A 57,065-nucleotide genomic window follows, 5' to 3' on the forward strand; every position below is an offset into this window, starting at 1 on the left:
CACCGCGTCGCCGATGAGGGCGCACCTGCCGCTCGACCACCGCAGCGGCGCGGGGTGCCGCCGGTGCGGGAAGAGCGCGAGGTCCTTCTCCGTCAACGTGTCCAGGAGCCGGGTGACGGGCGGCGCCCATGCCCGGTACCGGTTCCGGAGGAGGGCGAGCGCCTCCTCCGGACCGGCCTGGCCGTCCTCCCGGCGCAGCCGGAGGTCGATGAGCCAGTTGACCTTGCCCCCACCCGCGGGGTTGATCCCGACCCCGCCCTCCCGGCCGAGGAACATCAGGGATCGGGAGCGCAGGTCGAAGGGCGCGTCGACGAGGCCCTGCCAGGTGGCCGCGCCGGTCGGCCGCGCGTCCGGGCCCTCCTCGGCGCCGAGGATTGCGGTGCGCACCCGGGAGTTGACGCCGTCGGCGCCGATGAGCAGGTCGGCGGAGTACGCGGCGCCGTCCTCGGTCCGCACCCGCACGGTCCGGCCGTCGTCGTGGACGTGTGCGCAGCGGGCGCCGAAGCGGAAGATCTCCTCGGGCAGGTCCTCGACGAGCCGGGCGAGCAGCGTCGGGCGGGTGATCCCCAGCGTCGGGGCGCCGAACCGCTCCTCCAGCCGGACGGCGTCCACGGACATCACCGGGCGTCCGCGGGAGCTGTGGGCGTCGACGGCCTCGATGCGTTCACCCGCCCCGTCCAGGCGGACCCCCAGGTCGTCGAGGACCGTGGTGCCGTTGGGCCAGAGGATGATCGCGCACCCGGTGTCGCGCAGGGCGGGTGCCCTCTCGAGTACGGTCACCTCGTGCCCCGCGGCCAGGAACCCCCTGGCCGCCGCCGTTCCCGCGATTCCGGCCCCGACGATGAGCACGCGCATACCCGACCCCACATTCGTGATATTGCGTAGTACTACGACAAGTAGTACATCTGGGTTCGAGAGGAGCGGGAACCGGGGTGGGAACAGTGCGGCCTCAGTCCGCGGACCCCAGGGATGCCTCCGCCCGGTCCGCGAAGCGTGTCAGCGCGGTACCGAAGTCCTGGGCGTACTGGGGGGCGGGCTGTCCGAGCAGCGTTCGGTGCGTGGATCGGGCGGAGCGGACCCGGACCTGGATCCCGGTCTCGGCGGCGAAGTAGCGCTCCGTCGCGACCCACCGGCTGTCCGCCCAGCCGGGGGCCTCGGTGTGCTGACCGGCACCCGCGACGGAGGTGCGCACGAACTGCGGAGCCCCAACGGTTACGGCCGCCTCGATCAGCTTGGCCCCTCGGGTGATCTCGCCCTCGAAGGACCGCTCGTTCATCTCGGGTGTGTGCGCGGAGAAGACGCCGCGCACACCGCCCGCCGCTCTGCCGACGGATTCGCCGGCCACTCAGGTCGGCCTGGACCGGGTCGGCACCGAGCGCCTCGACGCCCTGTGGCCGGTCGGCGCGGCGGACCCGGCCCCGGCCCGCCGCCCGGACGCCGCAGTGCGGCGTCCGGCACGGTGCCGCGGAGGGCCTCAGCCCTGCCGACGCACGCCGGGGGTTCCGGCGTCGATGACGAAGCTGGCGCGGTCGGTGATGGGGGCGCCGGGCTCGGAGACGTAGTCCACCACCCGGTAGTCGGCCCTCCACTCGGTGGGGGTGACGGTGTTGCGCACGTAACCGCGCCTGCGGTTGATGAAGTGGATGTGCGGGTTCTCCCGGAGCTGGACGGCGTCGGTGGGGTTCTGCTCGACCCCGTCCCGCCCGCTGGTGAAGGACGTGCCGACCAGCTCGGTGGCGACGGTGGCGGAGTTCGGGTCGTCGAAGTCGGCCTTGACGTCGGCGACGTAGTTGGCGTGCACGTCACCGGTGATCACCACGGGGTTGTCGACCGTGGCCAGGTGGTCGCGCACGCGGTCGCGCTCGACGCGGTAGTTGTCCCAGGCGTCGTTGCTGACGTTGACCGCGTCGCCGTCGGCGAAGTCGCGCTGGGAGAAGAACACCTGCTGGGCCAGGACGTTCCAGCGCGCCCGGGAGTCCGTGAGGCCGTCGAGGAGCCACTGGCGCTGCTCGGCCCCGAGCAGGGTGCGGCTCGGGTCGTCGCGGTCGGCGTCGGGGACCTGGACGTCGCGGTACTGACGCGTGTCCAGCAGGTGCACGTCGACCAGGTCGCCGAAGTGGAGTCTGCGGTACAGCAGCAGGTCCGCGCCGACGGGACGCTGGGACCGGCGCAGGGGCATGTGCTCGTAGTAGGCCTGGAAGGCCGCCTGGCGCCGCAGGAGGAACTGCTCGGGGGGAACGTCCTCGCCGTAGGAGGTGTCGTCGGCCCAGTTGTTCTCCAGTTCGTGGTCGTCGAAGACCACGGCCCAGGGGAAGGCGGCGTGCGCGGCCTGGAGGTCGCCGTCGCCCTTGTACTGGGCGTGCCGCAACCGGTACTCGGCCAGGGTCCGGACCTCCCGGGGCGGGTGGTGGCCGCGCCCGATCTCGCCCTGGTCGCCGGTCTCGTAGATGTAGTCGCCCAGGAACGCCACCAGGTCCAGGTCCTCCTCGGCCAGGTGGGCCTGGGCGGTGTAGTAGCCGTTGGTGTAGCTCTGGCAGCTGGCGAAGGCGAACGCGAACCGGTCCACCCGCGCGCCCGGCGCCGGAGCGGTCCTGGTCCGGCCCACGGGGCTGATCTCGCGCCCGCAGCGGAAGCGGTAGAAGTACTGCGCTCCGGGGCGCAGCCCCTCGACCTCCACGTGGACGGCGTGGGCCCGGTCGGGTTCGGCCACCGCGGTTCCGGCTGCGCTGATCCGCCGGAACCGCTCGTCCTCGGACACCTGCCACTGGACGGGGACGCGCCAGTCGGGCATGCCGCCCAGGCCGTCCTCGGCCAGCGGCCGGGGTGCCAGCCGGGTCCAGAGCACCACACTGTCGGGCAGGGGGTCGCCGGAGGCCACGCCCAGGGTGAACGGGTCGGAGATCCGGGGCCCGCGGGGGGTGGCGGCGGCGAAGGCCTCGGTGCCGCCGAAGGTCCCCAGGGCCGCGGCGCCCAGGCCGACCGCGCCGCCGACCAGGACCTGGCGGCGGGTCGTGGCGTACGGGGGGAGCGAGGCGGCCAGGACGGTGGAGTCACGGAGGGTGGGCAGGGGGGAGTGCGGGGTGGGGGTTCCGGGCATGCGGGCTCCTGGGGTGTGGGACGGATCGCCGCCGGGGGGGGCGAGGGGCCGTCCACTATCCGGCCACGCGATGCGGTACACCCCAACCAGCGGACGGTGAACGTTGGTGGCGCCGTGGTGACGAACAGTTGACGTTCCGTCGCGGGACGAACGCGGGGACCGTCACGGTGTGCGCCGTGTGTCCCGAACGCGGGCGCGACGTCCTGGTGGGACGGCGTGTGCCCGTACTGATGGCGTTCGGTGTCGGTCCGTCCGCTCGGCCACATGCTAGATCGCTACTTTGAGAATATGAGTGACTACACGCCGTGTTGTCCTCGAATGCGGGTGCGATGCCTGGCAGGAAGGCCGGACCATCGCGCGGGCCATGACGACCATGGCCACGGGCGACCCCACGAACACGGGGATGGAGAAGGCGTCGTGGAGCACGCCGACGGGGGTGTACGCGACCAGGTCGGGTGTGCCGGGGGGGTGACCGCTGACCGGGTCGGTGACGGACAGCGGACCGGAGACCACCCCCGTCCGCAGCAGCGCCCCCGTGGCCCGGATGTCCCCCGACCACCGCACCGGACGCACGGGGGACCGGCGGTTTCCCCCTGGGTTCCGCACCGCGCCGCGGGCGTAGGGTGGGGCCATGCGCAAGCGACATTGATCCTCCGCCAGAGGCCGGTCGACGGCACACGCACGCGGACCACCGGGAGGCCCCCGCACCCGGTGTCCCTTGTCGTACGACCGAAAGACCTCCATGCGCACCCCGTCCTCCCGCGTGTCCGACGCGCGCACGTCACGTCTGACGCTGCCGCTGTACGCCTACGCCGCCACCGAGGAGTTCATCCTCCTCTACCCCCTGTACGCGTTGCTGTTCCAGGAACACGGCCTGTCGGTCGCCCAGATCAGCTCCCTGTTCCTCCTCTGGTCCGCGGCCGGCCTCCTCGTCGCCGTCCCGTCCGGAGCCTGGGCCGACGTGGTTCCCCGGCGCTACCTGCTGGCCTCCGCCCCGCTCCTGGCCGCCGCGGGCTTCACCCTGTGGCTGACGGCGCCCTCCTACTGGGCCTTCGCCCTCGGCTTCGTCCTGTGGGGGGCGGGCGGTGCCCTGTCCTCCGGCGCCCTGGAGGCGCTGGTGCACACCGAGCTCACCCTCCGGGGCGCGGCCGACCGCTACCCCGGGATCATGGGTGTGCGGCGCACCCTGGGGGTGGTGTCCGCGGGCGGCGCCACCCTGCTGGCGATCCCCGTCATGTCCGCGGGCGGCTACCCGGCGGTCGGCGCCGCGAGCGTCGCCATGTGCGCGCTGTGCGCCCTCGCCGGGCTGGCGCTGCCCGAACACCGGTCGGGCGCGGCGGCGTCCGTGTCCGACGGAGCACCCGACCGCACCGGGGACGGTCCGGCCGGTCGCGGGGAGGCGGAGGAGACCGACGAGCCGCCCGTGTCCGCCTACGGCGCCGCGTTGCGCGCCGGACTGGCCGAGGCCCGCGCCAGCCGCGCCGTGCGCGCGGCGATCGTGCTCGTGGTCGTGGTCGGCGTGTTCTGGGGCGTGCTGGACGAGTACCTGCCGCTGCTGGCGGTCGAGTCCGGAACCCCGGTCGAGACGGTGCCGTTCGTCGTCCTGGTGGCCTGGACCGGAGCCAGCCTCGGAGGGCTGGCCGCCGGACCCGCCGCGCGCCTGCCCTCCCGTGCCCTGCCGTTCCTGCTGGGGGCGGCCGGGATCGCCATCGGGGCGGGCGCGCTGCTGGGCGGCCCCCTCGGGTGGGTCCTGATCGGCGCGGGCTTCGGTGCCTGCCAGTCCATGGACGTGCTCGTCGACGCCCGGCTCCAGGACAGCATCACCGGCCCCAGCCGGGCCACGGTGACCTCCCTGGCCGGGCTGGGCACCGACGCCCTCACCCTCACCTCCTACGCCCTGTACGCGGGCGCGTTCGCCCTCCTGGGCCACGCGGAGGCCTTCGCCCTGTTCGCGGCCCCCTATCTGCTGGCCGCGGTGGTGTGGGCGCGCTCCGGTGCGCGACGGGACCGAGACAGCCCGGACACGAGCCAATAGCATCAAGGGTCGTGGGATATCAGATAACGAACACCACGAACAGCGACAGCCCGGGCACCGTCTCCGTGCGCGGGATCGACGTCAGCTACAGCGACCGTGGAGCCGGCTACCCCCTTCTGATGATCCACGGCCACCCCTTCGACCGCACGATGTGGGACCCGCAGGTACGGGCCCTGGCCGGGCGCGGATACCGCGTCATCACCCCCGACCTGCGCGGATACGGGAACAGTTCGGTGGTCCCCGGGGCCACGGCCCTGGAGGCGTTCGCGCGCGACCTGGCGGCCCTGCTCCACCACCTGGGCCTGGGGGTGGTGGGGATCGTCGGGTGGTCCATGGGCGCCCAGATCGCGTTGGAGCTGTACCGGCTCTTCCCCGACGGAGTCGACACACTCACCCTGGCGGCCACCACCCCGCACGCGGAGACCGAGCGGGGCCGGGAGGACCGCGAGCGGATGGCCGACCGGCTGGCGGCCGAGGGCATGGGCCGGTACGCCGACGAGATGACCGTGGGCATGATGAGCCCGGCCAACGTGCGTGAGATGCCCGAGGTCGCCGCGCACGTGCGCGCCATGATGCGCGCGGCCCCGCCGGAGGGGGCGGCGGCCGCCCTGCGTGGTCGGGCCCGACGGCCCGACCACGTGCCGCTGCTCAGGAGGGTGTCGTGTCCGACGCTCCTGGTCACGGGGCGGGAGGACCCCTTCACCCCGCCCGCAGTCGCCGAGGCCATGCACGTACTCGTGCCGGACTCGGTGCTGGAGGTGGTGGAGGGGGCCGCCCACCTGCCCAACCTGGAACGGCCGGACCGGTTCAACGAGGTGCTGCGCCGGTTCCTGGAGCACAGGCGCACCCGTCGGGGCCGGTGAGCGGAGTGGACACCGCGCCCCGGTCCCGTCCGGGGGTGGCGGAGCCCGGGGACGGCCGGGCCCGGCCCGTGCCATGGTGGGCCTTCCCGCCCCCCACACGGAAGGCTCCCGGTGACCGCAGCCGACGACGAACGTTCCCGACGCCGCCCCGCGCCCGGACGCCAACGGCTGGGCGGTGACTACCGGCGGCTGCTGTGCGCCAGCGCCCTGGGCAACCTCGGCGACGGCGTCGCGCTGGTCGCCCTGCCCTGGTACGCCTCCACCCTGACCGACGACCCCCTGGTGGTGTCCGCGGTCGGCGCGGCCACCCGGCTGCCGTGGCTGCTCATGGCACTGGTCGCGGGGGTGGTGGGGGACCGGGTGGACCGGCGGCGGCTGATGGCGTTCTCCGGCGGCGGCAAGGCGATGGTCCTGGTCGCCCTGACCGTGCTGGTGGCGACGGACACCGCCGGTGTGGGGACCGTGCTGGCGGCGGCGCTGCTGGTCGGGGTGTGCGAGGTGCTGTTCGACAACACGGCCCAGGCCCTGCTGCCGTCGGTCGTGCCGCGCGAGCGCCTGGAACGCGCCAACGGCACCCTGTTCAGCGTGGGGGAGGTCGCGAGCCGGTTCGTGGGCGCCCCGGTGGCCGGGCTCCTGGTCGCGGTGTCCGTGGCGTGGGCGTTCGGCGCGCAGGCCGTGCTCGTGGCGTGCGCCGTGCTGGTGCTGCTCACCCTGCGCGGCGGTGCGGGCCGGTTCGGCCCCGGGGAGAAGAAGGACCACCCCCCGATGCGCGTGATGCTGGTGGAAGGGGTGGTGTGGCTGTGGCGGCACCGGCTCCTGCGCACCCTGGCCCTGGTGCTGGCGCTGTCCAACCTGGCGGGGACGATGAACAGCGCGGTCCTGGTGCTGTTCGCGCAGGACGTGCTGGGCCTGGGATCGCGCGGATACGGGCTGCTGCTCACCGCCACGGCCGCCGGGATGATCGTCGGGGCCCAGTTCGTACCGTGGCTCATCCCGCGTGTGCCGCCCGGGGCCACGCTCACCCTGGCCCTGGCCGTCCAGGGCGCGGCCTACACCGCCGTCGCGGTGTTCCCCGGCGTGGCGCTGTTCGCGGTGCTGTGGGTGCTGGTCGGCTTCACCATCGTGTGGTGGAACGTGCTCACCCTCTCGCTGCGCCAGCGCGTCATCCCCGACCGGCTGCTCTCCCGCGTGCTGTCGGCCTACCGCACCCTCGGCTGGGGCGCCGCCCCGATCGGGATGGCGCTGGGCGGCGGTATCGCGGCGGCCCTCGAAGGGGTCGTGGGGCGCACGGCGGCGCTGTCGGCGCCCTTCCTGGTGTCGGGGGTGCTCAGTTTCGCGCTCGTGGCGGTGGCGGCCCGCCACCTGAGCACCGCGGCCATCGAGCGCGCCCTGGCCGCCGCCGGGTCCGGGGACTGAACTCCGCCCGGAGGGCCCGCTGACGGGGTGCCGTCCCGGCCGGGACGACACCCCGCGTGCTCAGACCCGCTCCACCGGCACCCAGAGCTCACCCTCGGCGCCGCTGCGGTCCCCGGCGTACTCCACCCGCAGCATCTCGGGGCCCGCGACCGTCCGGTAGGCCGGGTTCGAGGGGAACCACTGCGCGTAGGCGTCAGCCCACAGCCGCTGCACGGCCTCGGGCATCTCGTGGGCGGAGGCACCGAACGGGAAGACCACCCACGTTCGGGCCGCCACCTCCAACGTGTCCATGCCCTCGGGGGCGGGCCCGGACGTGGCCGCGGCGTGGTAGTAGTCCAGTTCGCCGCCCTCCGCGCGCTCGGGCCCGATGTTGTCGGTCACCGAGAGCGGCCCCGCGGGCTCCTGGTCGCTCATCCGTGCGAGCCGGGCGTGTTCCTGCGCGCCCAGCCCCCGGACGAACTCCTCGATGGCCGTGTTCGGCCCCTCGTGCACCAGCGGTACGCGTTTCCTGTGGCCCACCAGGCGGAACGCCTCCTTGTCCACGACGCGGTAACGCATGTCCTGACTCCCTTCGACGGTCAGACGAAACATCAGTCGGGGTTGGGACCGCAGGACCGCTCCGGTACGCCGGGCCTCGCCCGGACTCACACCGTGCAGGGAGCGAAACGCCCGGGTGAAGGCCTCCGCCGACCCGTAGCCGTGGCGTACCGCGACCTCCAGCAGGGTGCGCCGCCCGTCGAGTACCTCGGCTCCGGCCAGTGTCAACCGGCGCCGCCGCACGTACTCCGACAACGGCATCCCGGACAGCGCCGAGAACATCCGTCGGAAGTGGTGCTCGGTGGTGAGCGCCTCACGCGCCACCGCCGCCACGTCCACCCCGTCCCGGAGGTCGTCCTCGATCCGTTCCAGGGCCCGGTTCAGCCGTTCCAACACGGTCCCACCTCCCTCTTCCACCACTGACGTTAGGAGCGGCGGCACCGGTCGGACCCGACAGTCGCGGGTCCGTTCCGGTCAGGCCCGGGCGGGCGCGGCCGAACCCGCCGGTGCGCGCCCCCGCTCGGGCAAACCCAGGACATCGTTGGGCAAGAAGCGTGTCTGGTCCGACGTGCCGGTCGCCGCGGACGCGCACCATGGAAACCAGGATGGCCTGACGGCCGACCCTGAGAAGGAGGTGGGCGGGGCGGGGGACACGCGCCCCGCGGACACATGGACCTTGGTTTTCTGCGTCCTCTGTACGAAAGCGACGCCCCGGTGGCCTCGGTGCACCTGGACACCAGCCGCGGCACCAGGGACGCCGACAAGGAGATCGAGCTGCGCTGGCGCCACCTGCGCGAGGAGCTGGCCTCCCTGGGCACCGACGAGGCCACGCTCGACGCCCTGGAGGAGGCCGTCGGCGAAGGGGACTCGCGGGCGTTCGGCACGCACGGCCAGTCCCTGTTCGCCTCCGACGGCCAGCTCCTGTCCGCCCACACGCTCACCGAACCGCCCAGGCAGGACCGCGCCGCGTGGCTGCCGATCCCCGACGTGCTGCCCGTGGCCGTCGAGCGGGGCCGCCACCTGCCCTACGTCCTGGTGGCGCTGGACCGGGTCAACGCGCACGTGACCGCCCATCCCGCCGCCCCGAGCCGGGGCCCCGCGGCCGAACACGACCTGACCGGCAGGAACCTGCACGGCATCGACGTCATGAGCCGGGGCGGCCCGGGCAACCTGGGCGGCTACAACGGACGCTTCCCCGGTAAGCACGTCGCCCAGGACATGTGGCGGGAGAACACCGCCAAGGTCGCCGAGCACGTGCGGGACGCGGTCGCGGAGGTCGGCGCGGAGGTGATCTTCGTCGGCGGTGACGCGGAGGCGATCGCCTACCTGCGCGAGAACCTGGCCGAGCGCCGGCTCGACACACCGATCCTGCTGGTCGCGGGAGGGCGCGGCGGCCCCGACGCGGAGGAGCGCCTGCACGAGGCGGCGGCCGAGGCGCTGCGCGAGTTCGTCGAGCAGGGGCAGGAGCACGTGGCCGCCGAGTACCAGCGCAAGCTCGCCCACGACCAGGCCGTGTCGGGCACCGAGCCCACACTGCCGATGCTGTCGGAGGCCCGGGTGCGCACCCTGCTGGTGGGCGCCGACCGCGACCACGAACCGCAGCTGTGGGGTTCGCCGAGCGAGCCGGTCCTGGTGGGGGTGCACAGCAACGACATGGACGACCCGAGCACCGCGTTCCGGGCCCCGGCCAGCGCGCTGATGCTGCGGTCGGCGGTGATGTCCGACTCCGGGTTCACCGAACTGCGTGAGAGCGGTGAGCCCAGCGCGGACATCGGTGCCATCCTGCGCTACGCGGGCCGCGGCTGACGGGGGCGGAGGCGTCCGGTCCGGGCACCTCACCGGCCCGGCGTGTCGTCGGTGCCGTGCAGGTGGGTGCGCTCGCCGTTGTGGTCCAGGACGGAGAGGATCTCCACCGGGCCCTCGTGGGCGCCGATCAGGTGCGGGGTCATGGTCCCGAACTCGGCGGCGTTGCCCGCCTGGACGAGAACGGTCCGCTCGCCCAGGCGCAGCAGGGCGGTGCCGGACAGGACGGTGAACCACTCGCGGCCCGGGTGCACGCACAGGTGCTCCGGGCCGGTCGGCCGCTCGGGTGTGATGCGCATCTTGGCCACGGTCACGCCGTTCAGGGAGCGTTCGCGGGACAGCAGCCAGGTGGTCGCCCCCCGCGTGTGCCGGGGCTGCGGCCGGATCACCACGTCCTGGTCGTCGGCGGTCTCGACGAGCTGGTCGAGCGTGGTGTCCAGGGCACGGGCGATGGGCACCAACTGGTCCAAAGCGATCCTGCGGCGCCCGGTCTCGATACGGCTCAGATTGGACGGGCTGAGGTTGCAGCGGGCCGCGAGGGCGTCCAGGGTCCAGCCGCGCGCGCGCCGCAGACCGCGGATGCGCTGGCGGATCACGGCGTCCAGGTCAAGTTCTTGCTCCATAGGCAAGAGTGTATGCGCTCAAGACATCAAACGGTTAGCGTGGAGGCATGACACACCACGCTCAGCACCACGCTCACCAGTGCGGACACCATGCCCACAGGCAGGGGCGCGACGGCGGGCACACCCACCACGACGAGTCGGGGCTGGCCGACCTGCTCGACCTGGACGCCGAGGTCTTCGCCTCCCCCCTGGACGACCTCATCGCCTGGGTCGACGGGCACACGACAGCCGCGCCGGAGACCATCGCCGACGTGGGCGCCGGAACCGGTACCGGGACCCTGGCCCTGGCCCGGCGCTTCGAGGGGGCCCGGATCGTCGCGCTCGACCAGTCCCCGGTCATGCTCGACCGGCTGCGCGGTGCGGCGCGGTCGCGGGGGCTGACCGACCGGGTGCACCCCGTCGAGGTCGACCTGGACCACGCCTGGCCCCGGGTCGGCTCCGTCGACCTGGCGTGGGCCGCCGCCTCGCTGCACCACGTCGGGGACCCCGACCGGCTGTTGCGCGACCTTCACGCGGCCATCGCCCCCGGCGGTCTGCTGGTCGTCGTCGAGATGGACACCCTGCCGCGCTTCCTGCCCCGCGACATCGGATGCGGCCGTCCCGGCCTGGAGGAGCGCTACCACGAGGAGGCCGCGCGGGACGGCTGGAACGCGTACCCGAACTGGCGGCCCCACCTGGAACACGCCGGGTTCGAGGTCGCCGAGGAGCGCGGCTTCGACTTCGAGGTGCACCCGGCGCCACCGAGCGCGAACCGCTACGTCCGCGACCACCTCGACCGCGTCCGGGCCTCGCTCGCCGACAGGCTGGACCCGGACGACGTCGCGGCCCTGGACCGCCTTCTGCGGGACGACACCCCCGAGGCCGTCCTGAACCGCCGCGACCTGGTGGTGCGCAGGGCCCGGACCGCCTGGGCGGCCCGCCGCCCCTGAACCGCCGGGACGGAAGCCAGAGCACACAACGGGGAGGGAATGTCGCAGTGAACAAGGAACGGAACACGGCCCCGGACGTCGACGTCGCCGTCATCGGAGGCGGCGCGGCGGGGTTGAGCGCGGCCGTCGCACTGGCGCGGTCGCTGCGGTCGGTGGCCGTCGTGGACGCCGGCGAGCCGCGCAACGCCCCGGCCGAGGGGGCGCACAACGTCCTCGGCCTGGACGGTGTCGCCCCACGGGACCTGCTCGCCAGGGGCCGGGCGGAGGCCGAGCTCTACGGGGCGCGCGTCCACGAGGACCGGGCCGTCGCCGCGCGGCGCCGGGGCGGGGTCTTCGAGGTGGACCTGGCCGTCGGCGGCACCGTACGGGCACGGCGGCTCCTGCTCGCGACGGGGCTCGTCGACGAGCTCCCCGCCGTCCCGGGCGTGCGGGAGCTGTGGGGGTCGAGTGTCCTGCACTGCGCCTACTGCCACGGCTGGGAGGTGCGCGGGCGGCGCATCGGTGTGCTGGGCACCAGCCCCATGAGCGTCCACCAGGCGCTGATGTTCCGGCAGCTCAGCGAGGACGTCACACTCTTCGTCCACACCATGCCCGACCCCGACGGCGACGCGTGGGAGCAGTTGGCCGCGCTGGGCATCCGGGTCGTGGAGGGCACCGTGCGGATGCTGCGCACCGACGTCGGTGTCCTGCGGGCGGTCGTCCTGGCCGACGGACACGAGTTCCCGGTGGACGCGGTGACCGTCACCCCGAGGTTCATCGCGCGCTCGGACCTGTACGAACAGCTCGGCGGCACGCTCACCGACCACCCGATGGGGGCGTTCGTCGCCACGGGGCCCAAGGGCCGGACCGACGTGCCGGGGGTCTGGGCGGCCGGGAACACCAGCGACCTCGCGGCGATGGTCGCCACGGCCGAGGGTGCCGGGGTCGAGGCCGCCACCGCGATCAACGCCGACCTGGTCACCGAGGACGCGGCGGCCGCCGCGCGGGCCCGCGCGCGGCGGTACCCGGTGGCCTGACCCGAGCCCGGGCGCGGGGCGCCGACCCTGCGGTCAGCCCCACCCCGCGCCCGGGCGGCCACCCCCGCCCGGCGGGCGGCACACCCCATGGCCTGGGACGGAACCGAACTCCTAGGGTCGTGGCGTCATCCACCGACGTCACGAGGACCAGCACATGATCACCCTGCGGGGGCTGACCAAACGCTACGGCGGCACACTCGCCGTGGACTCCCTGGACCTGGAGGTGCGGCCCGGCCGGGTCACGGGCTTCCTCGGCCCCAACGGATCGGGCAAGAGCACGACCATGCGGATCGTCCTGGGCCTGGACCGTCCGACCAGCGGCAGCGCGCTGGTCGGCGGTCGGCCCTACCGGGAACTCGACCGTCCGCTGCACCACGTGGGCGCGGTGCCAGGGCGCACCTGACGGCGCTGGCGCGCACCCACCGCATCCCCGGGCGCCGGGTGGACGAGGTCCTGGCGGCCGTGGGACTGGAGTCGGCGGCACGCAGGCGCGTGGGCGGCTTCTCACTGGGGATGCGCCAGCGCCTCGGTATGGCGGCCGCCCTGCTGGGCGACCCCGAACTGCTCGTCCTGGACGAGCCGGTCAACGGGCTCGACCCCGACGGTGTGCTGTGGGTCCGCAACCTGATGCGTTCCCTGGCGGCCGAGGGACGCACGGTGTTCGTCTCCAGCCACCTGATGAGCGAACTGCAGCGGACCGCCGGCCACATCGTGGTGATCGGCCGGGGGCGCCTGATCGCCGACGCCCCGCTCGACGAGGTCCTCGGCGACAGCGCGTGGACGTCCGTCCGGGTACGGGCCCCGCACCCGGAGGACCTGGTGACCGCACTGAGGGCCGAGGGCGCCGGGGTCGAACGCGTCGGCCCCGGAGAGCTCACCGTGACCGGGGTCGGTGTGGAACGTGTGGGAGAGCTGGCCCACCGGGCGGGGGTGGCCCTGCACGAGCTGAGTCCGCGCGCGGCGTCCCTGGAACAGGCGTACCGCGAGCTCACCGCCGACAGTGTCCAGTACACGACGGCGAAGGGGGCCTGACGGTGCACACGGCCACCCCGGCGCACTATTCGCGCACCCGCCCCGCCCCCCGGCCGCCGGGCCCCGCGCGTGCTCTGTCGGATCTCGCGCTGGCCGCGGGCGCGGAGTGGGTCAAGCTCCGCTCGGTCCACTCGACCTGGTGGGGGCTGGCCACCGCCCTGGTCCTCATGGTCGCGGTCGCCCCGTCGGCCGCGTTGACGATCGCCACCAACATGGGCCACGGGACGCTGCCCGAAGCCCGGATCCCGGCCTCGGAGACGGCGCTCTACGCCGCCCTGTGGGCCGTGCAGTTCGCCGTGGTCGCGGTGGCGCTGCCGGTCATCACCTCCGAGTACTCCTCGGGGTCCATCCGGCCCAGCCTCCAGGCGGTGTCGTCCAGGGTGCGGCTGCTGACCGCCAAGGCGCTCGCGCTGGCGGCGCTGGTGTTCGCGTCCGGACTCGTCATGGCCGCCGTCGGGACACTGGTGACCTGGGCGGTGTCCCGGCACCCGCTCTTCGAGGCGCAGGTGACCCTCGACGCGGGGGAGGCGGCGCTGGACGCGGTGCGCGCGGCCGTCCACCTGACGGCGGTGGCGCTGGTCACGCTCGGGCTCGGCGCGCTGCTCCGCTCGACAGCGGCCGCGCTGACCTGTGTGTTCATGCTGTTGATGGGGCTGCCGGTGATGCTGCTGCTCATGGGCGGCGACCTCGGTATCCTCCTCGCGGGCCGCCTGCCGTTCCTGGCCGGCGTGTCCTTGGGAGACAGCCCGTTCCTGGTGGGCGGGTTCGAGCACGCGCTCCCGCCCGCCGCGGGCGGGGCGGTGCTGGTGTGCTGGGCGCTGGTGTGCCTGGGCTCCGGCGCCGTGGCCCTGGTACGCCGGGACGCGTGAGCCGAGGGGTGCCCCGACCGGGGCGGCATGGGATGGACGGGACGGGAGAACGCGTGGAGACAGCCCGGGGGGACGCCTGGCCGCGCCTGCGTACCGCTCTGAACCCCCTGCTGGGGGGAGCGCGGTCGTTCGTCGCGGTGGTGGCGGGTCTGCTGACGGCCCTGCTGACCCTGGCCATGGGGGCGGTTGCGCTGGCCGCCCTGCCCGCCCTGGCCTGGCCCCGGGCCCGGAGGCGGACGGCACCCGCCCTGGCCGGGTGGACGGTGCGGCTCGGCGACGCGGAGGTGGCCAGGCTGGCGCTGTGGGGCGGGCTCACCGTCCAGTCGGACGCGGGGGTCACCCCACGCGTGGTGTACCTGGTCGCCCGGCTGCCGGTGGCGTGCGCGTCGGCCCTCCTGCTCTTCGTGCTGGGCGGACTGCTGGCACTGTTCGGTGTCGGAACGGTGTGGGAGGTGGTGAGCGGTACCGCGTCGGAGGTGGCGATCTCCATGCCCGGCGTGAGCCTGTCCACCTCCACCGCCATCCTGGGCGCCGCGTTCACGCTGGTCACGTTCCTGGCGCTGTGGGGCGGGCTGGTCGCGGCCACCGCGTTGGACCGGCTGCTGGCCCGCAGGATCCTGGGCCCCAGTACCGAGGACCTGCTCCACCGGCGCATCGACGAGCTGGCCCGGTCGCGCTCGGGGATCGTCCAGGCGGTCGACGAGGAACGGCGCCGGATCGAACGCGACCTGCACGACGGCGTCCAGCAACGGGTGGTGGGGTTGGCGATGCTCCTGGGACGCGCCCAGCGCGGCAGCGACCCCGAACGCACCGCGCACCTGGTCCGCCAGGCCCACGGGGAGGCCCGCGTCCTGCTGGACGAGCTGCGCGAGGTGGCGTGGCGGGTCTACCCCACGGCCCTGGACACCCTCGGCCTGGAGACCGCTCTGGCCGAGGTCGCCGACCGGGCGCCGCTGCCGGTCACGGTCGACTCCGACCTGCCCGAACCCCTGTCGCCCGTGGTCGCCACGGCGGTGTACTTCGTGGCGCGCGAGGCCATCACCAACGCCGTCAAGCACGCCCGCGCGCACGAGGTGGCCGTCGCCGTGCGCGCCGACCGCGAGGGGGTGGAGCTGAGCGTGGCCGACGACGGCCGCGGCGGTGCGGATCCGGACGGGAGCGGCCTGACCGGGCTCGCCCGCCGCCTGGGGGCGATCGACGGCACCCTGACCGTGCGCAGCCCCGAGGGCGGGCCCACGGTCGTGCGCGCCTTCGTCCCCCGTGCCCGATAATCGTGCCCACACCGCCCCCGACGAAGACGGAGCCCCCATGCGCCTGGTGATCGCCGACGACTCGGTCCTGCTGCGGGAGGGGCTGGTGCGACTCCTGGAGGAGGAGGGACACCAGGTCGTGGCCGCGGTCGGTGACGCCGACGCCCTGATCGGCGCGGTCGCCGCACACGCGCCCGACGCCGCGGTGGTGGACGTGCGCATGCCCCCGACCCACACCGACGAGGGTCTGCGCGCCGCCCTGAGCGTGCGTGCCGAGTACCCCGGCGTGGCGGTGCTGGTGCTGTCGCAGTACGTGGAGCAGCGCTATGCCGCCGAACTTCTCGCCGGGTCCTCAGGCGGGGTCGGGTACCTGCTCAAGGACCGGGTCTCGGAGGTCGGGGAGTTCCTCGACGCGCTGGAGCGGGTGCGCGGGGGCGGCGCGGCCTTCGACCCCGAGGTGGTGCGCCGCCTGCTGTCGCGCACCACCCACACCGACCCGCTGGCGTCCCTCACCCCGCGTGAGCGCGACGTGTTGGAGCACATGGCCCAGGGCCTGGCCAACGGCACCATCGCCGAGCGCCTGCACGTGTCGGTCAGCGCGGTGGAGAAGCACGTCAACGCGATCTTCGACAAACTGGGTCTGGCCCACACGGCCGGCTACAGCCGCCGTGTGCTGGCGGTGCTGCGCTACCTGGGGTCGTGAGGCGTGCCGCCCAGGGTCAGCGGCAGGTCCTCGGGCAGATCGTCCAGCGCGGCCACCCCGTGCAGGTGGTGCACCCCCGCCTGCAGACCGTCCACGACGGTGGCGGCCCAGGCGGTCAGGGCGGCGGTGGCGCGTGACTGCCCCCGTCCGCGCGCCCAGCGCACGTGCTCACCGGCCCGTGCGAGCACCGTCCAGGCGTCGGAGCCGGGCAGGTGCAGCCCGGTGGGCAGGCGGCGGGCGCCGGGGAGCCGGGTGAGCCCGGCCAGGGCGACCGTCAGGGGCGCCGAGTCCACCCCGAAGTGGGTGCGCACCGGTCGGTCCAGGTCCCGGGTCAGGACGTGCTGGTCACTGAAGTCGACCCGGTACAGGCGCCGTCGCCCCTGCCCGGGCAGGGCGAACACCGACGGCCGCGTGTAGTTGCGCACCGGCGTCCCGGTGGCCGGGTCGGGGAAGGATCGGCCCAGCAGCCCGAACGCCCACGCCGCGCCCGCCGCCCCGTGCTCCTCGCCGGCGCCCAGGACCACGGCCAGGTCGATCGGCCCGCCCCCCGGAGCACGGGTGTGCAGGTCGGCGGCGAGCAGGTTGGTCAGCCCCGGCGCGAGTCCGACGTTGAGCAGGACCGGGGCGCGCGGCGACAGCCGTTCCACGGCCGCCACGTAGGTGTGGGTGGCGGTGGCGTCGACGAAGGCCGCGCCCCGTTGCGCGGCGATGGCGACCAGGGCCGGTTCCTCGGCCCCGGAGGCGTTGACCACCACGTCCACGTCCTCCAGCGCGTTGTGGAAGCCGCCCGCCTCCGGGGAGCGGGCATCCACGACGCGGTCGGCCCGCCGCGGGTCGCGACCCGCGCTCCAGCAGGTGTGGCCCTTCGCGCGCAACCGCTCGGTGACCAGCGATCCGACCGCTCCGTAGCCGCCCAGTACCAGGACTCGCACGTCCGTTCCTCCTGACGCGGTGCCACGGCTCGGCGACACCGAAAGTATCTGTAGTGATGCCCCAATAAGATAAGTGGAGTGCCACTACAGTCAACTCGTAGGATGGTGACCATGAGCACACACGGCACCGACGGGCGCCTCGCCCGGACCCGCGCCACCCGCGCCCGCGTCGCCGAGGCCGCCACCCGGCTGTTCACCACGCGGGGCTACACGGCCACCAGCATCCAGAGCGTGGCCGGCGAGGCGGGCGTGGCCGCCCAGACCGTCTACAACGCCTTCGGCACCAAGGCGGAGATCCTGAAACAGGCCCTGGACCAGGCCGTGGCCGGGGACGCCGAACCCGTGGCCACCCTGGACCGGCCCTGGGCGGGGGAGGCGCTGTCCGCCCCCGACGCCGCCGAGCAGATCCGCCGCCAGGCGGCCGGGACCGCGTCGGTCATGGCGCGGGTGGCGCCGCTGTCGGAGGTCCTGCGGGGCGCGGCCGACTCCGACGACGCCCTTCGCGCGCTGTGGCGGACCAACGTCGAGCAGCGCAGGACGGTACAGCGCGCCTTCGCCGAACGCCTCGCCGAACGCGGGGCGCTGCGCCCGGGGCTGACCGCGGAGGAGGCCGCCGACACCGCGCTGGCCCTGCTCAGCCCGGAGGTGTTCACCCTGTACACGGTCCAGTGCGGCTGGAGCGTCGACCGCTGGCGCCGCTGGGCGACCGGCGCCCTCCTGCGGCACCTGACCGATCTGGAGCCGGCCGCCGACGCGTCGGCGCGGTGACGGCCTCCCGGGGGAGCCCTCCCCTCAGGCCCCGGCCATACCGAGCCGGGCCAGCAGGTCGGCCTCGGTGATGATGTCGATGCGCTGGCCCCGCTCGCGGTAGGTCTCGGCACGGACGTGCTTGGAGGTCTTGCCGGCGCCGTCGTGCGCGCCGACGACGAGCACGTCGGTCCTTCGGGTGACGTTCTTGGCGGGGTGGCCGCCCGCCTCGGCGATGCGCCGCCAGGCCTCGGGCTTGTCCATGGCGGCCAGGTCACCGGACACGCACACGGTACGCCCGTACAGCGGCCCGGAGGGGTCGGCGTCGGCCACGGCCTCGGGCATGGGGGCCTCGGCGGCGCGCCGCCATTGGTCGAACCGGTCCTGGACCGGCGGGGAGGCGGCGGGCCCCGGAGAGGGGGGCGGGGCGCTCGGTGCCGCGACGGGGTCCAACCGCCCCAGGCGCAGGCGCGCGGCACGGGACAGCTCGGCCAGGGACGTGGTGCCGTGTTCGGTCATCGCCGCGATCATGATCCGGGCGGCGGCCTCGGCGTCGGCGTCGGCACGGTGGTGGTGGGTGACGCGGTGGCCGATGTGCGCGCACACGGTGGGCAGACGGTGGTCGGCCAGGGCGCGCCACAGGCGCCGGGACAGCGCGAGCGTGCAGGCGTAGTCGATCGCGGGGTGGCCGAGGCCGGTGTGGGCGCACGCCCTGCGCACCACCCCCATGTCGAAGGGGGCGTTGTGCGCGACCAGGGCGCCGCCGTCGGCGAAGTCGAGGATCCGCCGCCAGACGGCGTCCCAGGTCGGGGCGTCGGCGACGTCGGCCGCGGTGATGCCGTGGACGGCGACGTTGTGGTGGGAGAAGTGGCGGACGGCGTCGGGCGGGCGGATGAGGGTGGAGTAACGCTCCACCGGTTCACCGTCGACCACGCGCACGAGGCCGACCGCGCAGGCGCTGCCCCGGTCCTGGTTGGCGGTCTCGAAGTCGATCGCGGTCCAGGTGTCGGTCACCGCGCACCTCCCGCACGTCGCTCTCCGTCCGAACGGTTGGAGGTTACCGCTCCGGCGGGGCCGGTGGGGACGGAACCGGCATCCCCGTGCCCCTCTCGGGGCGGCCCACCCCCGTAGTTGAGTTTGGCGGCCTTGTGATAAAAAGTTAGGCGTGCCGAACTTTAGAGATGAGCCGCCCTCAAGGCCGTGGCCGACCGTGCTCGCCGCGGCCGCGGTCGGCCTCACCCTGACCGCCTGCTCCGCCGGCGCCACATCCGCCGGTGACACCGACGAAGACGGGCGCCCCCTCGTCCTGACCACCTTCACGGTCATCGCCGACATGGCGCGCAACGTGGCCGCCGACCGGGTCGAGGTCGTCTCCATCACCCGCCCCGGCGTCGACATCCACGTCTACGAACCCACCCCCGACGACCTGGCGCGGGGGCAGGACGCCGATCTCATCCTGGAGAACGGCATGGGGCTGGAGGCCTGGTTCCAGCAGTTCACCGACCGCATCGACGCCCCCACCGCGACGATCAGCGCCGGGATCGACCCCATCCCCATCGCCTCCGGCGACTACGAGGGCGAACCCAACCCGCACGCCTGGATGTCCCCCGACAACGCCCGGGTCTACGTCGACAACATCCGCGACGCCCTCGTCGGACTCGACCCCGAGGGCGAGGCGGACTACGACGCCGCCGCCGAGGCGTACAAGGCCGAGATCTCCGAGGTCGGCACCTTCCTGGAGACCGAACTGGCCGAGGTGCCCGCATCCAGCCGCGCCCTGGTCACCTGCGAGGGCGCCTTCCCCTACCTGGCGCGCGACGCCGGACTGACCGAGATGTACCTGTGGTCGGTCAACTCCGAGGGCGAGGCCACCCCCCGGCAGACCGCCGCCGTGACCGAGTTCGTCCGCGACAACGACGTTCCCTCCCTGTTCTGCGAGAGCACCGTCAACGACAGCACCCAGCGCTCGGTCGCCCGCGAGACCGGCGCCGCGATGGGCCCCGTCCTCTACGTCGACTCCCTGTCGGAGGAGGGCGGCCCCGTCCCCACCTACCTGGACCTGATCCGCTACGACGCCGAGGCCATCGTCGAGGGCCTGAGCGCCGGGTGAGGAGAACCATGATCCCCGCCATCGAGGTCACCGGGGCGACCGTCCGCTACGGCGACGTCCTGGCCCTGGAGGACGTCAGCCTCACCGTGGAGCCGGGACGGGTCTGCGGCCTGCTCGGCACCAACGGTTCGGGCAAGTCCACCCTGTTCAAGACCATCCTGGGCCTGGTCACCGCCGACCGGGGCCAGGTCCGGATCCTGGGCCGCACCAACGCCGCCGCCCGCAGGGAGGGACTGGTCGGCTACGTCCCCCAGTCCGAACAGGTCGACTGGGCCTTCCCCGTGCGCGTGCGCGACGTGGTCATGATGGGCCGCTACGGGCACATGGGCGCGCGCCGCCGGCCCCGCGCCGCCGACCGGCGGGCCGTCGACCACGCCCTGGACCGCGTCGACCTGACCGACCTGGCCGACCGGCAGATCGGCGCCCTGTCCGGAGGCCAGCGCAAACGCGCCTTCGTCGCCCGCGCCATCGCCCAGGGCGCCGACGTCCTGCTGCTCGACGAACCCTTCGCCGGGGTGGACAAGCGCTCCGAGGGCACCATCGTCGAACTGCTGGGTTCCCTGCGCCAGGAGGGGACCACCCTGCTCGTGTCCACGCACGACCTGTCCCAGGTGCCCGAACTGTGCGACGAGGCCGCGCTGCTCCAGCGCCGCCTGCTCTCCCACGGGACACCGGACGAGGTCCTGCGCCCCGAGGTCCTCATGGAGGCCTTCGGGGTCCGCCCCAAGGAGGGAGCCGCCCCGTGGACGGCCTGATCCAGTGGTTCGCCGAACCCATGCAGTTCGAGTTCGTCCAGCGCGCCCTGCTGGTCAGCGTCGTCGCGGGGGTGGCGTGTGCCGTGCTCTCGTGCTGGATGACCCTGGTGGGCTGGTCGCTCATGGGGGACGCCGTCTCCCACGCCGTCCTTCCCGGTGTGGTCCTGTCCTACCTGTTCGGGGCGCCCTTCGCCGTGGGCGCACTGGTGTTCGGGGGCGGATCGGTGGCCCTGATCGGGGTGGTCAACCGCACCTCGCGGGTGAAGGAGGACGCGGTCATCGGGGTCGTGTTCACCGCCATGTTCGCCCTGGGGCTGGTGCTCGTCTCCCGTGTGCCGAGCCAGACCGACCTGAGCCACATCCTGTTCGGCAACGTCCTCGGGGTCTCCGACGCCGACATCTGGCAGGTCGTGGTCCTGGCCGCGGTCGTGCTGGCCGTGGTCTGGTACAAGCACCGCGATCTGACCCTGTACGCGTTCGACCCCGTGCACGCGCACGCGCTCGGCATCAACCCGCGCCTGCTGGAGACACTGCTGCTGGGGCTGCTGTCGGTCACCGTCGTGGTCGCCCTCCAGGCGGTGGGGATCATCCTGGTGGTGGCCATGGTCATCATCCCGGGCGCCACCGCCTACCTGCTCACCGACCGGTTCGAGCGCATGCTGGTGATCTCGGCGTCGGTGGCCGTGGCCGCGTCCTTCGTCGGCGTGTACGCCAGCTTCCACGTCAACGTGTCCACGGGCGGGTCGATCGTGCTGGCCCAGGCCTGCGCGTTCGGCCTGGCCTACCTGTTCTCGCCGCACCAGGGCGTGCTCTGGCGCGGACGGGGGGCCCGGGCGCTGCGGGCGCGCGCCCGGACCCGCGCGTGAGGCGTGTCCCCCGCGCGGGGGGACGCGCGGGGGACACCTCGGACGTTCGGCCGGAACGGGTGGCGCGGATCGGGCGGTGCGAGAATGCACCGCATGAGTGCGGCGATGGGAACCGGTCCGGTCGGACGATCCGACCGCGGCGGGGTGGGGGACGGGGTCGTGGTCACCGGTGCGACCGGCGGAATCGGCTCGGCCGTGGTCGGCGCCCTGGCCGCACGCGGGCGCAGGGTGCTGGCGCTGGGGCGTGACCCCGCACGCCTGGCGGACCTGGCCCGGGACCACCCGGGCACGGAGCCCGTCGTGGCCGACCTGCGGCGGCCGGAGGACCTCGCCGATGCGGTGGGCGGGTACGCGGGCCTGGACGCGCTCGTGCACTGCGCGGGCATCGCCCCGGTGGCCCCCGTGGCCTCGTCACCGCCCTCGCTGTGGCACGAGACGCTGACCGTGAACCTGGTCTCGGCGGCGGAGCTCACCCGTGTGCTCCTGCCCGCCCTGCGCGCCCGCTCCGGGCACGTCGTGTTCGTCAACGCCGCCCCGGGGCTGCACGGCGTCCCCTCCTGGTCCGCCTACACCGCGAGCAAGGCCGGGCTGGGGGAGCTGGCCGACGCCCTGCGCGCCGAGGAGGCCGAACACGGCGTGCGGGTGACCAGCGTCCACCCGGCGGGCACCGCCACCGACCTGCTGCGCCGGACCAGGGCCGCGTTCGGGCACGGCTACGACCCCGCTGCGTGCATCCGGCCCCAGACCGTGGCGTCGACGATCGCGGACGTGCTGGACCTGCCGCGCGACGCCCAGGTCGGGGAGATCGCCCTCCGCCCGGGGCCGCGCGGCTCCCGGTAGGGGAGCGGCACGGACCCGGGCGCGGGGATCAGAGCAGCATCGCCAGCTGGCGGGCCTGGGCGACCAGGGTGCCCCGGCTGTCCCAGATCTCCATGTCCTCCTCGTGGTAACCGCCGGAGACGTGCTTGGTGAAGACCCGGCAGGCGAGCCACCCGGGGGCGGGGCGGGCGCGCACGTGCGCGGTCAGCTCGACCGTGATCGTGCTGAACTCGCCGATCTGGAGCACGGCGGGGATGGCGAAGTCGACCATCGCCGGCAGGCTGTGGGTGTCGGCCTCGCGGCCGTCGGCGAAGCGCAGCCAGAACTCGTCGTGCGGACGGCCGTCCTTGCGGCCGTCCAGCCAGCCCGGACGCTCCGGGTAGCGGTAGTCGAGGCGGTGGGCGATGGTGACGCCGTCGGGGCGGTCGAACTCGGCGGGCACGTGGCAGCGGTCGGGGGGCGGCAGGTCCGGCGGGCCCTCCAGGTGGAGTTCCCGGCCCCCGTTCGGGGACAGGTCGCCGTAGGTGGCGGTGGCGCGCACGACCTCCTTGCCGCCCTGCTCCAGGACCACCTGGCCGGTGGCGGTGCGGCGGCCCTCGCGCACGGTCTCGGTACGCACGACGGCCTCGCCGGGCGCGGCGGGGCGCAGGAAGAAGGCGGAGACGGCCACGGGGTCGGGCTGGCTGAGGGTCTGGCCGAGCGCGTTGAGGGCGGTACCGAGGACGTAGCCCCCGTTGGGGTGGGTGGTGAAGGTGGTCCACCCGTCGGTGACGGTGGCGGTGAAGGTTCCGTCGGCCGTCTTGTCGACGCGGGTGTCCCGGTCGTACTCGTGGCCGGCGGCGGTGTGGTCAAGGCTCATGAGGTTATGTTACCGGCGGGTAGGTTAGGGGTCGGTACCCGAGGCGCCCCTTCCCGCGCCGTCGCCTTGACCCTGACGCGACGTCAGGCCCTAGCGTCGTGACCACGGCACCACCAGTGACGACGGACGGGGGAACGCGTGGGCCACACCGTGGGCGAAGTCGCCCGGATCAGCGGCCAGACGGTGCGCACACTGCACCACTACGACCGGATCGGCCTCCTCGTCCCGGCAGAGCGCACCCCCTCCGGCTACCGCAGCTACAGCGGGACCGACCTGGAACGCCTGGGGCAGATCCTCACCTACCGGGAACTCGGCTTCGGTCTGGACGAGATCGCGGCCCTGCTCGACGACCCCTCGGTCGACACCCGCGCCCACCTGGCCCGCCAACACCGGCTGGTGACCGAACGCATCGACCGTCTGCGCACCGTGGCGCGGACCCTGGAACACCTGATGGAGGCAGACAGCATGGGACTCGACCTGACCGCCGAGGAACGCCTCGAACTCTTCGGCGACTTCGACGTGGACGCCCACAACGCCGAGGCCGAGCGGCGCTGGGGCGGCACCGACGCCTGGACCCGGTTCCAGCGCAGCGTCGGCCGCTACACCAAGCAGGACTGGGAGCGGCACAACGCCGAGGCCGAGGAGATCCACCGGGACCTGACCCGGGCCATGGCCGGGGGCGTCCCCGCCGACAGCGCCGCCGCCATGGAACTGGCCGAACGCCACCGCGACCACATCACCCGCTGGTTCTACGACTGCACCCCGCAGATCCACCGGGGCCTGGGGCAGCTGTACGTGGACGACGCGCGCTTCACCACCGCCGTCGACGCCCACGCCGAAGGGCTCTCGGCCTACCTGCGCGACGCCTTCGCCGCCAACGCCGACCGCCTGGAGGCATGAGGCCTGACCTCCTCCCCCGGGCGGTGGACGGCCCGCGGCCCGGGGGAGAGGTCACGCCCAGGCGGGCGCGGCCCGGGCGGCGAACTCCGCGAAGGGCCGGGGCGCGCGGCCGGTCACCCGGAACACGTCGTCGCTGGGGACGGTGTCACCCATCGCGACCAGCGCGGCGAACGCCGCCACCGCTCCCTCAGCGGCCTCCCGGGGCAGACCCGACGCGACCTGGACCCGGACGAACGCCTCGGGGTCGGGCTCGTACCGCACCGGGTAGCCCGCCACGCGGCCGACCACCTCGGCGACCTCGCCGAACGACAGCGCCTCGGGCCCGGTCACCCGGTACACCCTCCCCCCGTGCCCGTCCTCGGTCAGCGCGGCCACCGCCACCGCCGCGATGTCGTCGGCGTCCACGAACGCCTGTCTCACCCCGCCCACCGGAAGAACGATCTCCCCGGAACGGACCGCCTCCACGAGGAAGCCCTCGTCGAAGTTCTGGTCGAACCAGTCGCACCGCAGCACCGTCCACCCGGCTCCGCACCCCCTGACCGTCCGCTCCGCGTCGAGCAGGCGCTCGTCGCCCATCTCCTCGATCGCCCCGCTCGACAGCAGAACGATCCGCCGCACGCCCCGACGCACGGCCAGGTCCACGAACCCGGGCGCGACCGGTACCCCGTCCGGGGCCATCAGATACATCGCGTCGGCTCCGTCGACCGCGCCCTCCCACGTGGAGGGGTCGGCCCAGTCGAACCGGACCCGCCCGCGCCGCGACGCCGCCCGCACCGGACACCCGCGCTCACCCAGCAGAGCGGCCACCCGTCGGCCCGTGGAACCCGTGGCCCCCAACACCAGAATCGGTTTCTCATCCATACCGACACCCCATCACCGAACCGTGACAGTCCCCGGCGGCACGCCGCCGGGCACGGGCCGTCGCGACGGGACTCGGGGTGCGGCGGACCGGAGCGGGGGTACACCCTTGGGGAGCGGAGCGGGGACCCCCGCACCGGCGACCGAGCGGAGGAGACGCACACCATGGCACAAGGTATCCAGGTCGGCGACACGGCACCCGACTTCACCCTCCCGTCGCAGTCCGGGGACCCGGTGCGGCTCCACGACCGGCTCGGCGAGCGGACGGTGGTCCTGTACTTCTACCCCAAGGACGACACCCCCGGGTGCACCGCCGAGGCGTGCGCCTTCCGCGACAGCCACGAGGTGTTCACCGACGCCGGAGCCGAGGTGATCGGCGTCAGCTCCGACTCCGCGAAGCGGCACGCCGCCTTCGCCGACCGACACCGGCTGCCGTTCACCCTGGTCAGTGACAAGGGCGGCAGAGTCCGCAAGATCTACGGCGTGCCGAACGTGCTCGGCCTGCTCCCCGGCCGGGTCACCTACGTGATCGACCGCCAGGGCACGGTCCGCCACGTCTTCAACTCGATGATGGGCGTCGACAAGCACGTCGAGGAGGCGCTGGAGGTGGTCCGGGGGTTGCAGGTCGAGCAGGGCGACTGACGCCGTCGCGCCGGTCGGGTCCCGGCTCAGGACGGAGGCGGGACCTACCCTTGGGTCAGAGCCGCCCAGACAGCCGAGGAACGCGCCCATGCCCGACTCCGCCCCGGAAGACCACCCGATCCGTCGAACGCCCACGGATCGTCGTCGGGACGTGGCAGGCTGTCCAGGACGCCAGCAGCAACGCCCTCCGGGGGAGCCCATGACCGTTGCCGAACACCACCCACCGCCCGAAACCCCGTCGCTTCCGATGAGCCTGGAGCTGTTCGAACAGCTCGCCGCGATCGCCTACGAGGACGACGAAAGGACCATTCTCGAATACCTGAACGGAAAGGTCTGGGCCCACAAGGTGACCGACGGAGCACACGGGTCGATCCTCATGTGGCTGCTGCGCCAGTTCATGGCCCACCGTCCTGACCTGGACCTCAACATCACCAGCCAGGGACTCCAAGTCGACACCTACCGCAACGGGCGCGCACGTCCGGACGGGGTCCTCGCCCCGGTCGGCCATTTCGACCAGGCAGGTGAGTGGGCCGACCCCGACGGGGTCCTCGCCGTCGTCGAGGTCACCTCGTGGGACGCCGACACCCACGCACGCGACCGGGTCGAGAAGCCCGCCGCCTACGCCCAGACCGGCATCGGCGTCTACCTGTTGGTGGACCGTGACGCCAACGCCGTCGTGGTGCACAGTCGCCCCCACCACGGTCAGTATCTGGACCGCAGCACGCACCCTTACGGTGAGGCCGTGCAGCTCCCCGGCCTCGGGATCACCCTGGACACCGACGCGCTCAAGCGGTTCGCCCGCTGACGCCGAAGGCCCCGCCCGCGGCCGTGCGCGTCCACACGGACAACTTGAGGACAGAACCCGACCTACACGCCGTCTAGCGTTGCGCCCATGCACACACCAGCACCCTCCGCACCGAACATCCGCTACGCCGCCGTCACGTTCGACTGCTCGGACCCGGCCGAACTCGCCCGTTTCTACGAGCGGGCCCTGGGACTGCCGGTCGTGTTCTCCAGCCCGCACTTCGTCCTGCTCGGACAGGAGGGCGGTGCCGGACTGGGGTTCACCCGTGTGGACGACTATCGGCGCCCGACGTGGCCGGACTCCGGGCAGGGCAAGCAGGCCCACATCGAACTGGGCGTCGACGACCTGGACACCGCCCAGGCCCACCTGGTGTCCCTGGGCGCCGACGTACCCGTGACCCAGCCGGACCCCGACCGCTGGAGGGTCCTGTCGGACCCGGCTGGGCACCCGTTCTGCATCTCCACCCTGGTCTGACAGGACACGGGAACCGTCCGGTGGTCGGCCGCCGCCGACCACCGGACGAGGCGTGAATCCGGGGTGGGTGACGGCGATCGGCGCCCCGGCTCAGGAGCGGGCACCCCACGGGCGGTACTGGCAGCCCGCCCTGTGGCACCCCTCCTTGGGCGGATGGGACCTGTGGATGTACTCCCCGAAGTCCTCGACCGCCATGTCGAGGGTGTCGTGGCCGACCACGGTGTGCTCCATGAGCACCCATGTGGTGCCGACCCCCTCCTGGACACCGATGATCACCCAGGGCCAGTGGTTCTGGCTCCACACCTGGTCACCGACCCCTGCCTTCTTCCCGTCCTTGGTACGGAATCGCCGGGCCATCCATCACCCCTCAGCGTCTGGTCCGACGGCAAGGACACCACAGGGGGCCGCCGCGAACCAGGGTTCCGCGTGTCCGCAAGCGGACACGGCCCGCTACCGGCCTCCTCCGCCCTCGGAGAGCGCGGAGAAGGCCCGCTGGGATCCCGCCCCGGACCAGGGGCGACGACGCTCCTCACCCGGCCGCCGCGCCCCGGCCGCCGCGACCGCACACCCGGCACCGCTCCCGCCTGCGCAGGCGGTAGGCGACCGTCGCCGCGCCCAACGCCACACCCCACAGGGGGAACAGGAACTCCGGACCCGCCGTGCCCCACTCGCTCGCGTCCTCGATCATCCGGGGCAGGAAGATCCGGAGGTACATCAGCCCGGCGTTGACGAACAGCACCGCGACCACCGACGCCGGAACCACCGCCAGCCACACCGGCACCCGCCGCCCGGCCAAACCCACCATCCACCGGGGGAACACCTCACCCCAGGGCCGGACCAATCCGAAGGTCAGCACGGCACCGCCCAGGCCCATCGTCGCCAGCATCGCGGCGGCCAACCGCACCGACAGCGGCATCTGGGCGACCATCTCCTCCGACGCGCCCAGGGCCAGGCCCAGAGCCCACGCCCACCGGGTCAGGCAGTAGGTGACCGGCATGGCCACCGACACCAGGACGGCCCGCCGCCCCCAGCGGGCCGCCGACTCGGGCGTGGTCCAGGACGGCTCGGTCCCGGTGCGCCCGCAGTCGTCGCACGCCCCCGCCCCGCGGCGGCCGTGGGCCAGGGCGGCGAGCAGCCACAGGAAACCGCCGACCATGCACCACACCTGGTTGAGGACGGGCCAGGCGAACACCGAGGCCACCGAGTCCGTCGAGATCAGCCCCAGCGACCACCCCACGACCAGCACCGGTGAGTAGGCCACGGCCATCAGCACCCGGTAGTCGGGGACGACCAGGAGCAGCACCGCGGCGAACACGACGCCGACGGCCACCAGCCCGGGACCGAACGGCGCCCGACGCACCCCCGCCGCCAGCGCGACGGCCACCGCACACCCCGCGGCGCCCAGCACCGCGATGACGGGACCGCCCACCTCGGCGGTGGCGGATCCGAACCAGGACAGCACCGGCTCGGGGTCGCCCTCACCGAAGGGGAACCCACCCGCCCCCGACCCCCAAGACAGCCCGAGCAGCCCGTAGACCAGGGACCAGACGGCAGCGGCCCACGCGGCGGCCCGGACCCACACAGGGCGCACCCGATCGACGGCCCCCTCAGAATCCGGAGGCCCGCCCTCGGGTCCGGCGTGCCCTGGGGCGACGTGGTCGTCCCGTACGGCGGGACTCTGACTCATCACACGGCTCCTCTCCCGGCCCCTGCGACCGGGACCGGGACCAGTCTTGGCCCGCGGAGCCGTCGGCACCTCCCTCCACGGAGGCAGTCCGGGTCCCCCGGCGGAGGGAGCCGCCCGCCGCGGTGGGGTGAACACGGCCGCTCCACGGTAAAAAACCCGTGGCCCCCGCCCCGGCCGGTGGCTACCGTGCGGGGTATGGGCACCGACCGGCACCACTGGCGCAACGAGGACCTGGCCCGCACCATGGCCGCGATCACGGACGAGGTCGAGACCGCGTGGTCACAGCTGTGCCAGGAGTGGCAGGTGCGGCAGGGCACCCCCGAGGAGTACGACCTGGCCCGCATGGTGACCGAGGAGCCGCAGCGGTTCCCCTGGCGCGTGGTCGACGCCGCCCTGGACCGCCAGACCTGCCCCGAATGCGCCCGCCCCCTCGGATCGGGCCAGCGCGGCTGCGGTCCCTGCGACCTGGCCGACGGTTTCCGCTACGCCGCCCAGGAGCCGGACCGGAGCGGGGTCGCGCCCGGCAACGAGCACGCCGTCCGCGTGGCCCGGGCGGTCAGCAGCGCCCCGCACCGCCACTCGGTGCGCGCGGTGTGCGGATTCGAGCTGTGGCTCCCCGACGTGTACGCGGGGGAGCTGCCCACCACCGACCGGGCCCAGCGGCTGCGCGCCCTGGTCAACCGGCTCACCGAGGACGAGTGCGCCCGGGTGGCCTCCGTCGACGAACTGGTCGCCCTGGCCCGACGGCGCGACCCGCGCTAGCCGCGTGGACCTCGCGTCGGCAGGAGTCCGCGAGTCCGGCGCCTTCGCTCCTCAGCGTCTCCCGGCACAGCTCGGGGGCCGTCCTCGTCCACCCGCGCCCCGGGGCCCGGCGCGGCCACACCCTCCGCGAACCGCCGAAACCGGACCATTCCCCGATAGCGGGAAAACCATTCCGCATATCTGACACGCCGTTTCCCTCTCGATTTCCCGAACTCCGGCGAGCCCGGAAAGAAAATTTCCCGGAGGCGGGGTTCCCGCGGAGGCCGGACGGGAAAAAGCAATGCGGGCTGTCGGCCGTGCGCGTCCGCCCGGCGCATGCACGCGGCACCTCTCCACCCGACGGGAAGGAATCCATGAGCCTGCCCCTGCGCTACGAGGCATTGATGACACGTACGTCCGCGGAGTCACCGGAGGGCGGTTTCACCCTGGCGTGTGTGCTGTGCGAACAGCCGCCCGGCCGTGAGGCGGACCACCGCTGCTCCGCGTGCGGCGGGGCGGTCGACGCCTTCCACGACCTGGCGTCCGTTTCCCTGGACGGCGAATCACGGAAAATCGAGAGAAATCCACTCCGAAGGTATTTCGACCTGCTTCCCGTCCGCGACAGGAACGCCCTCCACTGGATGGGCGAGGGAAACACCCCCTGTTTCACCGCGAAGAACCTCGGCGCGCGGGTGGGAATGTCCCGCCTCACCCTGAAGAACGAAAGCGACAACCCCACCCGCAGCACCAAGGACCGTATCGCCTCCGTCAGCCTGTCCAGGCTCACCGAACTCGGCGTACGCCGGTTCGTCACGGCCTCCACGGGCAACAGCTCCACGGCCTACGCGCACGGGGTGCAGTTCCTGGAGGGCATCGAACTCGCGCTGTTCTGCGGTCGGCGCTTCCACCACCGTCTCAACTACCCCGACCACCCTGCGGTCTCCACCTACCTCGTCGAGGGCGACTTCGTCACGGCCGGGCGCGCCGCGCGGCGCTTCGCCGACCACACGGGCGCCTTCGCCGAGGGAGGTTTCTTCAACGTCGCCCGCCGCGAGGGCCTGAAACTGGCCTACCTGGAGGCGTTCGACCAGATGGACGAGGAACCCGACCACGTGTTCCAGGCCGTCAGCAGCGGCATGGGCCTCCTGGCCGCCTACAAGGGCGCCCTGGAGTACCGGTTCCTGGGGCGGCTCTCGCGTCTGCCGAGGTTCACGGCGGTACAGCAGGCCGGATGCGCGCCGATGGCCCACGCCTTCGGGGAGGGAGCGCGGGCCATCGCCCCACGGCACGTCGTACGCGACCCCCGGGGGTCGGCCGAGGCCATCCTCTGCGGGGACCCCACCCAGACCTACCCCTACGTCCGCCAGGTCTGCCTCGACAGCGGCGGCCGGATCACCTCGGTGGGCGAGGACGAGATCCGCGCGGCCCGCGACCTGCTGGAGGAGACCGAGGGCCTGCGCGTGTGCCACGCCAGCGCCGCCGCCCTGGCGGGTGCGCTGCGCATGCGCCGCGAGGGGGTCGTCGCCGAGGACGACGCGGTCCTGGTCAACCTCACCGGCGGCGACCGCACCGGATGGCGCACCCCCGAACGGTGCCGCGTCGTCCCCGGGGACTGGCCCCGGGGTCCGGTGACGTGGCGGGGCGACCCGGTACCGGGCCCGGTCCCCGCGGAACCGACCGGAGGGGGGCGGGCGCGCGTGTGACGCCGTCGTCACGGGTACGGGGACCATCGGCGCCTCGGCGGCTGGAACCTCGTCTTGGTCGGAGCCGCCTCCTTCTCATGGGCCCGCGGCCTTCGGCACCACCGCCGGGCCCGCACGTCCGGCTCCTCCCCGGGTGGAGGACCGGCGCGGTGCGCCGTCACGGAGACCCGGCGGGAGCGGGCGCCTCCCCCTCAGGGCTCGATCGGCGATCGAGGCGGCGCACGAGCCACAGCCCGTAGCAGAGGAAACCGGCGGCCACACCCAACTGCACGGGCCAGGGAGCGGCTCCGGGGCTGGCGTACTGCGCGAAGTTGTAGAGCGCGTGCGCGGCCGCCAACGGCCAGATCGTGGTCAGGTGGAACCGGACGGCCGAGTAGCCGAACCCGAACGCCGCGGTACTCACCACCTGGAACAGCGTGTCTGCGGGGTCCCGGCCGAACCAGGCGCCCGACAGCGCGTGGCCCAGTCCGAAGAGTACGCCCACCCAGACCGCTGTGGGCAGCCGTCCCATCGGGGTCAGCACACGCTGGACGACGCCTCGGGACAAGCTCTCCTCAGTGACCGCGACGACCACGCAGAACACCGCCAGACGTAGCAGCGTCCGACCGTCGCCTTCGATACCCGGCACGACGTAGACGGCACTGACCAGGAACAGGGGCACCGTCACCCCGAAACCGGCGACGCCCGTGCGGATCGGCGCGAAACCCGTGTGGCGCCATCCGCCCACGGCAAGTGCAGCGATCACCGGCACCGGCAGGGTGCAGAGGGTGATCACCGTGGCACCCAGATGGGGGGCTTCCTGGGAGGGGACGAGTTCGGCGGCCGTGAAGAGCACGGCGTGCCACAGGAGGGTCAGTCCTGCTGCGAGAGCGAGTGGGGGAAGGGTGAACGGGGGCTCGCGGCGGAACACGTGTCCGATGCTAGCCGGGCCGCTCCGGCCGCGTCGACGCTCGCGCCTCCGTTCTCACCGCGGGGGCCGCCGAGGTCCGCACGGTCGAACGCGACCGGACAGGCCGCGGATCCCCCGGGCGTGGACGAACATCACCGGATCATCCTGGAGCGAGGTGAGGCACCCGGCCCGGATGAGGGATCTGGACCACCCCGCGGCGCCTCTCGGGGCGCCCCGGAAGGCGCCGCCGTGCGACGGGGACGGTGGCCGGCGGCCGACCCGGGCGAGAGCCGGTGACGGCCGACATCCGCGACGACCTTCCACGAGCCCGGGTGCGCGGCCCTCGGGGGCGCGGGTCTGGACGGTCCGCCCGAACCCGCCGCGGCCACGCGTCCCCCCCACCGGCACCGAGCGGCTCCGGACCGAAAGGCCGACGGCGGGGCGGACGGCTCGTGCCGTCTACCAGGGTTCGTTGAAAACAAAAATCTTATGTGTTTTTATAGTTTCACCATCGAAGGGAGCCCCCATGAAGAACGTCATCGAGAGCGCTCACGGCATGACCGACGAGGCTTGGCGGCGGCACGCCAACCCGTGGAGCGTGTGGACCCGCTTCGCGGCCGTGCCCGCTTTCGAGCTGGCCGTGTGGAGCCGGGAGTGGATCGGCTGGTGGTGCCTGGTCGCGGTCGCCGCAGTCATCGCGTGGCTGCTGCTCAACGTCCGCGTCTTCCGCCCGGTGGAACCGACCAGCTGGGCCGCGCGGGGCATCTACGGCGAACAGCTGCACGTCCGGGGCCGCACCCCGGCCACCCACCGCACCGTCCTGCGCTGGCTCATCGCCACCGGGCTGGTCGGCTTCGCCCTCATCGGCTGGGGGCTGGTCGTCCTGGACCCGTGGCCGGTCGTCCTGGGCACCGTCACCTTCCTGCTCGCCCAGCTGTGGCGGATCGACCGCTACGGTCTGCTGTTCGAACAGCACCAGCACGACCGGGACGACGAAGGCGCCTGACCACCGGCGCCTTCCCCGTCCGGGCGCCGAGTGACCGGAGGGGCCGGCCCGAACCCGCTGCGGATTCGAGAGCCCCACCCGTGGCGGGGCCACGGCCCCAGCGAACCCCGACCGGTCTCCGTGGCGACCGACGGAACCGACCACCCCGCCCGCGCGTCCAACCCACGACCGAGACACACGGAGGGGACGTCCATGAAGAAGCCGTGCACCAACAGGGCCGCCTCGGGCATGTGGCTGGCGTTCGGACTCGGTGTCGGCGTCGCGATCGGTGTGGCCATGGGCAACGTCGCGATCGGCATCGCCGTCGGCCTGGTCCTGGGCCTGGCGATGAACACCTCCGGTACCCGTCGGTCCAACGCTCGGGACTGACACCGCGGCGGAAGTGTCACCTACCGCACCCGCGTGCCAGGCATCCGGCACACGCAAGGACGCCCGACGGACGGTGCGAGGAAGGTCCCCACCGGTGATCCGGGTGACCACGGCCGCCACCCGCCCCGAGCGTCACAGCCGGTCACGGTGACGCTCCCAGCCTTCGTCGCTGGGAGCGTCACCGTCCGCTGGTTCCTCCCCGCCCGCCCGGCCGGCCCTGGTGCCGACCGAACCGCGAGGGGCGCGTGGCCGGGGTGGCCGCTGTCGACGGCTTGCACGTGCCACGTGCGGGCGGTCGCGAGGTGGTCGTTGCCTTCGCACCAGTCGGCCAGCCTGCGCGGGCCGCCGTCGCGGGTGGTCGACCAGGGCCGGAACCGGGGCACGGGTGTCCGCGGCGGGGAATGACTCATCCAGGCGCGCCATCCCGCGACATGGGTGCGTCGCGGTCAGGCTTGTCGGGCGTAGGAGGCGAGTCGATCGGCGAGCGCGGTGACGAGGTCGCGCAGTTCATCCGGACGCTCGATGACGAACGGCCGGTCGAGTGAGGCGAGTACCGGAGGCAACCAATCGAGCCGCTCCGCCCGCAGCTCGACGCGCCGCCAGCGCTCGGTCGTCCGGTCCTCGCCCGACACGGACGCGCACTCCTCCAGGTTCGCGACGCTGGCAGGAAGTCGGGCGCGGATCTGCTCCACTGTCCCGTGGATCCGCAAGGTCACCTCGTGCCGGTACTCGGCCGTGGCGAAGCCCGACAACAGGCGATGTGCCGGATCGGGACCCACGGGCGCTTCGAACGAGCCGGGCAGGGTTCGCGCGTTCGCGATGCGATCGAGCCGGAAGGTTCGGTCCGCGCCGAGCCGGGCGTCCTTGCCCGTGACGTACCACCGGCCCGCGTGGGCGACGATCCCGTACGCGTGCAGCGTGCGTTCGCTGCGCCGCCCGTCGCGGTCGGTGTAGCGGATCGAGACCGGTTGGCGGTGGTGCACCGCACCGGCGACGGTGAGCAGGACCTCGGCGTCCGGGGTGTCGAGATCATCGGGCTGATCCGTGAAGGCGAGAGCTTCCAGGAGTGTGTCGAGGCGACGGGCGATGCGCCTGGGCAGTACCCGCCGGATCTTCGCTGATGCCGTCTCGCTCGCCGTGCGCTCCGTCGTCGTCAACCCTGCTCGGCGGCCGGCGACCAGGCCGAGCAGCACGGCCAGCGCCTCGTCGTCACTGAGCATGAGCGGAGGCAGGCGGTAGCCGGGGGCGAGTCGGTACCCGCCGTGACGGCCGCGCACCGATTCCACGGGCACGCCCAGGTCGATCAGTTGGTCCACATACCGCCGTACGGTGCGCCCTTGGACACCGAGCCGGTCGGCGAGTTCGGCCACCGTCCGGATGCCGCCCGACTGCAGCAGCTCCAGAAGTGTCAGCACGCGGCCGGTGGGTCGAGGCACGTTCGCAGACTAACGCACATACAGGACCGATTCTGTCCACTATTTCTCCTAGCCTGCGACGTGCACGGCTCCGTCACAACCAAGGAGATCCCCATGGACTTCGTCTCGATCCGCATCATCACCAGCGACGTAGCACGCCTCGTCGAGTTCTACGAGCGAGCCACAGGGGCGAGGGCGACGTGGGCCACCAAGGACTTCGCCGAACTCAGGACCACAGGCGCCACCCTCGCGATCGCCGGCACCCGCACCGTCCCGCTGTTCGCCCCGGACTCTGCCCGCCCGGCGGACAACCACAGCGTGATCACCGAGTTCCTCGTCGACGACGTGGACCGCGTCCACCAGAACCTGACCGGCTTCGTCACAGACTTCGTCAACGAGCCCACCACGATGCCCTGGGGCAACCGGTCACTGCTGTTCCGTGACCCCGACGGCAACCTCGTCAACTTCTTCACCCCCGTCACCCCGGCGGCCATCGAAAAGTTCGCACGCTGACGCCGCGCACAGCCGCTCACGCGGGAGCCCTGGGATCCTGGTGCTCCCGGTGAACACAGCCGCGAGCCCAGGAACGCCACCAGCCGGGGGCGTCGGGACGCACCGCTGACCCTCGAAGGACGTCCGCGCTCGTGTCCGCGGATCGACGCCGGACCTCCGATCGCGCACGTGGCCGCGGAAGCCGGGGTGCGGGCAGAGGACGACCAGGCCCCAACCCCCACCGGTGCGACGGACCGCGTGCAGCGCCTGACGGTCCAGGGCCGCCAGGTCATCAGTCCCGGCGTGTGTGCGCCGGGGCGGCGGCTGGTGGGGGTCGTGATCGAGAGTCCACGTGGTCAGGGGGTTGTGGCACAGCAACAGCTGGCGGACGGTCCGACGCTCCTGGGAGGCGGCACTCCCGTTCGCGATCTGGAGCACACGGGGAACCGGTCCGGAGCACATCTGGAGCATCGGAACCGTTCCAGCTCATCTCAGCTCGCTCCGGACCCCAAAAAAGACCCCGCATCCGCCAGGGTCCGTGATGGCGCGCATCTCGCCCACCCTGGTGCCGGAGGGCGGCCCGCGGCGTGGCCGACACCACCCGCATCCGCCGCACCGGCGCCCCGGAGCCGACCGGCCGAGCGAAAGTGTCACACACCACATCCACTCCGTAGGCACCCCACTCCACCTGCGAGAACGCGGTTCTCACCGAGGTCGGGGCCCTCGGGTGAGCCGACTGTTTCCCGCGTGTTACGACGCGACACCTCCAGGCAATGCAGGCTTCCTACCTTCGGTTTTGTCATCACCGTCGAGTAGGAAGGCCTGGTCGTGGCCCCCGAGACCAGCTCAGCAAGCCAGCGGACCGGACGGTCCTGGATCACCCACTGGGAGCCCGAGGACCCCACCTTCTGGCGGGAGACCGGCCGACCCATCGCCAAGCGCAACCTGTGGGCGTCGATCCTGTCCGAGCACATCGGATTCTCCATCTGGAGCATCTGGTCGGTGCTCGCCCTGTTCATGACCCCCGCCGCCGGGTTCGACTGGGCCCCCGAACAGAAGTTCCTGCTCGTCTCGCTCGTCGCCCTGGTCGGCGCGATCCTGCGCGTGCCCTACACCCTGGCCGTGCCGATCTTCGGCGGGCGCAACTGGACGATCATCTCCGCGTCCCTGCTGCTCATCCCCACGGTGCTGGCGTTCTACCTGATCCAGAACCCCGACACCCCCTACTGGCTGTTCCTGGTCCTGGGCGCCACCGCGGGCGTGGGCGGCGGCAACTTCTCCTCCTCGATGGCCAACATCAACTTCTACTTCCCCGAGAAGGAGAAGGGCTGGGCGCTCGGCCTCAACGCGGGCGGCGGCAACATCGGGGTGGCCACCGTCCAGCTCGTCGGCCTGGCCGTCATCGCCCTGTTCACCGCCGCCTCCGGACACCTGGTCCCGCTGTTCTACGCCCCGTTCATCCTGCTGGCGATCGTGGTCGCCCTCCGGAGCATGAACAACCTCACCAGCGCCCGCACCGACGTGTCCGCCCAGATCGCCGCCACCCGTGACCGGCACTTCTGGATCATGTCCTTCCTCTACATCGGCACGTTCGGCTCCTTCATCGGCTTCGGGTTCGCCTTCGGTCTGCTCCTGCAGAACCAGTTCGGCCTCGAGCCCCTCCAGGCGGCCTCCGTCACCTTCCTCGGTCCCGCCATCGGCTCCCTCATCCGCCCCGTCGGCGGAAAGATGGCCGACCGCCTCGGCGGCGCCCGCGTCACCTTCTGGAACTTCATCGCGATGGTGATCGCCACCGGCCTGGCCGTCGCCTCCATCCAGATCGACAACCTGGCCCTGTTCATCGGCGTCTTCGCCGTCGTCTTCGTCCTCACCGGCATCGGCAACGGCTCCGTCTACAAGATGATCCCGTCCCTCTACGCCGCCAAGGCCCAGAGCGCCATCTCCGCGGGCACCCCGGCCGCAGAGGCCCACTCCTACAACAAGCGCATCGCCAGCTCCATGCTCGGCCTCATCGGCGCCATGGGAGCCTTCGGCGGCGTCGCGATCAACCTCGTCTTCCGCGAGTCCTTCCGCGCCACCGGGTCGGCCGCCCCCGGACTCATCGCCTTCCTGGTCTTCTACGCTGTCTGCGCCGTCGTCACCTACGCCGTCTACATGCGCACACCCACCACCACGCACACCGCCCAGACCCAGGCCACCGGCACCACGGAGACCGTCGCACGATGACCCAACGCCAGAGCACCACGACCCACTGCCCCTACTGCGCGCTCCAGTGCGCCATGCACCTGGACACCGGACCGGACGGCCGCCTGACCGCCCGTCCGGCGGCCTTCCCCACCAACCGGGGCGGGCTGTGCCGCAAGGGCTGGACCTCCACCGAGGTCCTCACCGTCCCCGACCGCCTCACCCGGCCCCTGCTGCGCAAGGACAGGGACGCGGAGTTCACCGAGGTGGACTGGGACACGGCGCTGGACTTCGTCGCCGCGCGCCTGGGCGCGCTGCGCACCGAGTCCGGCCCCGACACGGTCGCGGTGTTCGGCAGCGGCGGACTCACCAACGAGAAGTCCTACACCCTGGGCAAGTTCGCCCGACTGGCGCTGGGCACCTCACAGATCGACTACAACGGCCGGTTCTGCATGTCCTCGGCCGCGGCCGGCGGCAACAAGGCCTTCGGCCTGGACCGGGGCATGCCCTTCCCCCTCACCGACGTGGCCGGGGCCGAGGTGGTCCTCCTGGCGGGCGCCAACCCCGCCGAGACCATGCCGCCGATGATGGGGCACCTGTCCGCGCCCACGCTCATCGTGATCGACCCGCGCCGGTCGGGCACCGCCCGCGTCGCCCTCGACAACGGGGGAGTGCACCTGGCCCCCCGCCCCGGAACCGACCTGGCCCTGGCCCTGGGCCTGCTGCACGCCGTCCACGTCCAGGGCTGGACCGACACCGACTACCTGACCGCCCGCACCCACGGCTTCGACGAGGCCTGGCGGCACGCCGCCGCCTGGTGGCCCGAACGCACCGAGCAGGTCACCGGCGTCCCCGCAGCCCAGCTCCGCCACGCCGCCGACCTGCTCGGCCGGGCCGCCCGCAACCGGTCCGCCTACGTACTCACCGGCCGCGGCACCGAACAGCACGCCAAGGGCACCGACACCGTCTCGGCCTGGATCAACCTCTCCCTGGCCCTGGGCCTGCCCGGCCGCCGCGGCTCCGGCTACGGGTGCATCACCGGCCAGGGCAACGGCCAGGGCGGGCGCGAACACGGCCAGAAGGCCGACCAGCTTCCCGGCTACCGCCGGATCGACGACCCCGCCGCCCGCGAACACGTCGCCTCCGTGTGGGGCGTGGACCCCGGCGTCCTGCCCGGCCCCGGCCGCAGCGCCTTCGAACTCCTCGACGCCCTGGGCACCGACGGCGGACCGCGCGCCATGCTCCTGTTCGGTTCCAACCCCGTCGTCTCCGCCCCCGACGCCGACCGCGTCCGCGACCGCCTGGCCTCCCTCGACCTGCTCGTGGCCGCCGACTTCGTCCTGTCCGACACCGCCGCCATGGCCGACGTCGTCCTGCCCGTCGCCCAGTGGGCCGAGGAGTCGGGCACCATGACCAACCTGGAAGGCCGCATCCTGCGCCGCGCCAAGGCCGCCGAACCCCCCGAGGGCGTGCGCACCGACCTGGAGGTCCTGGCCGACCTGGCCACCCGCCTGGGACAGCCCGCCGAACGCTTCCCCACCGACCCCGACACCGTCCTGGCCGAACTCGGCCACGCCTCCGCCGGGGGAACCGCCGACTACTCCGGCGCCACCCCCGACCGCCTGGCCGACGGCGAGGCCCTCTACTGGCCCGTGCGCGCCGACACCGCGCCCACCCCGCGCCTGTTCCTGGACTCCTTCGCCCACCCCGACGGCCGCGCCCGCCTCATCCCCGTCGCGCACCGCCCGCCCGCCGAGACCCCCGACGAGGACTACCCGCTCATCGCCACCACCGGGCGGCTCATGGGCCACTACCAGTCCGGAGCCCAGACCCGCCGCGTCCCCGAACTCACCGGCGCCGAACCCGAGGCCTACGTCGAGGTCCACCCCGACACCGCCGCCCGCGCCGGACTCGCCCACGGCGACTGGGCCCGCCTCACCTCCCGCCGCGGCCACACCCGCGCCCGCGTGCGCCTCACCCCCACCGCACGCCTGGACACCGTGTTCGTGCCCTTCCACTTCGCCGGCGACCAGGCCGCCAACAACCTCACCAACCCCGCGCTGGACCCGGCCAGCCGCATGCCCGAGTTCAAGGTCAGCGCCGTGCGCCTGGACCCCGAACCCGGCCCGTGACCACACCACCCGCCCACCCCGGCCGACGCCGCCCGGGAACCCACACCACCACCAGGAGGCCGCAGATGAGCACCACGCAGGGACCGCCCCCGCGTCAGATCGTGGTCGTCGGCAACGGGATGGTCGGCGCCCGCTTCGCCGAGGAGGTCGCCCGCCTGGATCCCGAGGGAGAACGCGTCCACGTCACCGTGGTCGGTGAGGAGGACCAGGCCGCCTACAACCGCGTCCTGCTCTCCGGCGTGGTCGCGGGCTCCTACACCCCCGACCAGATCCGCCTGCCCGTCCCCGACACCCCGGGCGTCACCGTCCGCACCGGGGTGGCCGCCACCGCCCTGGACACCGAGCGCCGCCGCCTCACCCTGGACGACGGCACCCACCTGTCCTACGACGAACTCGTCCTGGCCACCGGCGCCCGCGCCGCCTTCCCGCCCATCACCGGCGTGGCCGCCCCCGACGGCCGCCCGGGGGAGGGGGTCACCGCCCTGCGCGACCTGGCCGACTGCCGACGCGTGCTGTCCCTGGCCCGCCCCGGCGCGCCCGTGGTCGTCCTGGGCGGCGGCGTGCTGGGCCTGGAGGCCGCCCGCGGACTGGTCGGACGCGGCATGCGCGTGTCGGTCGTGGAGTCCTCGCCCTGGATCATGCGCCGCCAGATCGACAAGCCCGCCGCCCGCATCCTCGCCGACCAGTACGCCGCCCTCGGCGTCACCGTGCACTCCTGGCGGGTCGCCTCCCGCTGGGTGCCCGGCACCGGCCTGGAACTGGACGACGGCCGCGTCCTGCCCGGCGACGCCCTGGTGGTCACCGCCGGGGTGCGCGGCAACACCGAACTGGCCAAGGACGCCGGGATCGAGGTCGAACACGGCGTCCTGGTCGACGACACCCTGACCACCTCCGACGCGCGCGTGCACGCCATCGGCGACTGCGCCCAGCACCCCCGCGGCGGCGCCGGGCTGGTCCAACCCGGGTGGGAGCAGGCCTCCGTCCTCGCCAGGCGGCTCACCGGTGCCGCACCGCACGCCGCCTACACCGGCTCCAGCCCGCTGACCCGGCTCAAGGCCGAGGGCATCGAACTGACCGCGTTCGGCCGCGTCCACGACGACGAGGACACCGAGGGACTGGAGACGGTGACCGTCAGCGACCCGCACGGGGGCCGCTACGCCAAGCTCGTGGTCAGCGACGAGCGCGTGGTCGGCGCCGTCCTGCTGGGCTTCCCCGAGGCCGCCGCCACCCTGTCCCAGCTCTTCGACAGCGGCGCCCCCGTACCCGCCGACCGGCTCGCCCTGGTCCAGGGGCTGCCCACGGCCGCCCCCGAAGCCGGGTCCGACACCGGCCAGCAGACGCTGGTGTGCCGGTGCAACGCCGTCACGCGCGAGACCATCGAACAGGCGTGGCTGGACGGGGCCCGCACCCGCGAGGCCATCGCCGACACCACCCGCGCCACCACCGGGTGCGGCGGGTGTGTGCGCGACGTCAACGCCCTGCTGTCCGGGCTCGCCGGCACCGACGCCGCCGGCGTGGGCTGACCCCGGTGCGGGCGCCCGCCGCGAGGCCATGGCGGCGGGCGCACACGGCCGGGCCCCCAGGCGCGGGCGCGCGGTCCGGGTCCGCGCGCCCGCTACTGGCCGAGTCGGCCGTCGATGCGCTCACGCAGCAGGTCGGCGTGACCGTTGTGGCGCGCGTACTCCTCCACCATGTGCACCAGCACCTCACGCAGCGACATGGTTCCGTGCCGGTCGATCTCGAAGGTCTGGCCCAGTGACGCCGTGCGGGCCACGAAGCCGTCGGTGAAGGCCACCTCCTCGCGCCAGAGCCGCCAGGCCTGCTCGACCACCTCCGGTTCGGCGACCGCCCCGTCGAACTCGGCGTCGGGGTCCCCGGGGGTGCAGAACAGCATCGGCACGTCCAGTCCCGACAGCCGCCGCCGGAACCAGGTCCGCTCCACCTCCGCCATGTGACGCACCAGCCCCAGCAGCGACATCGTCGAGGGTTCCACCGCCCTGCGCGCCAGTTGCCCGGCGTCCAACCCCTCGCACTTGATCTCCAACGTCAGCCGTTGGTCGCGAAGGAACCCCATCAGGGTGGCGCGTTCGTCGCCCAACCGCGGCCCGTCCACACGGGGGTCGTCCCGGGGGTCCAGGAACATGTCCGCACGCTTGTTCAGTCCACTCATGGCCGCGATTGTCGCCCATCCGGCCCCGCCGTGGACAGAGCCCCGCGCGCCCAGGACGGCGTCCACGTCCCGGCGGCGCCCGGCGAGGGGCGCGCGGACCCGAGGTGGTCGCGCAACGCGACCAGGTCGGGGTGCGGGTTGTCGAGGCGCCAGAGCAGGCAGTGCGGGTACACGGGTGTGGGGTCGCGCAGGTCCACCCGGCGCAGCCCCGCGTCGGCGGGCCAGACCAGACGCGTGCGCCCACCCACCAGGGTCGCCAGCGACGGGGAATCGGCGACCATGTCCAGGAGCGGCTCGGTGCCGAAGTCGGGCCCCGTCACCTCGATGGTGAGGCCGAACGCGGCCGCGAGGGCGTCGTAGTAGGCGGCCCACTCGGTTCCCGACACCAGGCCCGGCATCCAGAGCCGGTGTCCGGCGAGCTGGACGGGGGTGACCGACCGGGCGCGGGCGAACACGTGGCCGGGTCCGGCCAGGAGTTGGAGGGGCTCGTCCAGCACACGCGCCGACACGACCCCCTCGGGCAGCCGCGCGTGGGACGGGGGCAGCGCGCGGAAGGAGGCGTCGACCGTTCCGGAGCGGACGGCGGCCACGGCCGCGTCGGCGTCGAAGAGCGTCACGACGTCGAGTTCGACGCTCTCGTGGGCGCGGTGGAAGTCGCGCAGCAGGTCGGCCGGGGCCAGGCGGCGACCGATCACGTCCAGGCGCAGCGGGCGGTGACCGGGCCGCACCGACGCCAGGGCCCGCTCCTGGGCCCGCAGCAGCGCGCGGGCGTGCGGCAGGAACGCCTGCCCGTCGATGGTGAGGTCGGCGCCGCGCCCGTCCCTGGTGAACAGCCGCACCCCCAGGGTCCTCTCCAGGGCGGACACGCGCTTGGAGACGGCCTGCTGGGTGACCGCCAGGTCGGCGGCGGCCGCCTGGAACTGCCCGGTGTCGGCGACGGTGACGAAGGTGCGTACGGAGTCGAGGTTCACACCATCATCCTAGGAACACAACTCCGGGTTGTACCGGAGAGCACCGTTCGTTGTTTGCCAGCCGTTTCACCGACCCTCTTGGATGGTCGTCGACAACCACACGTTGTCCACCATCGGTCGAGCCGTACGGGAGGCACCGGGTATGCGGACCAGACTGGGCGGGCCGTTCGGATGGCTGTGGGCGGCCCACGCGATGAGCGCGTCCGGCACCTGGCTCGCGTTCGGCGCCTTCCCGCTCATCGCGATCCTCGTACTGGACGCCGGTCCGACCCGCGTGTCGCTGCTGGCGGCGGCGGGGCTGACGGTGGGCGCGCTGGCGGCCGTTCCGCTCGGCCCGTGGGTGGAGGTCCACCGCAAACGTCCGGTGCTGGTCGCGGCGGACCTGGCCCGGTTCGGAGCGCTGGCCAGCGTCCCGGTCGCCTTCTGGCTCGGCTGGCTGAGCTACCTCCACCTGGTGGCCGTGTCCGTCGTGGTCGCCGCCGCCGACATCACCTTCCGGGCGGCCGGGGGAGCGTACCTGAAGGCCCTCGTACGCCCGGAGCACCTGCTGACGGCCAACAGCCGGTTGGAGTCGACCACCTGGGCCGCCACCGTCGTCGGCCCACCGCTGGGCGGGGTCGCGGTCGGGTTGTTCGGCCCGGTGCTGACCGTGGCGGCCGACGCGGTCAGCCACCTGCTCTCGGCGCTGGGGATCGGAGCGGTCAGGGCCGCCGAGGAGACGCCCGCCCGCCACCGTTACCCCGCGCGGCCGGGCTGGCGCGAGGTGTCCGAGGGGTGGCGGTACCTGCTGACCCACCCGGGGCTGCGCCCCCTGTTCCTGCACACGATCCTGGTCAACGCGCTGATCATGGCGACGTCACCGCTGCTGGCCGTGCTCATGCTCGACCACCTGGCCTTCGCGCCCTGGCAGTACGGTCTGGCCTTCGCGCTGCCCTGCGTCGGCGCACTGGTCGGCGCGCGGCTGGCACCCCCGCTCGTCGCGCGGTTCGGTCAGCGCGCGGTACTGCTCACCTCCGGGACACTGCGGGTGTGCTGGCCGGTGGCCCTGGCCCTCACCCCGTCCGGCACGGGCGGACTCGTGTTCGTCATCGCCGTCCAGTGCGCCCTGATGACGTGCACGGGCGTGTTCAACCCCGTCTACGCCACCCACCGGCTCGAACAGATCCCCGCCGACCGGCTCACCCGCACCCTGACCGCGTGGTCGGTGTCGGGCAAGGCCACCGTCGCCGCCCTGACCTGCCTGTGGGGCCTGCTGGCCTCGGTCACGAGCCTGCGCGCGGCCGTCGCGATCGCCGGGCTGGCCCTCCTTGCGGCCCCGCTACCGCTCCTGCGGTCCGCCCGCGCGCGGCAGGACGAGACGCCCGCACCCCACACACCGCGTTGACCCGGACCGGTGCCCCTGACCGGCCCGGCCGCCGCGCCGGACGTCCGGCACTCCACCGCCGCGGGCTACCCCACCGCCAGGGCCACAGCCGCGCACACCAGCGCCACCGCCGACAGCCAGCTGCGCACGTGGTTCCACCGCACCCAGCCCGCCTCGAACGCGGCCCGCACCGCCGCCGGGTCGGCGATGTCCGCGGCCGGACCCGCCTCCTCCAGCGCGTCGTTCCTGGGGATGTTGGCCGTGAACGTCACCGCCAGGACCGCCGCCAGCGACGCCGCCGCGACCGCGCCCCACCCGGCCGCCGCCCACGCCCCGGCCACGGCGTACAGCACCGCCGTCGCCAGCGCCCCCACCGGGGCACCCATGAAGACCAGGGCGAACAACGGATTGAGGATGGCGACGTTGACGCCCTGCATGGTCTCGACCATCGACCGGTCACCCGCACGCCGCAACCCCGGCATCACCGCCACCGAGAACGCGAGGAACAGCCCGGCGAACAGTCCGGTCAACACCACCGACAACACCGACACGACCACGATCACCGTCTGCACCACGCCCCGCCCTCCCGCCGCACGCCCGCGTTCCGCGCGCAGACTATCCACCCGCACCCCGGACCACCACCCCCAGCCCAGGTGGGCACCCCCGCACAGGTTGGCAGACTGTCCACTTCCACCGCCCAGCGCACCGGATCCGTATGACACCACCCCCTTTTCCTCGGCGGCATGTCGCTATACCGTTCGGTAGGTGTGCTCCCCCCCGCTCGTCGGACGCGCCCGGGAACGACGGCAGTTGCGCACCGCGGCAGACCCCGGACACCTCGTCCTCGTGGCCGGGTCCGCCGGTTCGGGAAAGACCCGACTGGTCCAGGAACTCCACGAGGCCACGGACACGACGGTCCTGACCGGCCACTGCCCGCCCCGGGCCGAACCGTTCCCCCTCGCCCCCGTCATCGAAGCCCTGCGCGACGCCCCCATCCCCGACGGCCTCAGCCCGTTGTGCGGCGCCCTGCACGCCCTCATGCCCGAGCACGGCGACCGCCTGCCCGACCCCCTACCGCCCGCGGCCAGCCCCGCCGACGACCAACACCGCGCCTACCGCGCCTTCACCGAACTCCTCGGCGCCCTGGGACCGGCCGTCCTGGTGGTGGAGGACGTGCAGTGGATCGACCAGACCACCCGCGACCTCCTGCACTACCTCACCCCCCGACTGCCCCCCACCCTCTCCCTCGTCCTGACCTACCGGCCCGAGGAACTGCCCCGGTCCTTCCCCGTGGCCGCCCTGGCCGCGCTCGCCCCGGCCACCACCGCCCACGACGAACTCACCCTCGACCCGCTCACCCCCGAGGACCTGCGCACCCTCGCCCGCGAACTCGCCACCCCCACCCCCCTCACCCCCCAGGACGCCCACCGCCTGCACGCCTGGACCGGTGGCCAACCCCTGGCCGCCGTCGAAACCCTGCGCCACCTGGCCACCCTCACCCCCACCGAACCCGCCGTCCCCACCCGGCCCCCCGTCCCCGCTGCCCTGCGCGACTGGTGGATCCACCGCCTGCGCGCCCTGGACCGCGACACCCGCCGACTCCTGCGCGCCGCCGCCGTCCTGGACACCCCCTCCAGTGAGACCCGTCTGGCCCACGTGGCCGGCCTGCCCCCGCACCGCGCCGAGAAGGCCCTGGCCCGTGCCTGCCGCCGCGGCCTGCTGCACACCACCGACCCGGCGACCCTGACCATCGCCACCCCGCTCCTGCGCCAGGTCTGCTACACCGCGCTGCCCCGCGACAAGCGCCGCCGCCTGCACCGCGCCGCCCTCGACGCACTGACCCAGGCCCCCGACCCCGACCACGCCCGGCTGGCCCACCACGCCCGCGAGGCCGGGCTCCTGGACGCCTGGACCAACCACGCCGAACACGCCGCCGACCTCGCCCTGGCCCAGGGGGAGGACACCACCGCCGTCACCCTGCTGCGCGACGCCCTGACCCGCCGCAGCCTGCCCCCGCGCCGCCGCTGCGAACTCACCCTCAAACTCGGCCGCGCCGCCCTGACCGGCATCAGCGCCGAACACACCATCGCCCTGCTGCGCGACGCGCTCACCACCCCCGGCCTCAGCACCGCCGAACGCGGCGAACTCCGGATGGAACTGGGGCTGCTCCTGCTCAACCAGGCAGCCCGGGGCCGCACCGCCCGCGGTGAACTCGTGCGCGCCACCGCCGAACTGTCCACCCGCCCCGACCTGGCCGCCCGCGCCATGTGCGCGCTCGCCGTACCCCGCGACACCTCCGACTCGGTCGACACCCACCGCCGGTGGATGGAACAGGCCGTGGCCGCCGCCGACCGCAGCCACGACCCCGCCGTCAACCAGATCGTCGCGGTCAACCACGCCACCCTCCTGGCCCAGATCGGCGACCCCGGCGCCTGGAAGATCACCCTGCCCGACCCCGGTTCCGCCCACACCCACCCCACCCCGGACACCCTGGCGCGCCGCCGCGAGTTCGCCCGCGGCTCCCTCAACCTCGCCGACGCCGCCGTCATGCTCGGCCGCTACGACCGCGCCGACCACCACCTGGACGACGCCACCAGCTGGTCGGTGGCCGCCGACGCCCCCTACGTGCACGAGAGCGCCCACACCCTGCGCCTGCTGCTGGACTGGGTGCGCGGCCACTGGTCCGGCCTGGCCGAGGAGACCGAACGCAACCTGCGTTCCCCGCGCCTGGCCCACCTGCACTCGGTCACCGCCGAACTGACCGTCATCCGTGCGGGACTGGCCCTGGCCCAGGGCGACCCCGCCACCGCCCAGACCCACCTGGCCCGCGTCCAACCCGACCCCGAGGACACCGCGCGCCCCGTTCCCGACTACACCGTGCCCGTGCGCGCCCTGGCCGCCGGCCTCCTGGCCCGCCTGGCCACCGCCCAGGGCGACCACGCCGCCGCCTGGGAGCACGTCGACGGCCTGGTCTCCCTGGTGGCCAGCAAGGGCATCTGGGTGTGGGCCGCCGAACTGGTCCCCGGCATGGAGGCGCTGCTGGTCACCGGCCGCTCCGCCGTCGCCCGCGACCTGTGCACCCGCTTCCGCGCCGGACTGCACGGCACCCACGCCCCCGCGGCCCAGGCCGCCCTGACCCGGTTCGAGGGCGCCATCGCCCACCACCGCGGCCACCACGACCGGGCCCTGCGCCTGCACGGCGAGGCCGAGCGCGCCTACCGGGCCATGGAGCGGCCCTACGACGCCGCCCAGGCCCGCGAGGCCGCCGCGCACGCCCACCTGTCCCGGGCCGACCACCAGGACGACACCTCCCCGGGAGTGACCGGCCTGCGCTCGGCCCTGGACGAGTACACCGAACTGGGGGCGGCCTGGGACGCCGCACGGGTACGCCGCGCGCTGCGCGCCCAGGGGGTGGTCGCCGCCCCCGGCACCGGACGCGGGCGCAGGGACCAGCGGCTGTCACCGCGCGAGAGCGAGATCGCGACACTGGCCGCCCAGGGGCGCACCAACCGGGAGATCGCCTCGCTGCTGCACCTGTCACCGCGCACGGTGGAGACCCATGTGGCCAACGCGCTGGCCAAACTCGGTCTGCGCTCGCGGCGCGACCTGGCCGACCCCCCATCACCCACCCCTACGTAGTCCCGCCCGACACACAGAACTACGTAGCAACTACGTATTGTTCGACCACGCCGAGCCACACACCATGACACATGGGTGGCCACCCGACCCACGCATCCCTGCATCCCTCCACCGAAGGGTTCCCCCACATGCGCAAGATCGGTGCCGTGGTAGCGGCCGCCGTGATGCTGCCGCTCCTGGCGGCGTCACCGGCCGCAGCCGACCCCGAGACCCCCGCGTTCCTGGATCTGTCCGATCCCACCGAACGCACCTACATCGTCGTCCTGGACGACAGCGCCAACCCGGAGGAGGTCGCCGACCGCAACGGCGACCACCCCCAGGGCGTCTACGAGCACGCCCTGACCGGGTACGCCGCCGAGATGACCGCGGCCGACGCCGCCGACCTGCTCGAGGACCCCGACGTCGCCTACGTCCAGGAGGACCAGGTCGTCGAGGCCTTCGAGCAGGAGACCCCCACCGGCATCTCCCGCACCTTCGCCCCCGACAACCCCAACCTGGACATCAACGGGCAGCCCGACTACGTCCCCGACGTGGCCGTCGCCGTCCTGGACACCGGTGTCGACGGGTCCCACCCCGACCTCAACGTCGTCAACTCCGTGGACTGCACCAGCGGCTCCTGCCAGTCCAACACCGCCAGTGACGGCAACGGCCACGGCACGCACGTCGCCGGCAGCATCGCCGCCATCGACAACAACCAGGGCGTCGTCGGCATGGCCCCCGGCGCCGACATCTGGAACGTCCAGGTCCTGAGCTCGGGCGGCAGCGGCACCCTGGCCGGTATCGCGGCGGGCGTGGACTACGTCACCGCCAACGCCGACCAGGTCGCCGTGGCCAACATGAGCCTGGGCTGCAACGGTTGTACCGACCAGGCCCTGAGCCAGGCCATCACCAACGCCGTCGACGCGGGTGTGGCCTGGGCCGTGGCCGCGGGCAACGACGGGGTCGACGGTGCGAACTTCTTCCCCGCCAACCACCCCGACGTGCTCACCGTCTCCTCCATGGCCGACTCCGACGGCCAGCCCGGAGGCAACGGCGGCACCCTGAGCTGCCGCGGCGACTCCGACGACACCCTGTCGACCTTCTCCAACTACGGTGACGTGATCGACATCGCCGCGCCCGGCTCCTGCATCACCTCCACCTGGCCCGGCGGCGGCTACAACACCATCAGCGGCACCTCCATGGCCTCCCCGCACGCCGCGGGCGGCCTGGCCCTGCTGGCCACCGGATCGGCCAAGCCCACCGACCGCGCCGGCGTCATGGCCCTGTACCAGACGCTGACCGGCGCCGGTAACTACGACTGGAACGACACCTCCGGCGACGGCGTCCAGGAGCCGCTGCTGGACGTGGGCGACCCCGCCGTCTTCCCCGGTGACGGCAGCACCACCCCGCCCGACGGCCCCGTGGCCGACATCTCCCAGTCCTGCGACGACGCCACCCTGACCTGCTCCTTCGACGGGTCCGGGTCCGCCGGGCAGATCACCGACTACGCGTGGGACTTCGGCGACGGCGCCACCGACACCGGCGCCACCGCCTCCCACACCTACGCCAGCGAGGGCACCTACACCGTCACGCTGACCGTCACCGACGACGCCGGGGCCACCAACTCCGACACCGTCGAGGTCACGGTGGGCGCCCCCGACCACACCGCTCCGACCGCCGACTTCACCGGGTCCTGCTACACCTGGTGGTACTACTGCAGCCTGGACGGCTCCGGCTCCGCCGCCGGTGACGCCCCGATCGTCTCCTACAGCTGGGACTTCGGCGACGGCACCACCGGTACCGGCGAGACCACCTGGCACTTCTACGACGGCCCGGGCACCTACACCATCACCCTGACCGTCACCGACGACACCGGTGCCACCGGCTCGATCACCAAGACGGTCACCCTGTCCTGATCCCCACCCCCCACAGGCGGACCCTTCCCCACGGCGGGGGAGGGTCCGCCGCCTGTTGCGCCCCCGCGTGAACCCCACCGACCACGGCCCCACCCGCGCCCGCGTGGACGAGTTCACCCCCGCCCCCGAACCCACCGCCGAGGCCGCCCGCTTCGCCCGCACCCCGCGCGCCGACACCGGCCCCCGGGCCGGGCAGACCAGCATCGTCGGCCACACCGACGGCCGCGGGTCGGACGCCTACAACCAGCACCTGTCCCGGGAACGCGCCGAGGCCGCGCGCCCTGCTGCGGGAGGAACTCGGCGCGGAGTTCACCCTCACCGCCCAGGGGCGCGGCAGCGCCGACCCGCTGGCCCCCGAGGGCGGGCCCGACGACGAGCAGGCCCGCGCGCGCAACCGGCGCGTGGAGTTCACCATCCGCATCCGCACCGTCCCCGGACGTCACCGAGACGCCCTTGCACGCCGACGCGTTCGGCGAGGTCGACATGCCCCTCCGCTGACACGCCCGGGCCCCGGCCCCGAGGGGAGCCGGGGCCGCCTCCCGGGCCTGGGACACCATCCCGCCGCCGCGGCCGCCCCGGAGCCCGACCAGCCCAACCCCGACCGCGCCCGGGGTCAGGTCCGCACCGGTTCGGCCTCCGGCAGACCCCGACCGCACCCACCGCACCCGGCGCGCCGCCGCACCGCGTAGGCCGCCGTGGCCACCCCCAGCGCCGCACCCCACGCACCCATCAACGTGAACACCACCGCGTGCACCGGCTCGGTGATGGGTGTGGCCCCCTCGGCCACGGTCCCCAACTGCACCAGGGTGCTGCGCCCCATCGCCACCAGGGCCACCGTCACCAGGCTCGCGGGCACCACCGCCAACGCCACCGGAACCCGCCGCCCGGCCAACCCCGCCATCCACCACGGGAACCGCACACCCCACCGCTGCACCAGGCCCAGCATGAGCACCGCGCCGACCGCCCCGGCCGAACCCAGCGACAGACCCACGACCATGATGGAGGGGTCCGAGAGCAACCGCCCGGTGTCCTGTTCACTGAAGTCCAGGGCCACACCGAACAGCCACAGGAACCGCAGCGCCGGGTAGAGCAGCGCCAGAACCACGCCCACCGCCACGGACCACCGGCCCACCCGCAGCGCCCGCGCCCGCAGGTCGCGCTCCGCCCGCGGACTCCAGTGCCCGTCGCGCCCGCAACGCTGGCACGCCCCGTGCACCACCCTGCGGTGGGTGAGCCCCGCCCACCCCCACAGGACCACGCCAAGAGCGCAGAACAGCAACGTCAACTGCACGGGCTCCAGGGTCGCGGACACGTAGGTCCAGGGCAGCCCGGGCACGAACCACCCCGCCACCGGCACGATCATCGTGTACCCCATCCAGGCCAGCAGCGACCCGTCGACGAACACCAGCAGGACCCCGACCGCCATCAGCCAGGCGCCCGCCCCGGCGACCCGCCCACCCGCACCGCCACGGCGCAGCAACAGCACCGAGCACACCAGCCCGACCAGCCCGCACCCGACCATCGCCGCCGAGGCCACCCCCAGGCCCCGACCCGAGAACAGCGACCCGAACCCCCCTTCCGCGGGCACCCCCCGGGGCAGCACACCCGACCACCACCCCATCCCCAGGGCGACGGCCACCGCCGACCAGGCCAACACCGCCCAGGGCGCCACCGGCGCACGCACCCCCTCTCCGGAGGGCGGGACGGAACGCGCGGTCGGGGGAGTGGCCATGGCCCTGCTCCTTCACGAGGGGAACGGTGCTTCGACACCCCCACCCTCGCGACCGGCACCCCCCGCAGCCTCCCCGCCAGGGGTGAACCGCCTCCCTCCCACGGGGGAGCACCCCGATCACGCATTTCTCACCTGCGATGACAGCACATCGAAACATCGCCGTCACAACCACCTGACCGCAGGGAAACACCCCCCGGGTTGCCTGAAACACCACCGCCCCGCAGCCAGGAGGAGCCGAACACCCATGGAAGAACTCGTCGTCATCGGCAACGGCATGGTCGGCCACAGACTCATCGAGGCCCTGCGCGACCGCGACACCGCCCGCCACTGGCACACCACCGTCGTGGGAGAGGAACCCCGCACCGCCTACGACCGCGTCGCCCTCTCCTCCTACTTCGACGGCGCCACCGCCGCGGACCTGTCCCTGGGCGACCCCGCCGGCCCGGCCACCGACATCCACGTCAGCGAACGCGCCACCGGCATCGACCGCGCCGCCCGCACCGTCACCACCTCCTCGGGCCGCACCCTGCCCTACGACCGCCTCGTGCTGGCCACCGGATCCACCCCCTTCGTGCCCCCCATCCCCGGCCACGACCTGCCCGGCTGCCACGTCTACCGCACCATCGAGGACCTGGACGCCATCACCGCCTCCGCCGAGAACGCCCGTACCGGCGTCGTCATCGGCGGCGGACTCCTCGGCCTGGAGGCGGCCAACGCCCTGCGCCTGCTCGGCCTGAAGGCGCACGTGGTCGAACTCGCCCCGCACCTGATGCCCGCCCAGATCGACGAGGGCGCCGGCGCCCTGCTCAAGAACCTGGTCACCGACCTGGGCGTGACCGTGCACACCGGCACCGCCACCACCGGCATCGAACCCGGAGACGACGGCCGCGCCGCCCGCCTGACCCTGTCCGAGGGCGGCCACCTGGACACCGACCTGGTCGTCTTCTCCGTCGGTATCCGGCCCCGCGACGACCTGGCCCGCGCCAGCGGCCTGGACCTGGGCGAACGCGGCGGCATCGCCATCGACGACACCTGCACCACCAGCGACGCCCACATCATGGCCATCGGCGAGGCCGCCAACCACCGCGGCACCGTCTACGGACTCATCGCCCCCGGCAACGCCATGGCCGAGGTCGTGGCCGACCGGCTCGTGGGCGGCGACGCCACCTTCACCGGTGCCGACACCTCCACCAAGCTCAAGCTCATGGGCGTGGACGTGGCCAGCTTCGGCGACGCCCACGGCCGCGCCGACGGCGCCCTGGACGTCGTCGTCAACGACGCCGCCAGCGGCCGCTACGCCAAGCTCGTGGTCTCCGACGACGCCACCACCCTGCTCGGCGGCGTCCTGGTCGGCGACGCCTCCGCCTACGCCACCCTGCGCCCCCTGGTCGGCTCCCCCCTGCCCGGCGACCCCCTGGCCCTGATCACCCCCGACGGCGGCGCGTCCGTGGGCGCCGACGCCCTGCCCGACGACGCCCAGATCTGCTCCTGCAACGCCGTCACCAAGGGCACCATCGGCGACGCCATCGGCTCCGGCTCCACCGACGTGCCCGCCCTGAAGGCCTGCACCCGCGCCGGAACCAGCTGCGGCTCGTGCGTGCCCATGCTCAAGCAGCTCCTGGACCAGGCCGGCATCGAACAGTCCAACGCCCTGTGCGAACACTTCGCCCAGTCGCGCGCCGCACTGGTCGAGATCGTGCGCGCCACCGGCACCACCACGTTCTCCGCCCTCATCGAACGGCACGGAACCGGACGCGGCTGCGACATCTGCAAGCCCGCCGTCGCCTCCATCCTCGCCTCCCTGGGCAACGGCCACATCCTCCACGGAGAACAGGCCACCCTCCAGGACACCAACGACCGGTACCTGGCCAACATGCAGCGCAACGGCACCTACTCGGTCGTCCCGCGCATCCCCGGCGGCGAGATCACCCCCGACAAGCTCATCGTCATCGGCGAGGTCGCCCGCGACTTCAACCTCTACACCAAGATCACCGGCGGCCAGCGCATCGACCTGTTCGGCGCCCGCCTCGAACAGCTGCCCGCCATCTGGTCCCGCCTGGTCCAGGCCGGATTCGAGTCCGGGCACGCCTACGGCAAGGCCCTGCGCACCGTCAAGTCCTGCGTGGGCACCACCTGGTGCCGCTACGGCGTCCAGGACTCGGTCGGCCTGGCCATCCGCCTGGAGGAGCGCTACCGGGGCCTGCGCTCACCCCACAAGCTCAAGTCCGCCGTCTCCGGATGCGCCCGCGAGTGCGCCGAGGCCCGCGGCAAGGACTTCGGCGTCATCGCCACCGAGAACGGCTGGAACCTGTACGTGGGCGGCAACGGCGGCTTCACCCCCCGCCACGCCGAACTGCTCGCCGCCGACCTGGACGAGGACACCCTCATCCGCTACATCGACCGGTTCCTGATGTTCTACATCCGCACCGCCGACCGCCTCCAGCGCACCGCCCCCTGGATCGAGGCCATGGACGGCGGACTGGACCACCTGCGCGACGTCGTCGTCCACGACTCCCTGGGCATCGCCACCGAACTGGAGGAGGCCATGCAACGCCACGTGGCCACCTACTCCGACGAGTGGGCCGACGTCCTGGCCGACCCCGACAAGCTCGCCCGGTTCGTGTCCTTCACCAACGCCCCCGACACCCCCGACCCGACCATCAACTTCACCACCACCCGCGAACAACCCGTCCCCGGCACGCCCCTCAACCTCGGCATGCCCACCCCCCGCCCGCAGGAGGCCACCAGATGAGCACCGCCACCCACACCGGCACCTGGATCAACGCCTGCCCCACCCACCGCCTGCACCCCGAGGACGGCGTCGCCGTCCTGCTGCCCGACGGCCGCCAGGCCGCCCTGTTCCGCACCCACGACGGCCACCTGTACGCCGTGGACAACATCGACCCCTACACCCGGGCCGCCGTCATCTCCCGCGGCATCGTCGGCGACCGCGACGGCCGCCCCACCGTCGCCTCACCCATGCTCAAGCACGTCTTCTCCCTGAGCACCGGACACAGCCTGGACGACCCCGACATCCGCCTGACCACCTGGCCCGTCCGCATCGACGGCGACACCGTCCAGATCAACACCAGCGCGACCGAGGGAACACCGTGACCACCCTGAACCGGGAACAGACGGCCCCGCCGCCGTCCGAACACGCACCGCCCACCCACGCCACCACCGCGCCCCTGGCAGGGTTCACCGTGGCCGTCACCGCCGCCCGCCGCGCCGACGAACTCTCCGCCATGCTGCGCCGCAAGGGCGCCGAGGTCCTGGCCGCCCCCGCCCTGCGCATCGTCCCCCTCAGCGACGACCAACGCCTGGCCGCCGTCTCCGCCGAACTCACCCGCCACCCCGCCGACGTCGTCGTGGCCACCACCGGCATCGGCTTCCGCGGCTGGGTCGAGGCCTGCGAGACCTGGGGCACCGCCGAACCCCTCCTGGCCTCCATGCGCGCCTCACGCCTGCTCGCCCGCGGCCCCAAGGCCAAGGGCGCCATCCGCGCCGCGGGCCTCAACGAGGAGTGGTCACCCCCCTCCGAGTCCTCCGCCGAGGTCCTGGACTACCTGCTCTCCACCGGCGTCCAGGGACTGCGCGTGGCCATCCAACTGCACGGCGAACCCCTGCCCGACTTCACCGCCGCCCTGCGCCTGGCCGGAGCCGACGTCGTCGAGGTCCCCGTCTACCGCTGGACCCAACCCGAGGACACCGCCCCCCTGGACCGCCTCATCGAGACCGTCACCGCCGGGGGAGTGGACGCCGTCACCTTCACCAGCGCCCCCGCCGCCGCCGGCCTCCTGGCCCGCGCCCGCGCCAACGGCCGCGCCGACGCCCTCGTCTCGGCCCTGCGCGGCGACGTCCTGGCCATGTGCGTGGGCCCCGTCACCGCCCGCCCCCTCATGGCCCAGGACATCCCCACCGTGTGGCCCGGGCGCGCCCGCATCGGCGCCCAGGTCCGCAAACTCACCGAGGAACTGCCCAACCGGTTCCCCACCCTGGACGTGGCCGGACACCGGCTGCGCCTGCGCGGCCACGCCGTCCTGGTCGACGGCACCGTCCACACCCTCTCACCCACCCTCATGCGGCTCATGCGCGAACTCGCCCGCCGCCCCGGCCAGGTCCGCGACCGCGCCCACCTGCTCACCTGCCTGGGCGAGGACGCCGACGCCCACGCCGTGGAGACCGCCGTGGCCCGCCTGCGCACCGGCCTGGGCGACCCGCGCATCATCCAGACGGTCGTCAAACGCGGCTACCGCCTGGCCCTGGACACCCCCGACTGCACCACCGCGCCATGAACCGACAGCCCGCCCTCATCCTCGCCGTCCACGGCACCCGCGACCCGCACGGCACCGCCGTGGCCCACTCCCTGGCCCTGCGCGTGGAGGAGATCACCCGCCAACCCACCCACCTGGCCTTCGCCGACGTGCTCACCCCCACCGTCGGCGACGTGGCCGCCCGCGTCCCCGGCCCGATCGTGGTCGTGCCCGCCTTCCTGGCCAGCGGCTACCACGTGCGCACCGACATCCCGCACCAGCTCGCCGCGGCGGGCCGCGCCGACGCCGTACTCACCCCCGCCCTGGGCGCCCACCCCGCCGTGGTCGACACCGCCCACCGGCGCCTGCGCACCGCCGGCCACCAACCCGGCGACGCCGTCGTCCTGGCCTGCGCCGGGACCTCCGACGAACGCGCCCGCGCCGAACTGGGCGAGAGCGCCCGGGCCCTGGCCCGACGCCTGGACACCCCCGTGTCCCTGGGCTACATCGCCACCGGCCGACCCACCGTCGCCGAACAGGTCGCCCGCCTGCGCGCCCAGGGCCACGCACGGGTCTGCGCGGCCGCCTGGCTGCTGGCCCCGGGCCTGTTCCACGACCGCCTCGCGAACAGCGGTGCCGACGTGGTCGCCGCGCCGCTGTGCCCGGACCGGGCCATCGCCCACGCCGTCGCCGAACGCTACCGCCGGGCCGCCATCCCGCAGCCGGTCTGAGACCCCCGCCGGCCCCGACCGGCCGAGCCCGGCCGACCCACCGGTGCGGGCCGCTTCCGCGACCCCCGGCGCCCTCCTCAGCACAGCACGGGCGGCCCCTCCACCGGACTCGGCGCGAAGAACCCGCCCCGGACACCCCCCGCGGCGGCGGGACCCGCCCCCGTCCCGTACACACAACTGGCCGCAACCGGCAAACCGTGCACGCCCCACGCGCGGGAGGGGAACACCAGTGGTGACGTCCCCACCCCCACCCGTGAGGCAGGACCATGACCGCCACCACACCCCTGGACATCCACGACCCCCTCTGCGACAGGGCCGTGGGCGCCCTCCTGGGCGCCGCCACCGCCGCCGCGCTGGTGGGAGCACCACCCGCCCTGAGCGACTTCGGCACGACCCCCGCCACCACCCACCTGGCCCACCTGGTACGCACCGCCCTGACCGACCTGGCCGCCTCCGACCGGCTCCCCGACCCGCCACCCGACCCCACCGACCGCGCCTGGGCCCACACCCTGCGCACCACCGCGCGCACCGGCACCACCCCCGCCCACGCCCCCGACCTGGAACACACCCCCGCCGACAACCCCCCGGGCACCTCGTGGCGCGCCCTGACCCGCACCCCCCACCCCCACCACGCCCCCGCCGCGGGCACCTTCGCCTGCACCCACCTGGTCGACGCCGTCTGGTCCGCCCACACCGCCCGCGGCGACCTGGCCGCCATGTACACCGGAGCCCTGGCCGGAGCGCTCTGGGGCG

At 73.5% G+C, this 57,065-nt stretch carries 52 protein-coding genes and 1 pseudogene (2 of these 53 only partly in view); 35 read left to right on the forward strand and 18 right to left on the reverse strand.

Translation table 11 applies throughout. The features are described 5' to 3' along the window. From ACTVAJ_RS04505 to ACTVAJ_RS04520, 4 genes are all read right to left on the reverse strand, one after another. Positions 1-855, reverse strand: partial view of an FAD-dependent oxidoreductase gene (locus ACTVAJ_RS04505; protein WP_470386762.1) — the 5' portion only. Its footprint begins 321 nt before the window's first position; the window shows 855 of its 1,176 coding nt (coding positions 1-855); it begins with the start codon at positions 853-855; the stop codon falls past the left edge of the window. A gap of 94 nt (positions 856-949) precedes the next feature. Further along, a complete protein-coding gene (locus tag ACTVAJ_RS04510) occupies positions 950-1,345 on the reverse strand; it encodes a hypothetical protein (RefSeq protein ID WP_470386763.1) in 396 nt (131 codons plus the stop codon). Between the two features lie 129 nt (positions 1,346-1,474). Beyond that, complete coding sequence (locus ACTVAJ_RS04515; RefSeq protein WP_470386764.1) at positions 1,475-3,097, reverse strand: alkaline phosphatase D family protein; 1,623 nt, start codon at positions 3,095-3,097, stop codon at positions 1,475-1,477. A 267-nt stretch (positions 3,098-3,364) separates the two neighbouring features. After that, entirely contained in the window at positions 3,365-3,670 is a 306-nt protein-coding gene (locus ACTVAJ_RS04520) for a hypothetical protein (protein ID WP_470386765.1), read from the reverse strand. A gap of 169 nt (positions 3,671-3,839) precedes the next feature. Here ACTVAJ_RS04520 and ACTVAJ_RS04525 point away from each other — a divergent pair, with 169 nt between their 5' ends. The 3 genes from ACTVAJ_RS04525 (at position 3,840) to ACTVAJ_RS04535 (ending at position 7,411) form a co-directional block, all read left to right on the forward strand. Further along, positions 3,840-5,132, forward strand: a complete 1,293-nt coding sequence (locus tag ACTVAJ_RS04525) for an MFS transporter (protein WP_470386766.1) — start codon at positions 3,840-3,842, stop codon at positions 5,130-5,132. 65 nt (positions 5,133-5,197) lie between these two features. Beyond that, on the forward strand, positions 5,198-5,995 hold the full coding sequence (locus tag ACTVAJ_RS04530; protein WP_470386960.1) for an alpha/beta fold hydrolase: 798 nt from the start codon (positions 5,198-5,200) through the stop codon (positions 5,993-5,995). Between the two features lie 111 nt (positions 5,996-6,106). After that, on the forward strand, positions 6,107-7,411 hold the full coding sequence (locus tag ACTVAJ_RS04535) for an MFS transporter (protein WP_470386767.1): 1,305 nt from the start codon (positions 6,107-6,109) through the stop codon (positions 7,409-7,411). A gap of 60 nt (positions 7,412-7,471) precedes the next feature. Here ACTVAJ_RS04535 and ACTVAJ_RS04540 read toward each other — a convergent pair whose 3' ends face one another. Beyond that, a complete protein-coding gene (locus ACTVAJ_RS04540; RefSeq protein ID WP_470386768.1) occupies positions 7,472-8,344 on the reverse strand; it encodes an AraC family transcriptional regulator in 873 nt (290 codons plus the stop codon). Between the two features lie 273 nt (positions 8,345-8,617). On the opposite strand from ACTVAJ_RS04540, the gene ACTVAJ_RS04545 reads away from it, so the two are divergent. After that, a complete protein-coding gene (locus ACTVAJ_RS04545) occupies positions 8,618-9,754 on the forward strand; it encodes a baeRF2 domain-containing protein (RefSeq protein WP_470386769.1) in 1,137 nt (378 codons plus the stop codon). 29 nt (positions 9,755-9,783) lie between these two features. Here ACTVAJ_RS04545 and ACTVAJ_RS04550 read toward each other — a convergent pair whose 3' ends face one another. Further along, positions 9,784-10,374, reverse strand: coding sequence for a helix-turn-helix domain-containing protein (locus ACTVAJ_RS04550; RefSeq protein ID WP_470386770.1), 591 nt, complete (start codon positions 10,372-10,374; stop codon positions 9,784-9,786). Between the two features lie 47 nt (positions 10,375-10,421). Here ACTVAJ_RS04550 and ACTVAJ_RS04555 point away from each other — a divergent pair, with 47 nt between their 5' ends. The 6 genes and pseudogenes from ACTVAJ_RS04555 to ACTVAJ_RS04580 all read left to right on the forward strand — a co-directional run bounded on the left by ACTVAJ_RS04555 (position 10,422) and on the right by ACTVAJ_RS04580 (position 16,173). Further along, on the forward strand, positions 10,422-11,303 hold the full coding sequence (locus ACTVAJ_RS04555) for a class I SAM-dependent methyltransferase (RefSeq protein ID WP_470386771.1): 882 nt from the start codon (positions 10,422-10,424) through the stop codon (positions 11,301-11,303). Positions 11,304-11,350: 47 nt separating this feature from the next. Continuing rightward, the gene (locus ACTVAJ_RS04560) at positions 11,351-12,319 is read left to right on the forward strand and encodes an NAD(P)/FAD-dependent oxidoreductase (protein WP_470386772.1); all 969 of its coding nucleotides are present in this window, start codon (positions 11,351-11,353) and stop codon (positions 12,317-12,319) included. A gap of 154 nt (positions 12,320-12,473) precedes the next feature. Beyond that, positions 12,474-13,351: pseudogene (locus ACTVAJ_RS04565) on the forward strand (ABC transporter ATP-binding protein). A gap of 2 nt (positions 13,352-13,353) precedes the next feature. Further along, complete coding sequence (locus ACTVAJ_RS04570; RefSeq protein WP_470386773.1) at positions 13,354-14,220, forward strand: ABC transporter permease; 867 nt, start codon at positions 13,354-13,356, stop codon at positions 14,218-14,220. Between the two features lie 53 nt (positions 14,221-14,273). Continuing rightward, positions 14,274-15,491 carry a sensor histidine kinase gene (locus ACTVAJ_RS04575; protein WP_470386774.1) on the forward strand — a complete coding sequence of 406 codons (1,218 nt, stop codon included), beginning with the start codon at positions 14,274-14,276 and terminating at the stop codon, positions 15,489-15,491. Between the two features lie 37 nt (positions 15,492-15,528). Continuing rightward, positions 15,529-16,173, forward strand: a complete 645-nt coding sequence (locus ACTVAJ_RS04580; RefSeq protein ID WP_470386775.1) for a response regulator transcription factor — start codon at positions 15,529-15,531, stop codon at positions 16,171-16,173. Here ACTVAJ_RS04580 and ACTVAJ_RS04585 read toward each other — a convergent pair. After that, on the reverse strand, positions 16,158-17,105 hold the full coding sequence (locus tag ACTVAJ_RS04585) for an NAD-dependent epimerase/dehydratase family protein (RefSeq protein ID WP_470386776.1): 948 nt from the start codon (positions 17,103-17,105) through the stop codon (positions 16,158-16,160). The two genes, ACTVAJ_RS04580 and ACTVAJ_RS04585, sit on opposite strands and share 16 nt — an antisense overlap. A gap of 111 nt (positions 17,106-17,216) precedes the next feature. On the opposite strand from ACTVAJ_RS04585, the gene ACTVAJ_RS04590 reads away from it, so the two are divergent. After that, positions 17,217-17,873 (forward strand): TetR/AcrR family transcriptional regulator, encoded by a 657-nt coding sequence (locus ACTVAJ_RS04590; protein WP_470386777.1) that lies wholly within the window; start codon positions 17,217-17,219, stop codon positions 17,871-17,873. A 24-nt stretch (positions 17,874-17,897) separates the two neighbouring features. Here ACTVAJ_RS04590 and ACTVAJ_RS04595 read toward each other — a convergent pair whose 3' ends face one another. After that, positions 17,898-18,866, reverse strand: a complete 969-nt coding sequence (locus ACTVAJ_RS04595) for an exonuclease domain-containing protein (RefSeq protein WP_470386778.1) — start codon at positions 18,864-18,866, stop codon at positions 17,898-17,900. A 151-nt stretch (positions 18,867-19,017) separates the two neighbouring features. On the opposite strand from ACTVAJ_RS04595, the gene ACTVAJ_RS04600 reads away from it, so the two are divergent. The 4 genes from ACTVAJ_RS04600 to ACTVAJ_RS04615 all read left to right on the forward strand — a co-directional run bounded on the left by ACTVAJ_RS04600 (position 19,018) and on the right by ACTVAJ_RS04615 (position 22,423). Beyond that, positions 19,018-19,962 carry a metal ABC transporter substrate-binding protein gene (locus ACTVAJ_RS04600; RefSeq protein WP_470386779.1) on the forward strand — a complete coding sequence of 315 codons (945 nt, stop codon included), beginning with the start codon at positions 19,018-19,020 and terminating at the stop codon, positions 19,960-19,962. 8 nt (positions 19,963-19,970) lie between these two features. Beyond that, positions 19,971-20,717, forward strand: coding sequence for a metal ABC transporter ATP-binding protein (locus ACTVAJ_RS04605; protein WP_470386780.1), 747 nt, complete (start codon positions 19,971-19,973; stop codon positions 20,715-20,717). 20 nt (positions 20,718-20,737) lie between these two features. Further along, positions 20,738-21,583: a metal ABC transporter permease gene (locus ACTVAJ_RS04610; protein ID WP_470386961.1), complete on the forward strand. Its 846-nt coding sequence runs from the start codon at positions 20,738-20,740 to the stop codon at positions 21,581-21,583. A 93-nt stretch (positions 21,584-21,676) separates the two neighbouring features. Then, positions 21,677-22,423: an SDR family oxidoreductase gene (locus tag ACTVAJ_RS04615; RefSeq protein WP_470386781.1), complete on the forward strand. Its 747-nt coding sequence runs from the start codon at positions 21,677-21,679 to the stop codon at positions 22,421-22,423. Positions 22,424-22,451: 28 nt separating this feature from the next. On the opposite strand, the gene ACTVAJ_RS04620 is transcribed toward ACTVAJ_RS04615, so the two are convergent. Beyond that, on the reverse strand, positions 22,452-23,261 hold the full coding sequence (locus ACTVAJ_RS04620; RefSeq protein ID WP_470386782.1) for a thioesterase family protein: 810 nt from the start codon (positions 23,259-23,261) through the stop codon (positions 22,452-22,454). Between the two features lie 138 nt (positions 23,262-23,399). Between ACTVAJ_RS04620 and ACTVAJ_RS04625 the strand changes: the two genes are divergently transcribed. Beyond that, a complete protein-coding gene (locus ACTVAJ_RS04625) occupies positions 23,400-24,161 on the forward strand; it encodes a MerR family transcriptional regulator (RefSeq protein ID WP_470386783.1) in 762 nt (253 codons plus the stop codon). Positions 24,162-24,212: 51 nt separating this feature from the next. On the opposite strand, the gene ACTVAJ_RS04630 is transcribed toward ACTVAJ_RS04625, so the two are convergent. Continuing rightward, entirely contained in the window at positions 24,213-25,022 is an 810-nt protein-coding gene (locus tag ACTVAJ_RS04630) for an NAD(P)H-binding protein (protein WP_470386784.1), read from the reverse strand. A 162-nt stretch (positions 25,023-25,184) separates the two neighbouring features. Between ACTVAJ_RS04630 and ACTVAJ_RS04635 the strand changes: the two genes are divergently transcribed. The 3 genes from ACTVAJ_RS04635 (at position 25,185) to ACTVAJ_RS04645 (ending at position 26,940) form a co-directional block, all read left to right on the forward strand. Next, the gene (locus ACTVAJ_RS04635; RefSeq protein ID WP_470386785.1) at positions 25,185-25,661 is read left to right on the forward strand and encodes a peroxiredoxin; all 477 of its coding nucleotides are present in this window, start codon (positions 25,185-25,187) and stop codon (positions 25,659-25,661) included. Between the two features lie 199 nt (positions 25,662-25,860). Next, a complete protein-coding gene (locus tag ACTVAJ_RS04640; protein ID WP_470386786.1) occupies positions 25,861-26,466 on the forward strand; it encodes a Uma2 family endonuclease in 606 nt (201 codons plus the stop codon). 87 nt (positions 26,467-26,553) lie between these two features. Further along, a complete protein-coding gene (locus ACTVAJ_RS04645; RefSeq protein WP_470386787.1) occupies positions 26,554-26,940 on the forward strand; it encodes a VOC family protein in 387 nt (128 codons plus the stop codon). A 90-nt stretch (positions 26,941-27,030) separates the two neighbouring features. Here ACTVAJ_RS04645 and ACTVAJ_RS04650 read toward each other — a convergent pair whose 3' ends face one another. Together ACTVAJ_RS04650 and ACTVAJ_RS04655 are read right to left on the reverse strand one after the other, a co-directional pair. After that, the gene (locus tag ACTVAJ_RS04650; protein ID WP_470386788.1) at positions 27,031-27,297 is read right to left on the reverse strand and encodes a hypothetical protein; all 267 of its coding nucleotides are present in this window, start codon (positions 27,295-27,297) and stop codon (positions 27,031-27,033) included. Between the two features lie 172 nt (positions 27,298-27,469). Beyond that, positions 27,470-28,627 (reverse strand): hypothetical protein, encoded by a 1,158-nt coding sequence (locus ACTVAJ_RS04655; RefSeq protein ID WP_470386789.1) that lies wholly within the window; start codon positions 28,625-28,627, stop codon positions 27,470-27,472. Positions 28,628-28,822: 195 nt separating this feature from the next. Here ACTVAJ_RS04655 and ACTVAJ_RS04660 point away from each other — a divergent pair, with 195 nt between their 5' ends. Both ACTVAJ_RS04660 and ACTVAJ_RS04665 read left to right on the forward strand, forming a co-directional pair. Further along, positions 28,823-29,389, forward strand: a complete 567-nt coding sequence (locus tag ACTVAJ_RS04660) for a hypothetical protein (protein ID WP_470386790.1) — start codon at positions 28,823-28,825, stop codon at positions 29,387-29,389. Positions 29,390-29,742: 353 nt separating this feature from the next. Further along, positions 29,743-31,071: a threonine synthase gene (locus ACTVAJ_RS04665; RefSeq protein WP_470386791.1), complete on the forward strand. Its 1,329-nt coding sequence runs from the start codon at positions 29,743-29,745 to the stop codon at positions 31,069-31,071. Positions 31,072-31,228: 157 nt separating this feature from the next. On the opposite strand, the gene ACTVAJ_RS04670 is transcribed toward ACTVAJ_RS04665, so the two are convergent. Then, on the reverse strand, positions 31,229-31,981 hold the full coding sequence (locus ACTVAJ_RS04670) for a CPBP family intramembrane glutamic endopeptidase (RefSeq protein ID WP_470386792.1): 753 nt from the start codon (positions 31,979-31,981) through the stop codon (positions 31,229-31,231). Positions 31,982-32,486: 505 nt separating this feature from the next. Here ACTVAJ_RS04670 and ACTVAJ_RS04675 point away from each other — a divergent pair. Together ACTVAJ_RS04675 and ACTVAJ_RS04680 are read left to right on the forward strand one after the other, a co-directional pair. Continuing rightward, positions 32,487-32,966, forward strand: a complete 480-nt coding sequence (locus ACTVAJ_RS04675; RefSeq protein WP_470386793.1) for a DUF6653 family protein — start codon at positions 32,487-32,489, stop codon at positions 32,964-32,966. A 192-nt stretch (positions 32,967-33,158) separates the two neighbouring features. Further along, entirely contained in the window at positions 33,159-33,335 is a 177-nt protein-coding gene (locus tag ACTVAJ_RS04680) for a glycine zipper domain-containing protein (RefSeq protein WP_470386794.1), read from the forward strand. 446 nt (positions 33,336-33,781) lie between these two features. Here ACTVAJ_RS04680 and ACTVAJ_RS04685 read toward each other — a convergent pair whose 3' ends face one another. Then, positions 33,782-34,771 (reverse strand): helix-turn-helix transcriptional regulator, encoded by a 990-nt coding sequence (locus ACTVAJ_RS04685; RefSeq protein ID WP_470386795.1) that lies wholly within the window; start codon positions 34,769-34,771, stop codon positions 33,782-33,784. Between the two features lie 93 nt (positions 34,772-34,864). Here ACTVAJ_RS04685 and ACTVAJ_RS04690 point away from each other — a divergent pair, with 93 nt between their 5' ends. The 4 genes from ACTVAJ_RS04690 to ACTVAJ_RS04705 all read left to right on the forward strand — a co-directional run bounded on the left by ACTVAJ_RS04690 (position 34,865) and on the right by ACTVAJ_RS04705 (position 41,081). Beyond that, positions 34,865-35,263, forward strand: coding sequence for a VOC family protein (locus ACTVAJ_RS04690; RefSeq protein WP_470386796.1), 399 nt, complete (start codon positions 34,865-34,867; stop codon positions 35,261-35,263). Positions 35,264-36,070: 807 nt separating this feature from the next. Then, entirely contained in the window at positions 36,071-37,468 is a 1,398-nt protein-coding gene (locus ACTVAJ_RS04695) for an MFS transporter (protein ID WP_470386797.1), read from the forward strand. After that, on the forward strand, positions 37,465-39,558 hold the full coding sequence (locus ACTVAJ_RS04700; RefSeq protein ID WP_470386798.1) for a molybdopterin oxidoreductase family protein: 2,094 nt from the start codon (positions 37,465-37,467) through the stop codon (positions 39,556-39,558). Before ACTVAJ_RS04695 ends, ACTVAJ_RS04700 begins: the two co-directional genes overlap by 4 nt. A 65-nt stretch (positions 39,559-39,623) precedes the next feature. Next, complete coding sequence (locus ACTVAJ_RS04705) at positions 39,624-41,081, forward strand: FAD-dependent oxidoreductase (protein WP_470386799.1); 1,458 nt, start codon at positions 39,624-39,626, stop codon at positions 41,079-41,081. A gap of 92 nt (positions 41,082-41,173) precedes the next feature. On the opposite strand, the gene ACTVAJ_RS04710 is transcribed toward ACTVAJ_RS04705, so the two are convergent. Continuing rightward, entirely contained in the window at positions 41,174-41,728 is a 555-nt protein-coding gene (locus ACTVAJ_RS04710; protein WP_470386800.1) for a DinB family protein, read from the reverse strand. Next, entirely contained in the window at positions 41,725-42,699 is a 975-nt protein-coding gene (locus tag ACTVAJ_RS04715) for a LysR family transcriptional regulator (RefSeq protein ID WP_470386801.1), read from the reverse strand. Before ACTVAJ_RS04715 ends, ACTVAJ_RS04710 begins: the two co-directional genes overlap by 4 nt. 142 nt (positions 42,700-42,841) lie before the next feature. Between ACTVAJ_RS04715 and ACTVAJ_RS04720 the strand changes: the two genes are divergently transcribed. Next, on the forward strand, positions 42,842-44,083 hold the full coding sequence (locus ACTVAJ_RS04720) for an MFS transporter (protein ID WP_470386802.1): 1,242 nt from the start codon (positions 42,842-42,844) through the stop codon (positions 44,081-44,083). A gap of 65 nt (positions 44,084-44,148) precedes the next feature. Here the strand turns inward: ACTVAJ_RS04720 and ACTVAJ_RS04725 are convergent, their stop codons facing one another. Continuing rightward, positions 44,149-44,637: an anthrone oxygenase family protein gene (locus tag ACTVAJ_RS04725; RefSeq protein ID WP_470386803.1), complete on the reverse strand. Its 489-nt coding sequence runs from the start codon at positions 44,635-44,637 to the stop codon at positions 44,149-44,151. 190 nt (positions 44,638-44,827) lie between these two features. On the opposite strand from ACTVAJ_RS04725, the gene ACTVAJ_RS04730 reads away from it, so the two are divergent. Together ACTVAJ_RS04730 and ACTVAJ_RS04735 are read left to right on the forward strand one after the other, a co-directional pair. After that, entirely contained in the window at positions 44,828-47,701 is a 2,874-nt protein-coding gene (locus ACTVAJ_RS04730; protein ID WP_470386804.1) for a helix-turn-helix transcriptional regulator, read from the forward strand. A 128-nt stretch (positions 47,702-47,829) separates the two neighbouring features. Beyond that, positions 47,830-49,596, forward strand: a complete 1,767-nt coding sequence (locus ACTVAJ_RS04735) for a S8 family serine peptidase (protein WP_470386805.1) — start codon at positions 47,830-47,832, stop codon at positions 49,594-49,596. 613 nt (positions 49,597-50,209) lie between these two features. Here ACTVAJ_RS04735 and ACTVAJ_RS04740 read toward each other — a convergent pair. Next, positions 50,210-51,328, reverse strand: coding sequence for a hypothetical protein (locus tag ACTVAJ_RS04740; RefSeq protein ID WP_470386806.1), 1,119 nt, complete (start codon positions 51,326-51,328; stop codon positions 50,210-50,212). A gap of 244 nt (positions 51,329-51,572) precedes the next feature. Here ACTVAJ_RS04740 and nirB point away from each other — a divergent pair, with 244 nt between their 5' ends. From nirB to ACTVAJ_RS04765, 5 genes are all read left to right on the forward strand, one after another. Further along, on the forward strand, positions 51,573-54,080 hold the full coding sequence (gene nirB, locus ACTVAJ_RS04745; RefSeq protein ID WP_470386807.1) for a nitrite reductase large subunit NirB: 2,508 nt from the start codon (positions 51,573-51,575) through the stop codon (positions 54,078-54,080). Next, positions 54,077-54,442, forward strand: coding sequence for a nitrite reductase small subunit NirD (nirD, locus tag ACTVAJ_RS04750; protein WP_470386808.1), 366 nt, complete (start codon positions 54,077-54,079; stop codon positions 54,440-54,442). Before nirB ends, nirD begins: the two co-directional genes overlap by 4 nt. A gap of 5 nt (positions 54,443-54,447) precedes the next feature. Continuing rightward, a complete protein-coding gene (locus ACTVAJ_RS04755) occupies positions 54,448-55,623 on the forward strand; it encodes a uroporphyrinogen-III synthase (RefSeq protein ID WP_470386962.1) in 1,176 nt (391 codons plus the stop codon). Then, positions 55,620-56,312, forward strand: a complete 693-nt coding sequence (locus ACTVAJ_RS04760) for a sirohydrochlorin chelatase (RefSeq protein ID WP_470386809.1) — start codon at positions 55,620-55,622, stop codon at positions 56,310-56,312. Before ACTVAJ_RS04755 ends, ACTVAJ_RS04760 begins: the two co-directional genes overlap by 4 nt. Positions 56,313-56,578: 266 nt before the next feature. Then, on the forward strand, positions 56,579-57,065 hold the beginning of the coding sequence (locus ACTVAJ_RS04765) for a dual specificity protein phosphatase family protein (protein WP_470386810.1). The gene runs 668 nt beyond the window's last position; the window shows 487 of its 1,155 coding nt (coding positions 1-487); it begins with the start codon at positions 56,579-56,581; its stop codon lies beyond the right edge, outside the window.

It is taken from the genome of Nocardiopsis sp. KDC1DS13DA1, from assembly GCF_055632325.1.

Bases quoted from the DNA above. Each gene is read 5' to 3' on its own strand.
- ACTVAJ_RS04610 (WP_470386961.1), top strand. From the start codon at position 20,738: ATGCAGTTCGAGTTCGTCCAGCGCGCCCTGCTGGTCAGCGTCGTCGCG.
- ACTVAJ_RS04675 (WP_470386793.1), top strand. From the start codon at position 32,487: ATGAAGAACGTCATCGAGAGCGCTCACGGCATGACCGACGAGGCTTGG.
- nirD (WP_470386808.1), top strand. From the start codon at position 54,077: ATGAGCACCGCCACCCACACCGGCACCTGGATCAACGCCTGCCCCACC.
- ACTVAJ_RS04760 (WP_470386809.1), top strand. From the start codon at position 55,620: ATGAACCGACAGCCCGCCCTCATCCTCGCCGTCCACGGCACCCGCGAC.
- ACTVAJ_RS04690 (WP_470386796.1), top strand. From the start codon at position 34,865: ATGGACTTCGTCTCGATCCGCATCATCACCAGCGACGTAGCACGCCTC.
- ACTVAJ_RS04550 (WP_470386770.1), bottom strand. From the start codon at position 10,374: ATGGAGCAAGAACTTGACCTGGACGCCGTGATCCGCCAGCGCATCCGC.
- ACTVAJ_RS04710 (WP_470386800.1), bottom strand. From the start codon at position 41,728: ATGAGTGGACTGAACAAGCGTGCGGACATGTTCCTGGACCCCCGGGAC.
- ACTVAJ_RS04590 (WP_470386777.1), top strand. From the start codon at position 17,217: ATGAGCACACACGGCACCGACGGGCGCCTCGCCCGGACCCGCGCCACC.
- ACTVAJ_RS04620 (WP_470386782.1), bottom strand. From the start codon at position 23,261: ATGAGCCTTGACCACACCGCCGCCGGCCACGAGTACGACCGGGACACC.
- ACTVAJ_RS04515 (WP_470386764.1), bottom strand. From the start codon at position 3,097: ATGCCCGGAACCCCCACCCCGCACTCCCCCCTGCCCACCCTCCGTGAC.
- ACTVAJ_RS04740 (WP_470386806.1), bottom strand. From the start codon at position 51,328: ATGGCCACTCCCCCGACCGCGCGTTCCGTCCCGCCCTCCGGAGAGGGG.
- ACTVAJ_RS04645 (WP_470386787.1), top strand. From the start codon at position 26,554: ATGCACACACCAGCACCCTCCGCACCGAACATCCGCTACGCCGCCGTC.
- nirB (WP_470386807.1), top strand. From the start codon at position 51,573: ATGGAAGAACTCGTCGTCATCGGCAACGGCATGGTCGGCCACAGACTC.
- ACTVAJ_RS04655 (WP_470386789.1), bottom strand. From the start codon at position 28,627: ATGAGTCAGAGTCCCGCCGTACGGGACGACCACGTCGCCCCAGGGCAC.
- ACTVAJ_RS04605 (WP_470386780.1), top strand. From the start codon at position 19,971: ATGATCCCCGCCATCGAGGTCACCGGGGCGACCGTCCGCTACGGCGAC.
- ACTVAJ_RS04615 (WP_470386781.1), top strand. From the start codon at position 21,677: ATGAGTGCGGCGATGGGAACCGGTCCGGTCGGACGATCCGACCGCGGC.
- ACTVAJ_RS04720 (WP_470386802.1), top strand. From the start codon at position 42,842: ATGCGGACCAGACTGGGCGGGCCGTTCGGATGGCTGTGGGCGGCCCAC.
- ACTVAJ_RS04665 (WP_470386791.1), top strand. From the start codon at position 29,743: ATGAGCCTGCCCCTGCGCTACGAGGCATTGATGACACGTACGTCCGCG.
- ACTVAJ_RS04640 (WP_470386786.1), top strand. From the start codon at position 25,861: ATGACCGTTGCCGAACACCACCCACCGCCCGAAACCCCGTCGCTTCCG.
- ACTVAJ_RS04680 (WP_470386794.1), top strand. From the start codon at position 33,159: ATGAAGAAGCCGTGCACCAACAGGGCCGCCTCGGGCATGTGGCTGGCG.
- ACTVAJ_RS04735 (WP_470386805.1), top strand. From the start codon at position 47,830: ATGCGCAAGATCGGTGCCGTGGTAGCGGCCGCCGTGATGCTGCCGCTC.
- ACTVAJ_RS04705 (WP_470386799.1), top strand. From the start codon at position 39,624: ATGAGCACCACGCAGGGACCGCCCCCGCGTCAGATCGTGGTCGTCGGC.
- ACTVAJ_RS04580 (WP_470386775.1), top strand. From the start codon at position 15,529: ATGCGCCTGGTGATCGCCGACGACTCGGTCCTGCTGCGGGAGGGGCTG.
- ACTVAJ_RS04635 (WP_470386785.1), top strand. From the start codon at position 25,185: ATGGCACAAGGTATCCAGGTCGGCGACACGGCACCCGACTTCACCCTC.
- ACTVAJ_RS04545 (WP_470386769.1), top strand. From the start codon at position 8,618: ATGGACCTTGGTTTTCTGCGTCCTCTGTACGAAAGCGACGCCCCGGTG.
- ACTVAJ_RS04630 (WP_470386784.1), bottom strand. From the start codon at position 25,022: ATGGATGAGAAACCGATTCTGGTGTTGGGGGCCACGGGTTCCACGGGC.
- ACTVAJ_RS04700 (WP_470386798.1), top strand. From the start codon at position 37,465: ATGACCCAACGCCAGAGCACCACGACCCACTGCCCCTACTGCGCGCTC.
- ACTVAJ_RS04555 (WP_470386771.1), top strand. From the start codon at position 10,422: ATGACACACCACGCTCAGCACCACGCTCACCAGTGCGGACACCATGCC.
- ACTVAJ_RS04525 (WP_470386766.1), top strand. From the start codon at position 3,840: ATGCGCACCCCGTCCTCCCGCGTGTCCGACGCGCGCACGTCACGTCTG.
- ACTVAJ_RS04650 (WP_470386788.1), bottom strand. From the start codon at position 27,297: ATGGCCCGGCGATTCCGTACCAAGGACGGGAAGAAGGCAGGGGTCGGT.
- ACTVAJ_RS04660 (WP_470386790.1), top strand. From the start codon at position 28,823: ATGGGCACCGACCGGCACCACTGGCGCAACGAGGACCTGGCCCGCACC.